Source organism: Rhizobium grahamii, assembly GCF_009498215.1.
Taxonomy (GTDB): Bacteria; Pseudomonadota; Alphaproteobacteria; order Rhizobiales; family Rhizobiaceae; genus Rhizobium; species Rhizobium grahamii_A.
Genome location: NZ_CP043498.1, coordinates 3,677,866 through 3,732,880, shown reverse-complemented (window position 1 = coordinate 3,732,880; position 55,015 = coordinate 3,677,866). Strand labels below are relative to the sequence as shown.

Annotated in this window: 58 protein-coding genes and 3 pseudogenes (2 of these 61 running past the window's edge); 38 read left to right on the top strand and 23 right to left on the bottom strand. The window is 61.4% G+C overall.

Going from position 1 to position 55,015, the window contains the following annotated elements:
* Positions 1 to 751: the 3' portion of a cysteine synthase A gene (cysK, locus tag FZ934_RS17980; RefSeq protein ID WP_194273733.1), read on the top strand. It extends 212 nt beyond the left edge of the window; only the last 751 of its 963 coding nucleotides appear in the window; its start codon lies beyond the left edge, outside the window; the stop codon is at positions 749 to 751.
* A 266-nt stretch (positions 752 to 1,017) separates the two neighbouring features.
* Here the strand turns inward: cysK and FZ934_RS17975 are convergent, their stop codons facing one another.
* The 10 genes from FZ934_RS17975 to FZ934_RS27865 all read right to left on the bottom strand — a co-directional run bounded on the left by FZ934_RS17975 (position 1,018) and on the right by FZ934_RS27865 (position 10,251).
* Complete coding sequence (locus FZ934_RS17975; protein ID WP_153272185.1) at positions 1,018 to 2,550, bottom strand: YifB family Mg chelatase-like AAA ATPase; 1,533 nt, start codon at positions 2,548 to 2,550, stop codon at positions 1,018 to 1,020.
* Positions 2,551 to 2,728: 178 nt separating this feature from the next.
* Positions 2,729 to 3,676 (bottom strand): glutathione synthase, encoded by a 948-nt coding sequence (gshB, locus tag FZ934_RS17970; protein ID WP_153272184.1) that lies wholly within the window; start codon positions 3,674 to 3,676, stop codon positions 2,729 to 2,731.
* 96 nt (positions 3,677 to 3,772) lie between these two features.
* Positions 3,773 to 4,279 carry a cupin domain-containing protein gene (locus FZ934_RS17965; RefSeq protein WP_153272183.1) on the bottom strand — a complete coding sequence of 169 codons (507 nt, stop codon included), beginning with the start codon at positions 4,277 to 4,279 and terminating at the stop codon, positions 3,773 to 3,775.
* An 80-nt stretch (positions 4,280 to 4,359) separates the two neighbouring features.
* Positions 4,360 to 5,469: a sn-glycerol-3-phosphate import ATP-binding protein UgpC gene (locus FZ934_RS17960; RefSeq protein WP_153272182.1), complete on the bottom strand. Its 1,110-nt coding sequence runs from the start codon at positions 5,467 to 5,469 to the stop codon at positions 4,360 to 4,362.
* Positions 5,470 to 5,480: 11 nt separating this feature from the next.
* The gene (gene ugpE / locus FZ934_RS17955; RefSeq protein WP_153272181.1) at positions 5,481 to 6,323 is read right to left on the bottom strand and encodes a sn-glycerol-3-phosphate ABC transporter permease UgpE; all 843 of its coding nucleotides are present in this window, start codon (positions 6,321 to 6,323) and stop codon (positions 5,481 to 5,483) included.
* A gap of 13 nt (positions 6,324 to 6,336) precedes the next feature.
* Positions 6,337 to 7,314, bottom strand: a complete 978-nt coding sequence (locus FZ934_RS17950; RefSeq protein ID WP_194273732.1) for an ABC transporter permease subunit — start codon at positions 7,312 to 7,314, stop codon at positions 6,337 to 6,339.
* An 81-nt stretch (positions 7,315 to 7,395) separates the two neighbouring features.
* Complete coding sequence (locus tag FZ934_RS17945) at positions 7,396 to 8,694, bottom strand: extracellular solute-binding protein (protein ID WP_153272180.1); 1,299 nt, start codon at positions 8,692 to 8,694, stop codon at positions 7,396 to 7,398.
* Positions 8,695 to 8,820: 126 nt separating this feature from the next.
* On the bottom strand, positions 8,821 to 9,186 hold the full coding sequence (locus FZ934_RS17940) for a YraN family protein (protein ID WP_153272179.1): 366 nt from the start codon (positions 9,184 to 9,186) through the stop codon (positions 8,821 to 8,823).
* Positions 9,176 to 10,036, bottom strand: coding sequence for a 16S rRNA (cytidine(1402)-2'-O)-methyltransferase (gene rsmI / locus FZ934_RS17935; RefSeq protein ID WP_153272489.1), 861 nt, complete (start codon positions 10,034 to 10,036; stop codon positions 9,176 to 9,178). Before rsmI ends, FZ934_RS17940 begins: the two co-directional genes overlap by 11 nt.
* A 56-nt stretch (positions 10,037 to 10,092) precedes the next feature.
* Positions 10,093 to 10,251, bottom strand: a complete 159-nt coding sequence (locus FZ934_RS27865) for a hypothetical protein (RefSeq protein ID WP_194273730.1) — start codon at positions 10,249 to 10,251, stop codon at positions 10,093 to 10,095.
* 96 nt (positions 10,252 to 10,347) lie between these two features.
* Between FZ934_RS27865 and dnaN the strand changes: the two genes are divergently transcribed.
* The 7 genes from dnaN (at position 10,348) to FZ934_RS27860 (ending at position 15,296) form a co-directional block, all read left to right on the top strand.
* Complete coding sequence (dnaN, locus tag FZ934_RS17930) at positions 10,348 to 11,466, top strand: DNA polymerase III subunit beta (protein ID WP_153272178.1); 1,119 nt, start codon at positions 10,348 to 10,350, stop codon at positions 11,464 to 11,466.
* 116 nt (positions 11,467 to 11,582) lie between these two features.
* Positions 11,583 to 12,176, top strand: coding sequence for a phospholipid N-methyltransferase PmtA (gene pmtA / locus FZ934_RS17925; RefSeq protein ID WP_153272177.1), 594 nt, complete (start codon positions 11,583 to 11,585; stop codon positions 12,174 to 12,176).
* A gap of 4 nt (positions 12,177 to 12,180) precedes the next feature.
* The gene (locus tag FZ934_RS17920) at positions 12,181 to 12,768 is read left to right on the top strand and encodes a histidine phosphatase family protein (RefSeq protein ID WP_153272176.1); all 588 of its coding nucleotides are present in this window, start codon (positions 12,181 to 12,183) and stop codon (positions 12,766 to 12,768) included.
* Between the two features lies 1 nt (position 12,769).
* Positions 12,770 to 13,465 carry an orotidine-5'-phosphate decarboxylase gene (gene pyrF, locus FZ934_RS17915; RefSeq protein ID WP_153272175.1) on the top strand — a complete coding sequence of 232 codons (696 nt, stop codon included), beginning with the start codon at positions 12,770 to 12,772 and terminating at the stop codon, positions 13,463 to 13,465.
* Positions 13,466 to 13,491: 26 nt separating this feature from the next.
* Positions 13,492 to 13,779 carry a DUF1330 domain-containing protein gene (locus tag FZ934_RS17910; protein ID WP_113361100.1) on the top strand — a complete coding sequence of 96 codons (288 nt, stop codon included), beginning with the start codon at positions 13,492 to 13,494 and terminating at the stop codon, positions 13,777 to 13,779.
* A 112-nt stretch (positions 13,780 to 13,891) separates the two neighbouring features.
* A complete protein-coding gene (locus FZ934_RS17905) occupies positions 13,892 to 14,872 on the top strand; it encodes a complex I NDUFA9 subunit family protein (protein ID WP_153272174.1) in 981 nt (326 codons plus the stop codon).
* Between the two features lie 271 nt (positions 14,873 to 15,143).
* Complete coding sequence (locus FZ934_RS27860; protein ID WP_007799501.1) at positions 15,144 to 15,296, top strand: hypothetical protein; 153 nt, start codon at positions 15,144 to 15,146, stop codon at positions 15,294 to 15,296.
* A 149-nt stretch (positions 15,297 to 15,445) separates the two neighbouring features.
* Here the strand turns inward: FZ934_RS27860 and FZ934_RS17900 are convergent, their stop codons facing one another.
* Positions 15,446 to 16,243, bottom strand: a complete 798-nt coding sequence (locus FZ934_RS17900) for an undecaprenyl-diphosphate phosphatase (RefSeq protein ID WP_153272173.1) — start codon at positions 16,241 to 16,243, stop codon at positions 15,446 to 15,448.
* 268 nt (positions 16,244 to 16,511) lie between these two features.
* Here FZ934_RS17900 and FZ934_RS17895 point away from each other — a divergent pair, with 268 nt between their 5' ends.
* The 7 genes from FZ934_RS17895 (at position 16,512) to FZ934_RS17865 (ending at position 23,777) form a co-directional block, all read left to right on the top strand.
* A complete protein-coding gene (locus tag FZ934_RS17895) occupies positions 16,512 to 17,204 on the top strand; it encodes a glutathione S-transferase family protein (RefSeq protein ID WP_153272172.1) in 693 nt (230 codons plus the stop codon).
* 12 nt (positions 17,205 to 17,216) lie between these two features.
* Entirely contained in the window at positions 17,217 to 18,377 is a 1,161-nt protein-coding gene (gene queG / locus FZ934_RS17890; protein WP_153272171.1) for a tRNA epoxyqueuosine(34) reductase QueG, read from the top strand.
* Positions 18,377 to 19,252, top strand: coding sequence for an SDR family oxidoreductase (locus FZ934_RS17885; RefSeq protein ID WP_153272170.1), 876 nt, complete (start codon positions 18,377 to 18,379; stop codon positions 19,250 to 19,252). The genes queG and FZ934_RS17885 overlap by 1 nt, the downstream gene beginning before the upstream one ends.
* 406 nt (positions 19,253 to 19,658) lie before the next feature.
* Complete coding sequence (locus FZ934_RS17880) at positions 19,659 to 20,021, top strand: septal ring lytic transglycosylase RlpA family protein (protein WP_056816567.1); 363 nt, start codon at positions 19,659 to 19,661, stop codon at positions 20,019 to 20,021.
* 147 nt (positions 20,022 to 20,168) lie between these two features.
* Complete coding sequence (locus FZ934_RS17875; RefSeq protein ID WP_153272488.1) at positions 20,169 to 21,458, top strand: RsmB/NOP family class I SAM-dependent RNA methyltransferase; 1,290 nt, start codon at positions 20,169 to 20,171, stop codon at positions 21,456 to 21,458.
* A gap of 137 nt (positions 21,459 to 21,595) precedes the next feature.
* Positions 21,596 to 22,807 carry an MFS transporter gene (locus FZ934_RS17870; protein ID WP_153272169.1) on the top strand — a complete coding sequence of 404 codons (1,212 nt, stop codon included), beginning with the start codon at positions 21,596 to 21,598 and terminating at the stop codon, positions 22,805 to 22,807.
* On the top strand, positions 22,800 to 23,777 hold the full coding sequence (locus FZ934_RS17865; RefSeq protein ID WP_246737813.1) for a GlxA family transcriptional regulator: 978 nt from the start codon (positions 22,800 to 22,802) through the stop codon (positions 23,775 to 23,777). The genes FZ934_RS17870 and FZ934_RS17865 overlap by 8 nt, the downstream gene beginning before the upstream one ends.
* On the opposite strand, the gene FZ934_RS17860 is transcribed toward FZ934_RS17865, so the two are convergent.
* The gene (locus FZ934_RS17860) at positions 23,747 to 23,992 is read right to left on the bottom strand and encodes an HPP family protein (RefSeq protein ID WP_153272168.1); all 246 of its coding nucleotides are present in this window, start codon (positions 23,990 to 23,992) and stop codon (positions 23,747 to 23,749) included. The genes FZ934_RS17865 and FZ934_RS17860 overlap by 31 nt on opposite strands.
* 127 nt (positions 23,993 to 24,119) lie before the next feature.
* Between FZ934_RS17860 and FZ934_RS17855 the strand changes: the two genes are divergently transcribed.
* The 5 genes from FZ934_RS17855 (at position 24,120) to FZ934_RS17835 (ending at position 29,729) form a co-directional block, all read left to right on the top strand.
* The gene (locus FZ934_RS17855) at positions 24,120 to 25,400 is read left to right on the top strand and encodes an imelysin family protein (protein WP_153272167.1); all 1,281 of its coding nucleotides are present in this window, start codon (positions 24,120 to 24,122) and stop codon (positions 25,398 to 25,400) included.
* Between the two features lie 44 nt (positions 25,401 to 25,444).
* A complete protein-coding gene (locus FZ934_RS17850) occupies positions 25,445 to 26,983 on the top strand; it encodes a di-heme oxidoredictase family protein (RefSeq protein WP_153272166.1) in 1,539 nt (512 codons plus the stop codon).
* Positions 26,983 to 28,074 carry an imelysin family protein gene (locus tag FZ934_RS17845; protein WP_153272165.1) on the top strand — a complete coding sequence of 364 codons (1,092 nt, stop codon included), beginning with the start codon at positions 26,983 to 26,985 and terminating at the stop codon, positions 28,072 to 28,074. Before FZ934_RS17850 ends, FZ934_RS17845 begins: the two co-directional genes overlap by 1 nt.
* 4 nt (positions 28,075 to 28,078) lie before the next feature.
* On the top strand, positions 28,079 to 29,176 hold the full coding sequence (locus FZ934_RS17840; RefSeq protein WP_153272164.1) for a DUF1513 domain-containing protein: 1,098 nt from the start codon (positions 28,079 to 28,081) through the stop codon (positions 29,174 to 29,176).
* 100 nt (positions 29,177 to 29,276) lie between these two features.
* Positions 29,277 to 29,729 (top strand): TspO/MBR family protein, encoded by a 453-nt coding sequence (locus FZ934_RS17835; RefSeq protein WP_153272163.1) that lies wholly within the window; start codon positions 29,277 to 29,279, stop codon positions 29,727 to 29,729.
* An 8-nt stretch (positions 29,730 to 29,737) separates the two neighbouring features.
* Here the strand turns inward: FZ934_RS17835 and FZ934_RS17830 are convergent, their stop codons facing one another.
* Positions 29,738 to 30,802 carry a glycoside hydrolase family 25 protein gene (locus FZ934_RS17830; protein ID WP_153272162.1) on the bottom strand — a complete coding sequence of 355 codons (1,065 nt, stop codon included), beginning with the start codon at positions 30,800 to 30,802 and terminating at the stop codon, positions 29,738 to 29,740.
* Between the two features lie 210 nt (positions 30,803 to 31,012).
* Between FZ934_RS17830 and FZ934_RS17825 the strand changes: the two genes are divergently transcribed.
* The 3 genes from FZ934_RS17825 (at position 31,013) to guaA (ending at position 33,753) form a co-directional block, all read left to right on the top strand.
* Entirely contained in the window at positions 31,013 to 31,462 is a 450-nt protein-coding gene (locus FZ934_RS17825) for a PaaI family thioesterase (RefSeq protein ID WP_153272161.1), read from the top strand.
* Complete coding sequence (locus FZ934_RS17820) at positions 31,459 to 32,097, top strand: 5'-methylthioadenosine/S-adenosylhomocysteine nucleosidase (RefSeq protein WP_153272160.1); 639 nt, start codon at positions 31,459 to 31,461, stop codon at positions 32,095 to 32,097. Before FZ934_RS17825 ends, FZ934_RS17820 begins: the two co-directional genes overlap by 4 nt.
* A 93-nt stretch (positions 32,098 to 32,190) precedes the next feature.
* Positions 32,191 to 33,753: a glutamine-hydrolyzing GMP synthase gene (guaA, locus tag FZ934_RS17815; RefSeq protein WP_153272159.1), complete on the top strand. Its 1,563-nt coding sequence runs from the start codon at positions 32,191 to 32,193 to the stop codon at positions 33,751 to 33,753.
* Between the two features lie 277 nt (positions 33,754 to 34,030).
* Here guaA and FZ934_RS17810 read toward each other — a convergent pair whose 3' ends face one another.
* Positions 34,031 to 34,804 carry a hypothetical protein gene (locus FZ934_RS17810; RefSeq protein WP_153272158.1) on the bottom strand — a complete coding sequence of 258 codons (774 nt, stop codon included), beginning with the start codon at positions 34,802 to 34,804 and terminating at the stop codon, positions 34,031 to 34,033.
* A gap of 19 nt (positions 34,805 to 34,823) precedes the next feature.
* Complete coding sequence (locus tag FZ934_RS17805; RefSeq protein WP_153272157.1) at positions 34,824 to 35,483, bottom strand: hypothetical protein; 660 nt, start codon at positions 35,481 to 35,483, stop codon at positions 34,824 to 34,826.
* Between the two features lie 370 nt (positions 35,484 to 35,853).
* Between FZ934_RS17805 and FZ934_RS17800 the strand changes: the two genes are divergently transcribed.
* Both FZ934_RS17800 and FZ934_RS17795 read left to right on the top strand, forming a co-directional pair.
* On the top strand, positions 35,854 to 36,144 hold the full coding sequence (locus FZ934_RS17800; protein WP_153272156.1) for an AbrB/MazE/SpoVT family DNA-binding domain-containing protein: 291 nt from the start codon (positions 35,854 to 35,856) through the stop codon (positions 36,142 to 36,144).
* Positions 36,141 to 36,530 (top strand): type II toxin-antitoxin system VapC family toxin, encoded by a 390-nt coding sequence (locus FZ934_RS17795; RefSeq protein ID WP_153272155.1) that lies wholly within the window; start codon positions 36,141 to 36,143, stop codon positions 36,528 to 36,530. The genes FZ934_RS17800 and FZ934_RS17795 overlap by 4 nt, the downstream gene beginning before the upstream one ends.
* 3 nt (positions 36,531 to 36,533) lie before the next feature.
* Here the strand turns inward: FZ934_RS17795 and FZ934_RS17790 are convergent, their stop codons facing one another.
* Both FZ934_RS17790 and FZ934_RS17785 read right to left on the bottom strand, forming a co-directional pair.
* Positions 36,534 to 37,094: a methylated-DNA--[protein]-cysteine S-methyltransferase gene (locus FZ934_RS17790; RefSeq protein WP_153272154.1), complete on the bottom strand. Its 561-nt coding sequence runs from the start codon at positions 37,092 to 37,094 to the stop codon at positions 36,534 to 36,536.
* A gap of 101 nt (positions 37,095 to 37,195) precedes the next feature.
* A complete protein-coding gene (locus FZ934_RS17785; RefSeq protein WP_153272153.1) occupies positions 37,196 to 38,425 on the bottom strand; it encodes a glycosyltransferase in 1,230 nt (409 codons plus the stop codon).
* Positions 38,426 to 38,596: 171 nt separating this feature from the next.
* Here FZ934_RS17785 and FZ934_RS17780 point away from each other — a divergent pair, with 171 nt between their 5' ends.
* From FZ934_RS17780 to FZ934_RS17760, 5 genes and pseudogenes are all read left to right on the top strand, one after another.
* Positions 38,597 to 39,166, top strand: coding sequence for a 2'-5' RNA ligase family protein (locus tag FZ934_RS17780; protein WP_246737812.1), 570 nt, complete (start codon positions 38,597 to 38,599; stop codon positions 39,164 to 39,166).
* 65 nt (positions 39,167 to 39,231) lie between these two features.
* Entirely contained in the window at positions 39,232 to 40,290 is a 1,059-nt protein-coding gene (locus FZ934_RS17775) for a M14 family zinc carboxypeptidase (RefSeq protein WP_153272151.1), read from the top strand.
* Positions 40,291 to 40,641 carry an ArsC family reductase gene (locus tag FZ934_RS17770; protein ID WP_153272150.1) on the top strand — a complete coding sequence of 117 codons (351 nt, stop codon included), beginning with the start codon at positions 40,291 to 40,293 and terminating at the stop codon, positions 40,639 to 40,641.
* 4 nt (positions 40,642 to 40,645) lie between these two features.
* Positions 40,646 to 41,118 (top strand): annotated as a pseudogene (ybaK, locus tag FZ934_RS17765) (Cys-tRNA(Pro) deacylase).
* Positions 41,119 to 41,273: 155 nt separating this feature from the next.
* Positions 41,274 to 42,445, top strand: a pseudogene (locus FZ934_RS17760) (aminopeptidase).
* A gap of 89 nt (positions 42,446 to 42,534) precedes the next feature.
* Here the strand turns inward: FZ934_RS17760 and FZ934_RS17755 are convergent.
* Together FZ934_RS17755 and xseA are read right to left on the bottom strand one after the other, a co-directional pair.
* Positions 42,535 to 43,137: an NAD(P)H-dependent oxidoreductase gene (locus FZ934_RS17755; RefSeq protein ID WP_153272149.1), complete on the bottom strand. Its 603-nt coding sequence runs from the start codon at positions 43,135 to 43,137 to the stop codon at positions 42,535 to 42,537.
* A pseudogene (gene xseA, locus FZ934_RS17750) lies at positions 43,138 to 44,735 on the bottom strand (exodeoxyribonuclease VII large subunit).
* A 200-nt stretch (positions 44,736 to 44,935) separates the two neighbouring features.
* Here xseA and FZ934_RS17745 point away from each other — a divergent pair.
* Positions 44,936 to 45,199, top strand: a complete 264-nt coding sequence (locus tag FZ934_RS17745; protein WP_153272148.1) for a spike base protein, RCAP_Rcc01079 family — start codon at positions 44,936 to 44,938, stop codon at positions 45,197 to 45,199.
* Between the two features lie 135 nt (positions 45,200 to 45,334).
* Positions 45,335 to 45,577 carry a hypothetical protein gene (locus FZ934_RS17740; RefSeq protein ID WP_153272147.1) on the top strand — a complete coding sequence of 81 codons (243 nt, stop codon included), beginning with the start codon at positions 45,335 to 45,337 and terminating at the stop codon, positions 45,575 to 45,577.
* A 295-nt stretch (positions 45,578 to 45,872) separates the two neighbouring features.
* Here FZ934_RS17740 and FZ934_RS17730 read toward each other — a convergent pair whose 3' ends face one another.
* On the bottom strand, positions 45,873 to 47,708 hold the full coding sequence (locus FZ934_RS17730) for a hypothetical protein (RefSeq protein WP_153272146.1): 1,836 nt from the start codon (positions 47,706 to 47,708) through the stop codon (positions 45,873 to 45,875).
* A 144-nt stretch (positions 47,709 to 47,852) separates the two neighbouring features.
* Here FZ934_RS17730 and FZ934_RS17725 point away from each other — a divergent pair, with 144 nt between their 5' ends.
* Both FZ934_RS17725 and FZ934_RS17720 read left to right on the top strand, forming a co-directional pair.
* The gene (locus FZ934_RS17725) at positions 47,853 to 48,866 is read left to right on the top strand and encodes a glycosyltransferase (RefSeq protein WP_153272145.1); all 1,014 of its coding nucleotides are present in this window, start codon (positions 47,853 to 47,855) and stop codon (positions 48,864 to 48,866) included.
* The gene (locus FZ934_RS17720; protein ID WP_153272144.1) at positions 48,863 to 49,240 is read left to right on the top strand and encodes a GtrA family protein; all 378 of its coding nucleotides are present in this window, start codon (positions 48,863 to 48,865) and stop codon (positions 49,238 to 49,240) included. The genes FZ934_RS17725 and FZ934_RS17720 overlap by 4 nt, the downstream gene beginning before the upstream one ends.
* Here the strand turns inward: FZ934_RS17720 and FZ934_RS17715 are convergent, their stop codons facing one another.
* Positions 49,241 to 50,227 carry a Gfo/Idh/MocA family protein gene (locus tag FZ934_RS17715; protein WP_153272143.1) on the bottom strand — a complete coding sequence of 329 codons (987 nt, stop codon included), beginning with the start codon at positions 50,225 to 50,227 and terminating at the stop codon, positions 49,241 to 49,243.
* Between the two features lie 181 nt (positions 50,228 to 50,408).
* On the opposite strand from FZ934_RS17715, the gene FZ934_RS17710 reads away from it, so the two are divergent.
* Both FZ934_RS17710 and FZ934_RS17705 read left to right on the top strand, forming a co-directional pair.
* A complete protein-coding gene (locus FZ934_RS17710; RefSeq protein ID WP_153272142.1) occupies positions 50,409 to 51,356 on the top strand; it encodes an aldo/keto reductase in 948 nt (315 codons plus the stop codon).
* A 13-nt stretch (positions 51,357 to 51,369) separates the two neighbouring features.
* Positions 51,370 to 51,813 (top strand): GNAT family N-acetyltransferase, encoded by a 444-nt coding sequence (locus FZ934_RS17705; RefSeq protein ID WP_153272141.1) that lies wholly within the window; start codon positions 51,370 to 51,372, stop codon positions 51,811 to 51,813.
* Here FZ934_RS17705 and FZ934_RS17700 read toward each other — a convergent pair.
* Entirely contained in the window at positions 51,803 to 52,420 is a 618-nt protein-coding gene (locus FZ934_RS17700) for a hypothetical protein (RefSeq protein WP_153272140.1), read from the bottom strand. The two genes, FZ934_RS17705 and FZ934_RS17700, sit on opposite strands and share 11 nt — an antisense overlap.
* A gap of 142 nt (positions 52,421 to 52,562) precedes the next feature.
* On the opposite strand from FZ934_RS17700, the gene FZ934_RS17695 reads away from it, so the two are divergent.
* Positions 52,563 to 53,057 (top strand): ferritin-like domain-containing protein, encoded by a 495-nt coding sequence (locus FZ934_RS17695; protein WP_153272139.1) that lies wholly within the window; start codon positions 52,563 to 52,565, stop codon positions 53,055 to 53,057.
* A 44-nt stretch (positions 53,058 to 53,101) separates the two neighbouring features.
* Here FZ934_RS17695 and FZ934_RS17690 read toward each other — a convergent pair whose 3' ends face one another.
* Positions 53,102 to 53,992 carry a LysR family transcriptional regulator gene (locus FZ934_RS17690; RefSeq protein ID WP_153272138.1) on the bottom strand — a complete coding sequence of 297 codons (891 nt, stop codon included), beginning with the start codon at positions 53,990 to 53,992 and terminating at the stop codon, positions 53,102 to 53,104.
* A gap of 122 nt (positions 53,993 to 54,114) precedes the next feature.
* Here FZ934_RS17690 and FZ934_RS17685 point away from each other — a divergent pair, with 122 nt between their 5' ends.
* Positions 54,115 to 55,015, top strand: partial view of an aldo/keto reductase gene (locus FZ934_RS17685; protein ID WP_153272137.1) — the 5' portion only. 92 nt of this gene lie beyond the right edge of the window; 901 of the gene's 993 nt are visible here — the first part of the coding sequence; the start codon lies at positions 54,115 to 54,117; its stop codon lies off the right edge, out of view.

Genomic DNA, 55,015 nt, shown 5'->3' with positions numbered 1-55,015 from the left:
GCCCGGAAAGACGACGCTGATCGAGCCGACCTCCGGCAATACCGGTATCGCCCTTGCCTTCGCGGCGGCGGCAAAGGGCTACAAGCTGATCCTGACGATGCCCGAGACGATGTCGGTCGAGCGGCGCAAGATGCTGGCCCTGCTTGGCGCCGAACTCGTTCTGACGGAAGGCGCGAAAGGCATGCGCGGCGCGATCGCCAAGGCCGAAGAACTTGCCGCGACGCTGCCTGACGCCATCATCCCACAGCAGTTCGAGAACCCGGCGAACCCGGAAATCCACCGCCGCACGACGGCCGAGGAAATCTGGAACGACACTGATGGCAGCGTCGACATTTTCGTTTCGGGCATCGGCACCGGCGGCACGATTACCGGCGCGGGCCAAGTTCTGAAATCGAAGAAAACGGGCATCAAGGTCATTGCCGTCGAGCCGGCGGAATCGCCGGTGCTGTCAGGCGGCCAGCCTGGACCGCACAAGATCCAGGGGATCGGCGCCGGCTTTGCTCCCGCCATCCTCGACACGCACATCTATGACGAGGTCGTCACCGTCAACAGCACGGAAGCACTCGACATGGCGCGTCACGTCGCAAGGCTCGAAGGTGTGCCGGTCGGCATTTCATCGGGCGCGGCACTCGCCGCCGCCATCAAGGTCGGCAGCCGCGACGAGAACGCGGGCAAGACGATCGTCGTGATCATTCCGTCGTTTGCGGAACGCTATCTCTCGACGGCGCTGTTCGAAGGTCTCGGCGGCTGAGCCTGTCGATTTCGAATGATCCCGAAGGGGCGCGCTTGCGCCCCCTCAACTTGTTGGCAAAGCCTTATCGCCCGTGGGACTCCATGCCCAATCTGTCGTCACCCCGGTCGACGAGCTGGGGTCTAGCGTGCAAGTCCTTGAGCGCAAAAGACTCTTTCGCACCGCGGACGCGATGCTGCTGGATGCCGGCTTAAGGCCGGCATGACGGAGAATTCCGCAAGAACATGTCGTCGGCAGTTGAAAGGCTCCAATGGGGCCTTTCTTCTTCAGACTGCCGCGCTTAGGCGTTCGCCCGCCATCCTGTAGGAAATCGCTTCCGCCAGATGAATGCGGCCGACGGTTTCGGCGCCTTCGAGATCGGCAAGCGTGCGGGCCACCTTCAACACCCGGTGATAGCCGCGCGCGGAGAATTTCAGTTTTTCAGCCGCATCCCGCAGCAATTGCAGGCCGGCGGCATCCGGGGCGGCATGGGTTTCGATCATCGCCGTCGAGCAACGCGCATTGGTCCCTGTTCCGGCCGCACCATGCGCCGAGAACCGCGCGCGCTGCATGTCGCGCGCCTTTGCCACCCGTCGCGCGATGTCGGCACTCCGCTCGGCTGGCATCGGGCGGATCAGATCGACCGCCGATACCGCCGGGACATCGATGCGAATATCGATGCGATCCATCAGCGGGCCTGATATTCGCGCCTGATAATCGCTCATGCAGCGCGGCCCTCGCGCGCAGCTATGCCCCGGTTCGCCCGCCATGCCGCAGCGGCACGGGTTCATGGCCGCGACGAGCTGGATATCGGCGGGATAGGCGACGCGGTGATTTGCCCGCGCGATGATGCACTCGGCCGTCTCCAGGGGCTGGCGGAGAGCATCGAGCGCCTGTGGCGAGAACTCCGGGAACTCGTCCAGAAACAGAACGCCGTGGTGCGCGAGCGATGCCTCGCCGGGTCTTGCCCTGAGCCCGCCGCCGACAAGCGCCGCCATGGTCGCGGAATGATGCGGCGTGCGGAACGGACGGCGATCGGACAGCTTGCCTCCGGGCAGTTGTCCGGCAATCGAATGGATCATCGAGACTTCGAGCAACTCCGCAGCCGACAGCGGCGGCAGGATCGACGGAAGGCGGGCCGCAAGCATCGATTTGCCCGATCCCGGCGGGCCGACCATCAGGAGATTGTGCCCTCCGGCTGCTGCGACTTCCAGCGCACGCTTGGCGCTTTCCTGGCCCTTGATATCCGCGAGATCGGGCAGGTTTCCGCCGATCGCCCGTATCGAAGGTTCCGGCCGCGACAGGACCTGCGTGCCGCGAAAATGATTGGCGAGCGCAATCAGGCTTCGGGGTGCCAGAATATCGAGATCGCTGCTCGCCCAGGCGGCCTCGGGGCCGCTGTCGGCCGGGCAGATCAGCCCCTTGCCAACGGCATTGGCGCCGATTGCGGCGGGCAGCGCGCCGGCGACGGGCGCGATCGTTCCGTCGAGATTGAGTTCGCCGATCACCACATAACCGGACAATGCGTCCGCCGGTATCGCTCCGAGTGCTGCCATCAGCCCCAGCGCAATCGGCAGATCAAAGTGCGAGCCTTCTTTCGGAAGGTCGGCCGGCGCCAGATTGACGGTCACGCGTTTGGCCGGCAGCGCGAGGCCGGAGGCATGCAAGGCGGCATGGACCCGCTCGCGGCTCTCTGCAACTGCCTTATCCGGCAGGCCGACAATCTGCGTCACGACCTTGCCCGGCGCGACCATGACCTGGACCTCGACGGGCACGCCTTCGATGCCCTGAAATGCAACCGTACTGACGCGTGCGACCATGCGCGATCCCCTGTAGCGCAACCGTTTACACCAGATTTCGCGACCCTTCATCGCCGCGGATTGCAATCTGGCATAGAAAATAGAATAAAACAAGAACAGGGGCGGAACAGATTCACCCACCCGCTGCAACCTGGTTGCAGCGGGTTGTAGAAGCAGAACGAAGGGTGCTCGAAGGTGGTTAGGACCGCTTTCTTTCGATCGCGTCCCACAGCAGGCTTGCGATATCGGCACCGCCGAACTTCTTGACTTCGCGGATGCCTGTCGGAGAGGTGACGTTGATTTCGGTCATGTAGTCACCGATGACATCAATACCGACGAGCAGGAAGCCGCGTTCGCGAAGGGCAGGCCCGATGCGCTTGCAGATCTCCTGTTCGCGCGCGGTCAGCTCGGTCGCCTCGGCGCGTCCGCCCACATGCATGTTGGAACGGCTGTCGTGCTCTGCCGGAACGCGATTGATCGCGCCAACCGGCTCGCCGTCGACGAGGATGATGCGCTTGTCGCCCTTGCGGACGTCAGGCAGGTACTGCTGGGCAATGAACGGTTCGCGGAAGAGCTGGCCGAACATCTCGAGCAACGACGACAGATTGCGATCGTCCTTCGTCGAGTGGAATACGCCGGCGCCGCCATTGCCGTAGAGCGGCTTCAGGATGATGTCGCCCATCTCGTCGCGGAAGCGGCGGATTTCGCCGGCATCCTTGGTGATCAGGGTCTTCGGCATCAGATCGGCGAACTCGGTAACGAAGATCTTTTCCGGCGAGTTGCGCACCCAGGCCGGATCGTTGACGACGAGAGTCTTCGGATGGATGCGCTCCAGCAGATGCGTCGACGTGATGTAGGACATGTCGAAGGGCGGGTCCTGGCGCAGCAGCACCACATCCATGGTAGACAGATCGACGCGCTCGGGCGCGCCGAGGTCGTAGTGATCGCCCTTGATGTCGCGCAGCGTCATCGGCTCGACAGACGCGTAGAGCGTGCCATCGCGGAAGCTCAGGCGGTCTGGCGTGTAATGGAAAAGCTTATAGCCGCGGGTCTGCGCCTCGAGGCTCATGGCAAAGGTGGAGTCGCCCGCAATATTGATGGAGGCGACATGGTCCATCTGGACCGCTACATTCTTGATCTTAGCCATTTCTGTCCCTTAGCTGATGCGCGACAGATGTAGGCCGCAGCGGGTGGGAACGCAACGTCGAATCCGTGACGGCAGCGTCCCGCGACCGCGAATTTATCAGGCGGCAATGCCCTGCTGGGTGCCGGTATTCCTGAACATATTGCGAAGGCGGTAGGCGATGGCGACCGGCTTCGGAAACGGCTTGCGCAGGAAGGCGACCTTGCGAACGTAGGTGTCGACGCGCCAGCTCGCCCAAGTGCCGCCGGCAAAGAAAGCCACGTCCCCGGTGCGCAGGACGCGCTCCACGCCATCCTCCGTGGTGATATGGACATCACCCTCGAGGATCATCACCGTTTCGTCCCAGCCGAAATACCAGCGGAACTCGCCAGCGGTGCAGTCCCAGATCGCGGTCAGCGCCGCGTCGTCATGGCCGCGCGAATGCTCGGCGGTACGCGCCTGCGGGTCGCCGGCGACGATCCAGTCCGGGTTGATCGGCGTCGACCGCATCGGAAGGTGATCGCTGGAATGCGCAACGAACGTTTTGCCGCGCGGCGGCATGACAGTGTAAGGCACCGCACGGGCGGCAATCGCCAGTGCACTCGCAAGCATCAACTTCAGAGCCATATGAAACCCCTCTCTGCTACCCCTTAGAGAGCGGAATAGCAAAGAGACGTAACGGACAGGTTCAGAGGATCGTTAAGAGTTTACTGAACGTCTTCGATCTCGTTGACAAGGCTCTGACGGGAGGCTGCCGACTGGCCCGCGCTGATGCGCTTGCCAGTTTCCAGCGAAAAGAAATGCAACTTGTCGGCCGCGACCGCAAGGCGCAGTTGCGACGACAGTTCCGTCTCCGGCGGAAGTGCTGCCGTCAGCGGCTGGTCTCCAAGCAGGCCATGCACGAGACGCTGCGAACCGAGTTCCTCGACATAATCGACGGCGATGGTCACGGCTTGCTCACTTGAAGCTGCAGGACGCAGATCCTCCGCACGGATACCGACGGTGACGGGGCCGGACGCCGGGGCGTGACCGGCGAGATCGATCAGGTTCGGACCGAGCGCCAGCTTGTCGCCATGCAGTTCGCCCTTCAGCAGGTTCATGGCCGGCGAGCCGATGAAGCTGGCAACGAAGGTCGATGCCGGGCGATGATAGACTTCGAGCGGTGTGCCGATCTGTTCGATCTCGCCATGGCTCAAGACCACGAGACGGTCGGCCAGCGTCATCGCTTCCAGCTGGTCGTGGGTGACGTAGAGCGAGGTGGTGCCGAGACGGCGCTGCAGGCGCTTGATTTCGCCGCGCATGGAAACGCGCAGCTTGGCATCGAGATTCGACAACGGTTCATCGAACAGGAAGGCTGCCGGCTTGCGAACGATGGCGCGGCCCATGGCAACGCGCTGGCGCTGACCACCTGACAGGGCGCGCGGGCGGCGGTCGAGATAGGGCTCGAGCTGCAGCATGCGGGCGGCCTCGGCGACGCGCGCGTCGATTTCCGACTTCGGCGTCTTGCGGTTCTTCAGGCCGTATTCCAGGTTCTCGCGCACCGTCATGTGCGGGTAGAGCGCGTAGTTCTGGAAGACCATGGCGATGTCGCGATCAGCAGGGTCGATGCTGTTGACCACGCGGTCACCGATGCTGACGGTGCCGTCGGAGATCTCCTCGAGACCCGCCACCATGCGCAGCAGCGTGGACTTGCCGCAGCCGGACGGGCCGACGAGGACGATGAACTCACCATCGGCGATCGAGATGTCGACGCCGTTCACGGCGCGGACGCCGCCATGATAATCCTTGCAGACCTTCGAGATTTCGATCCGTGCCATGTTTCTCTTCCTTACTTATCGCTCTCGGTGAGGCCCTTGATGAACCATCTCTGGAAAATCACGACGATCAGCACCGGCGGCAGCATGGCCAGCACGGCGAGTGCAAAGGCTTCGTTGTAATCGGGAATTTGCGAACCGACCCAGACCTGCAGGATCGACTTGATGCCGCGCATGAGCGTGAAGAAGCTCTCGTCGGTGGTCATCAGCATAGGCCAGAGATACTGGTTCCAGCCATAGACGAACATGATGATGAAGATCGCCGCCATCATGGTGCGCGACAGCGGGATCAGGATATCGACGAAGAACTTGAACGGCCCGGCGCCATCGATGCGGGCGGCCTCCAAGAGTTCCTCGGGGACGGACTTGAAGAACTGGCGGAAATAGAAGGTGCCGGTCGCGGAGGCGAGCAGCGGCACGATCAGGCCGGTGTAAGTGTTCAGCAGCCCGAGTTTGCTCATCACCTCGTAGGACGGCATGATGCGCACTTCGAGCGGCAGCAGCAACGTCGTGAAGATGATCCAGAAGGCCAGCGTCGCGAAGCGGAAGCGGAAATAGACGATGGCATAGGCCGCCATCATCGACAGCACGATCTTGCCGACGGCAAAGCCGATGCCGAGGATCAGCGAGTTCAGCACCATGTTCAGGCCAGTGACCTGGCCAGTGAAGCCGCCCTTCTGGGTCAGGACCTTCTCATAGGTGCCGACGAAATTGTCACCGGGCACGATCATCAGGCCCTTGGTGTGGATTTCGGCCGCCTCGTGGGTCGAGGTCATGAAAGCCACGATCACCGGCAGGATCAGAAACAGCGACCCGAGGATCAGGATCAGATGGTCGAGGGGTTTCGTCTTGTACATTGGTCTTCCCCGATCACGTGTAGTGGATGCGCTTCTCGATGAAGCGGAACTGGATGATGGTGAGGACGAAGACGACGATCATCAGGATGACCGACTGCGCCGAGGAGCTGCCGATGTCATTGCCGCGGAAGCCGTCCATGTAGACCTTGTAGACAAGGGTGATCGGATTGTTGGCCGGCTTGTCCTTCACCATCACGTCAATGACACCAAAGGTGTCGAACAGGGCGTAGGTGATGTTAATGATCAGCAGGAAGAAGGCGGTGGGCGCCAGCAGCGGCAGCGTCACCGTCCAGAACCGGCGGAAACCGGAGCGGCAATCGATGGTGGCGGCTTCGCGCACGGAGACCGGCACGCCCTGAAGACCCGACAGGAAGAAGATGAAGTTATAGGGGATCTGCTTCCAGACCGCGACGACGATCAGTGCGAACGCCGTGTCGTAGTAATTGAGACCGACCTGCATGTCCCAACCGAACCAGGCCGCCAGCTTGACGAAGGGGCCGATATGCAGGTCGAAGAACATCATGCCGATGAGGCCGGCAACCGGCGGGGCGATCGCATAGACCGAAATCAGCAGCGTCTTGTAGGCGGAGCTGCCGCGAATGACGGCATCGGCCTTGACCGCCAGCAGCAGGCCGAGCGCCAGCGAGAAGAAGGTCACCAGGCCAGTGAAGACGACCGTGAACTTGGCGATGCTCAAATATTCGGGGCTGAAGATCGCGTCCGTATAGTTGGCGAAGCCGACGAAGGTCGCGCCGAAACCGAAGGGGTCCTCGATGTAGAAGGACGACTGCACCGCCTGTACGGACGGCCAGTAGAAGAAAATGAAGATCACCGCGAGCTGCGGCGCCAGAAACAGATAGGGGATCAGCGACGGCGAGAATTGGACGCGCTTGGCGCCTGCGGGCTCGGCAACGGCTGCAGGTTTCCTGGCGCCTGCCGCAAAACCCGGAATGAACCGGCCGAAGCGAGGTTGAGAAGGTGTATAGGCCACGCGCGGTCCTCTATCGCTGATAGGACCTCCCTTCCGGAGAAGGGAGGTCCATGTTGACTGTCATGGTCGACGTGACTTGGATCAGCCAGCCGTCTTCGCGAAGCGGGCGAGAAGTTCGTTGCCTTCCTTCTCGATGGTGTCGAACGCGTCCTTGACGGTGGTTTCACCAGCGAAGATGCGGTTGTATTCGCGCTCCATGATCGAGCGGATCTGCGGGTAGAAGCCAAGGCGATAGCCCTTCGACCATTCGCCGCCTTCCAGCTTCAGCTGCTTGATACCGACTTCGGCGACAGGCTCCTTCTCGTAGTAGCCTTCCTTCTTGGCCAGCTCATAGGCGGCTTCGGTGATGGCGACATAACCGGTTGCCTGGTGGTAGAACTTCTGGATCTCAGGCGAGGTCAGGAACTGGAAGAAGTCGGCAACGCACTTGTTTTCGGCTTCCGGCTTGCCGGCCATCGCGAAGAGGGCAGCACCACCGATGAAGGTGTTTTTGCCGGCGCCGTTGATCGAACCCCAGTAGGGCAGGAAGGTTGCCGAGAAGGGCATGGTTGCGGTCTTCTTCAGGCCGCCGAAGGAGCCCGAGGAACCGATCCACAGAGCGACCTTGCCCTCTTCGAAGGGCTTCTGGTTGTCGTTCCAGCCAGCGCCGTAATAGGCGAAGTAGCCTTCATCCTTCCAGGCCTTCAGCTTTTCGAACATCATGATGAGGTTCGGGTCGGTGACCTTGAGCTTCGTGTCGACGATGCTGTCGTAACCATTGTTGTTGGTGGCGAACTGGATGTTGTTGCGCGAGAAGAAGTTCTCGGTGAACTCCCAGGTCAGCTGCGTCTGGACGAGCGGGATGTAGCCGGCTTCCTTGAGCTTCGGCGCGATCGCCTCGAACTCTTCCCAGGTCTTCGGGGCTTCGACGCCAGCCTTCTTCAGCGCTTCCGGATTGGTGTACATGATCGGAGCGGAAGAGTTGAACGGCATGCCGACGAACTTGCCGTCAGCCGCAGCGTAGAGATAGCGAACGCCCGGAATGAAGGCGTTGCGGTCGAACTTGTAGCCTGACTTGTTGATCAGGTCTTCAGCCGGGATGACAGCGCCCTTGGCGTTGATGATCGTGGCTGCACCCGCATCGAAAACCTGCAGGATGTTCGGCTGCTCGCCCGAACGGAAGGCGGCGATACCGGCTGCGAGCGCTTCTTCGTACGATCCCTTGGAGACCGGCGTGATCGCGCAGCTCGTCTGCGATGCGTTGAACTTCTGCGCGACTTCGTTGATGACTTCGCCGTTGCGGCCGCCCATGCCGTGCCACCAAGTGATATTGGTCGCGGCAAAAGACGACGAGGCCGAGAAGCTCACGGCCACGGCCGCCATCGTAAATTTCTTGAACATGGCTAATCCCTCTCCACCCGTTATTGGGCGCGAGGAGTGCAATAGAGGCGTTCCGTGACGCCACCTTAACAGTTTCATGACAGTAATGTTACAGCGCGATCTTTTTGCACGCGCTTGCAATGTCGTTCAAAAAGCGTCCGCAAAGTGGCGCGGCAGACGCCCTGGGAGTACGGCGATGATATCGTAACGCTGGGAAAGCACAGCATAATCCGCCTGACGTGACAACCATATGTCGCTGGCGGCTTTGATGCGCCTCTGCGCGGTTTGCGACACGGCGTCGACGGCACTTATCTCGTCACTGCGCGCCTTCACCTCGACGAAAACCGCGAGATTGCGCTTGCGTGCAATGATGTCGACCTCGCCGAGCTTCGTCCGGTAGCGGAACGCCACGATGCGATAGCCCTTCAGCATGAGGTAAAGAGCGGCCACATACTCGGAGACATGCCCCCGGCGCAGCGCCCTTCGGCGATCCCTGACCGCCCTATCGTCCATCGCCGCCCTTCATGTCGAGAAGCCGCTGATAGAGTTCTTTCTTGGAAAGGCCCGTCAGTCGAGAAGCCTCGGCGGCGGCCTTGGAGGTCGGCATGGTCTTCGATAGATCGGCCAGGATCGCATCGACATCGGCTGCCTCGACGGCACGCTCCGGCGGCGGTCCGATGACCAGCACGATTTCGCCCTTCACGCTGTCGACATCGGCATAGTGCGCGGCAAGCTCGGCCAATGTCCCACGGCGAAACTCTTCGTAGGTCTTGGTCAGTTCGCGACAGACGGACGCCACCCGGTCGTTGCCGAGTACATCGGCGGCGGCGGCGAGCGTCGCGGCAATGCGGTGCGGCGATTCAAAGAACATCAGCGTCGCCTGGACGGCTTCGAACGCGGCCAGCCGGTCGCGACGCGCCTTGTCCTTGGTCGGCAGAAAGCCGGCAAAGAGGAAGGCATCATTGGGAAGGCCGGAGCCGACAAGCGCCGCCAATGGGGCGGACGCGCCGGGAATGGGGACCACGCGGTAACCGGCCTCGATCGCGCTCTGCGCCAGGCGGTAGCCGGGATCGGAGACCAGCGGCGTACCGGCATCCGAAACCAGGGCAACCGACTTGCCTGCCTCCAAAGCCTGCAGCAGTCGCGGCCCGGCCTCGTCGGCATTGTATTCGTGATAGGCGTATGGACGGTTCTGAATGCCGTAGCGATCAAGCAGGACGCGGGTTACGCGGGTATCCTCGCAGGCCAGCACATCGGCGCCGGCGAGCGTTTCCAGTGCACGAAGCGTGATATCACCGAGATTGCCGATCGGCGTCGCTACGAGGTAAAGCGCCGGCTCCAACGGCCGCGCCGGAACCGACATGTTGTGCAGGCGAAAGCTGCGCTGTCTGCCGCCGTCGGCCGTCACTTCGTCATTACTCAAGATATTTCCACTTCCTTTGGCTTCGTCGTCTTTATGGGCGAGGCCTCGCAGTTCGGCAAGGCCGTCGCGATTTCTGTGAGCATCGCACCGGAAAACAGCAATTGCGTTGACGCTTCCATTTGCGCCTCTTGCAATCGGCCCAAGAGTTCTGCCATTTTGCCTGTCCACTCCGGTCCTTTTGGGCAAAGGCATTCCTTGCGGCGCGCTATGATGGGCGCCCGAGCAGTAACGGTCGAAAGCGGTAGCATCCCATGCGTATTACTATTGAGCGGTCCAACCTTTTGAAGTCGCTGAACCACGTGCATCGCGTGGTCGAACGCCGGAACACGATCCCGATCCTGTCCAACATCCTGCTGCGCGCCGAAGGGCAGAACCTGGACATGAAGGCGACCGACCTCGACCTCGAAATCACCGAGGCGACGCCTGCCAACGTCGAGCAGCCGGGCTCCACAACCGTTCCCGCGCATCTTCTCTACGATATCGTGCGCAAGCTCGCTGACGGATCCGAGGTGCTTCTGGCGACCAGCACCGACGGCGGTTCGATGACCGTCCAGTCCGGCCGCTCCAAGTTCTCGCTGCAGTGCCTGCCGGAATCCGACTTCCCGGATCTAACGGCCGGCACCTTCAGCCACACCTTCAAGCTGAAGGCGACCGATCTCAAGATGCTGATCGATCGCACGCAGTTCGCGATTTCGACCGAGGAAACCCGTTATTACCTGAACGGCATCTTCTTCCACACGATCGAAAGCGAAGGCGATCTGAAGCTGCGCGCCGTTGCGACCGATGGTCACCGCCTCGCCCGCGCCGACGTCAAGGCGCCTTCGGGTTCGGAAGGCATGCCTGGCATCATCATCCCGCGCAAGACGGTGGGTGAGCTCCAGAAGCTCGTCGACGTGCCTGACGCAATGGTGACCGTCGAGGTTTCGGACGCCAAGATCCGCATCAGCATCGGCTCGATCGTGATCACCTCGAAGCTGATCGACGGCACGTTCCCGGACTACCAGCGCGTCATCCCTGCCAACAACGACAAGGAAATGCGCGTCGATTGCACGACGTTCGCGCAGGCCGTCGACCGTGTGTCGACGATTTCCTCGGAGCGCGGCCGCGCGGTCAAGCTCGCGCTTTCCGACGGGCAGCTGCTGCTCACCGTCAACAATCCGGATTCCGGCAGCGCTACCGAAGAGGTTGCCGTCGGTTACGACATGGACGCGATGGAGATCGGCTTCAACGCGAAGTATCTGCTCGACATCACGGCACAGCTTTCGGGCGACGCCGCGATCTTCCTGTTGGCCGATGCCGGCTCGCCGACGCTCATTCGCGACACGGCCGGTGACGACGCTCTTTATGTACTGATGCCGATGCGCGTTTAGTCGCGCGTCGCATTTCTTGCTCAAACTTTGCCGATTGCGACGTCGGGCCTTGTTTTTCGGCCCGACTGACTGCAATTAGGAACCGGGCTGCTTGTTGCATATCTAGGAGGACGGGCATGGCTTTGCGCCTGAAGGAACGGCTTGGCAGGAAATTCGACGAAGAGATTCGTTTCTTCAAGGGGATGATGCAGGGGCCAAAGACAGTCGGCTCGATCGTTCCCACCTCCTCCATAACGGCCCGCAAGATGGCGAGTGTCGTCAACACCCACTCCGGCCTGCCTGTCCTAGAACTCGGCCCCGGCACCGGAGCGATCACCAAGGCGATCCTCGGGCGTGGCGTGAAGCCGGAAAATCTGGTTGCCATCGAATACTCGACGGATTTCTACGAGCACCTGATCCGGCTTTATCCGGGCGTGAACTTCATCAACGGCGACGCGTTCAATCTCGACAAGACGCTTGGCGACCTGAAGGATCAGAAGTTCGATTCCGTCATTTCCGCCGTGCCGCTCCTGAACTTCCCCATGCAGGCCCGCATCGCCCTTCTCGAAAGCCTGCTGGACCGCCTGCCGGCCGGCCGGCCCGTCGTGCAGATCTCCTACGGCGCCGTGTCGCCGATCATCGCGCGGCCGGATCGCTACCACATCCAGCATTTCGACTTCATCGTCCGGAACATTCCGCCGGCGCAGCTCTGGATCTACCGGCGCGGCTGACCTGGTGTTCGGCCTCTATATCACCCACCCGCAGGTCAAGATCGACCCCCATGTCCCCGTGTCGAAATGGGGATTATCGGACATTGGGGCCGCGCGCGCCGGCAGAGCGGCTGAAAGCGGCTGGGCAAGGCAATTGCGGCGCATCGTTTCCAGCGACGAGACGAAGGCGATCGAGACCGCCGAGATCCTTGCGGCCGCCGGGGGGCTGACCGTCGAAATCGTCCACGGCATGCATGAGAACGACCGCACGGCAACCGGCTTCCTGCCGCCGCCGGAGTTCGAAAAGGCGGCCGACTGGTTCTTCGCGCACCCCGAGGAGAGCTTCCGTGGTTGGGAGCGAGCAATCGATGCGCAACGGCGTATCGTTTCGGCGGTCAACGATGTGCTCGCATCGCATGATCCCGCCCTGCCCATCGGCTTCGTCGGCCACGGCGGTGTCGGAACCCTGTTGAAATGCCACCTTCAGGGCCGGGCGATCCGGCGCGACGGCGATCAGCCTGGCGGCGGCGGCAATCTCTATTGTTTCAGCCTTGCAGATCAGCGCCTATCGTGCGACTGGACGCCTATCGAAGAGTGGCAGGGATGGATGTGAGATGGACGCACGCGAACGCCTGATCGTCGGGCTGGATGTTCCAACGCTTGGCGAAGCCGAACGGATCGTCGATACGCTCGGCGACGACGTGGTTTTCTACAAGATCGGCTATCAGCTGGCCTTTGCCGGCGGCCTGGAATTTGCGCGTGATCTTGCCAAGAGCGGCAAGAAGATCTTCCTCGACATGAAGCTGCTCGACATCGACAACACGGTCGCCTCGGGTGTCGAGAACATCGTCAAGATGGGCATGTCGATGCTGACGCTGCACGCCTATCCAAAGGCGATGAAGGCTGCTGTCGAGGCGGCGAAGGGCTCCGATCTCTGTCTCCTCGGTGTTACCGTGCTGACCTCTATGGACGAGCAGGACCTGATCTCCGCCGGCTACGAATATGATCCGCATACGCTGGTGCTGCGCCGCGCCGAACAGGCGCATCTCGCCGGCATGGGCGGTATCGTCTGCTCGGCCGAGGAATCCGCTGCCGTGCGCAAGATCATCGGTCCTGACATGGCGCTCGTCACGCCGGGCATTCGCCCTGCCGGCGCCGACAAGGGCGACCAAAAGCGCGTAATGACACCAGGTGATGCACTGAAGGCCGGCTCCAGCCATCTGGTCGTTGCCCGCCCGATCGTGAAGGCTGCGGATCCCCGCGAAGCCGCGCGCGCGATCCTCGCCGAAATGTCGGCCGCCCTTCAATAATTCTAAAAAAGCCAGGGAGACGTCAGATGGCAAAAGGATACTGGATCGCACGCGTCGATGTACGCGAACCCGATCGCTACAAGGATTATGTCGCAGCGGCAAAGCCGGCTTTCGAGAAGTACGGCGCGAACTTTCTTGCGCGCGGCGGTGCGATTACCGAGCTCGAAGGCCAGTCGCGTGCACGCAACGTCGTCATCGAGTTTCCCTCGATGCAGCACGCCGTCGATTGCTACAACTCTCCTGAGTACCAGATCGCCGCGAAAATCCGCCAGGAAATCGCCGACGCCGAGATGGTCGTCGTCGAAGGCATCTGAGACGAGTTCTGCGCCATGAGAACTGCGGCGCGATGACCCTTTTCGTCGCGCCGTGATTGGTCTAAGACGAGACCAGATCGATCACACAACTGAGCCTTTCGAGGAGCCTGTCATGACCCTTGCAAACCTGCCGCCACTCGTCACCGTGTTCGGAGGGTCCGGCTTCATCGGCAGGCATATCGTCCGCGCGCTCGCAAAGCGCGGCTATCGCATTCGCGTTGCCGTTCGCCGCCCTGACCTCGCCGGCTTCCTGCAGCCGCTCGGCAATGTCGGCCAGATTTCCTTCGTTCAGGCAAACCTGCGCTACCGCAACTCGATCGACCGTGCGGTCGACGGCGCTGACTTCGTCGTCAATTGCGTCGGCATCCTGCACGAAGCAGGCCGCAACTCCTTCGAGGCGGTTCAGGAATTCGGCGCGCGCGCCGTTGCGGAGGCAGCCCGCGGCGCCGGCGCCAAGCTCGTCCATATCTCGGCCCTCGGCGCAAACGCGCATTCCGACTCGGCCTATGCCCGCACCAAGGGCCGCGCGGAAGCAGCCATCCATTCGGTCAAGCCGGATGCCATCATCTATCGCCCGTCCATCGTTTTCGGGCCCGAGGATAATTTCTTCAACAAGTTCGCAGACATGGCGCGGACCGCCCCTGTCCTGCCGTTGATCGGCGGCGGCAAGACGAAGTTCCAGCCGGTCTACGTCGTCGATATTGCCGAGGCCGTTGCCAAGGCCGTCGAGGGCAAGGTCGCGGCAGGCAAGACCTACGAACTCGGTGGCCCTGAGGTGCTGAGCTTCCGTGACTGTCTCCAGGCCGTGCTGAAGGCGACGAGCCGCAAGAACCCGCTCGTTTCCATTCCCTTCGGCATCGCCTCGTTGATCGGCAGCGTTGCCTCGCTCGTGCCGTTCATCGCGCCTCCGATCACCGCCGACCAGGTCCGGCTACTAAAGAAGGACAACGTTGTTTCGAAGGAAGCCGTTGCCGAAGGCCGCACCTTGAAGGACATCGGCGTTGCCCCGACGATGGTAAACTCCGTGATCGGATCCTATCTCGTTCAGTACCGCCCGCATGGCCAGTACACGGGCTCCGGAAAGGCCGCCTGAGCCTAGCATTATCGCTTGCATCGAACGCCGCCTGCGACATCCGCGGGCGGCGTTTTTGTTTGCGAGATGGCCCTTCGGCGTACGTGTTTTCCACACTTTGGGCCGACCAAACGTTGCATAAAAGTCGCATGGGAAAATTAGCGGAATTAACACCAAATTTAGCAGGAACGTTTATTGCTATTTGTCATTCCTCTGACTACACACCCCGCGCGTTGTGGATGGACTCAGCGCCTCGCCACGGCGTGCTCAAATGACTTGAAAGGCTTTCTTGATGGGTAGGTCAATCGCGCTTCTGTTCGCGTGCGCGGCGCTGGTTATTCTGGCAGGTTCGTTCATTGCGCCCGGCTCGGTCGCGGCCGTGAAAGGCGAATGCTCGCCTGCCTATGGCGTGGATCCGTGCGAGACCGGCTCCATCAGCCGATAACAAAATGCCGGCTTCCTGAGCCGGCCTTGGCATCCCTTGATGCCGGGCAGTCGAGACTGCCATCTACGATTTCCCAAATACGCGGCGCTATGCGCCGGCAATCGTTTTGCATTCGCGCCCTGAGGCGCGAATGCGTGAGCCAGATGGGCTTAGGCGATGATGCCTGCCGCCGCCATGCCGAGCAGCGCGACGCCGAGGATGATGCGGTAGATCGCAAACAGCGTGAAGCGGTTGCTCCTGATATAGGACAGCAGCCATTTGACCGCGACGAAGGCAACGATCGTCGAGACGACGAAAGCGATCCCCAGTCCCGTCCAGTCTTCGTTCGCAGCACCGCCATCCTTGAAGGTCTTCAGCAGTTCATAGGCGCTTGCCGCATACATCGTCGGAATGCCGACGAGGAATGCGAACTCCGTCGCGGCGGCGCGATTGCCGGTTCCGGCCAGCATGGCAACGAAAATCGTGGCGCCGGAGCGCGAGGTTCCCGGGAAGACACCGGCAACGACCTGGGCGATACCGACGAGGATGGCAACGAGCCAGGTGATTTCCTTGTGCGGTGGGCGGCGGGCGGCGGCCCACTCCGCGAAGATCATCCAGAAACCACCGATGATGAGCGCCCAGGCGATCGGGGTTGCCGTCTCGGGAAGCTCGAAGCCGAGCTTCTTGACGATCAGGCCAAGAACCGCGGTGATCAGGAAGGCGAGGATCAGCTTGCCGGCGTAGGCCCGGTTCTTCGGATCGCGCCAACCGAGCACTAGATCGAGGAGGCGGCGCCAATAGATAATGGTGACGGCAAGGATCGCGCCGGCCTGGATCACGATGTTGAACATGTCCGAGCGGTGGCCTAGCCATTGTTCGGCAATGATGAGGTGGCCGGTGCTTGAGATCGGCAGAAACTCGGTAATGCCCTCAATGACACCCAGAAGTATTGAGTTTATGTATTCCATAAATGTCTCCGGTTAGCGGTTCGCTCAGACTTATGCCGGTTGGGAGGCGCGATCTTCTTCATGCGACAAAGGCGTGGCGACAGCCGGGATCGGCCACAGGGGGATGTTTTTCAGCCACGTGTGCTTCCTTTGCCAAGCGTTGGGCAGCCCGACTCGCTTGTATTGGAGGGGCCAAACTCCTATAGCTTCAACGAATGAGTCATGACTAGGGCGCTATAATCATCGCGCTCCTGCAACGTGCTACACCCCTCAAAAAATTCGAGTCTCGATGCCCACGCTCTACCATCACCCCATGTCATCCGCGTCACGCTTCGTTCGCCTGATCCTGACCGAATACGGGTATCAGGCAGATCTGATCGAGGAACAGACCTGGGAGAAACGCCGCGACTTCCTGGCGCTGAACCCGGCCGGGACGCTTCCGGTCTATGTCGATGACAGCATGCGCGCGCTCTGTGGCGCGACCGTTATTTCCGAGTATCTCGACGAGACCCACGGCGTGCTCAAGCGCGACCGGCGCCTGCTGGCGGAAGATCCGTTCCAGCGCGCCGAAATTCGCCGGCTGACGGAATGGTTCATGATCAAGATGGAGACCGACGTCACCAAGCCGCTTGCCCGCGAACGCGTCTACAAGCTGCAGATGACGGCAGACCAGGGCGGCGGCGCTCCCGACTCGAAGATCCTGCGCACGGCGCGTGCCAACATCCGCCAGCACATGAAGTATCTGACCTGGCTCGCAGGCTCGCGCCAGTGGCTTGCCGGCGAGCGGATGAGCTACGCCGATCTTGCCGCTGCCTCGTCCGTTTCGATCCTCGATTATCTCGGAGAGATCGACTGGTCGGAATCACCGATGGTCAAGGATTGGTATCAGCGCATGAAGTCGCGCCCCTCCTTCCGGCCGCTGCTGACAGAGCGTGTGCGCGGACTGACACCGACGTCGCATTACGCAGATCTGGACTTCTGACGGAGGGCAGCCATGCCCGAACGAACTGCAGAGGCGAAGGAACAGAAGCGTCTCGCCACGCTGACCGCGTTCGTGCGGAGCGAGGCCGAAGCTCAGGGTTTCGACCTCTGCAGGATCACCCGGCCGGATTCCATTCCCGAGGCCAAGGACCGTCTCGGCACATTCATCGATGAAGGCCGCCACGGGACGATGGAGTGGATGGCCGAGACCCGCGACCGGCGCGGCGATCCGCGCACGCTCTGGAGCGACGTCAGATCCGTCGTCGTTTTCGGCCTCAACTACGCGCCCAACGACGATCCGCGCGGCATTCTCGATAAGCCCGACAAGGCCGCCATATCGGTCTATGCGCGCAATCGTGATTATCACGACGTCATCAAGGGCCGTCTGAAGGAGATCGCCACACGCTTTGCAGCGCGCGCGGGAGCCGACGTCAAGGTCTTCGTCGATACCGCGCCCGTCATGGAGAAGCCCCTGGCCGCCGCCGCGGGGCTCGGCTGGCAGGGCAAGCACACAAACCTCGTCAGTCGTGAGCATGGCTCGTGGCTGTTCCTCGGATCGATGTTCACGACGGCGGAGCTTGCGATCGACACGGCGGAGAAGGATCATTGCGGTTCATGCCGCGCCTGTCTCGACGCCTGTCCGACCGATGCCTTTCCGGCTCCCTATCAGATCGATGCGCGCAGGTGCATTTCCTATCTCACGATCGAGCACAAGGGACCAATCGACCCGGCGCTCCGGCCGCTGATCGGAAACCGCATCTACGGCTGCGATGACTGTCTTGCCGCCTGTCCCTGGAACAAGTTTGCCAGCCAGGCTTCCGAGATGAAGCTCCGGGCGCGCGAAGACCTCAAGGAGCCATCGATCGCCGACCTGCTTACCCTCGACGATCCGGCCTTTCGTGCGTTCTTCAGCGGCTCCCCGGTCAAGCGCATCGGACGGGATCGCTTCATCAGAAACGTGTTGATTGCGGCCGGCAATTCCGGTGAGGCACAGCTGATCCCGCAATGCCGCCTGCTTGCATCCGATGCCTCCCCCGTTGTCCGGGCGATGGCCGTCTGGGCGCTTTCACGACTGATGACGGCTGGCGATTTCGCGATCTTTGCGGCACAACGTTCGGCAAGCGAGTCGGATAGCGACGTGCTCAGGGAATGGGACATGGCGGGAGCGGCGTGATGCAGGTTGTTATTTTTGGCTGCGGATATTCCGGCACGGCGATCGCGCAGGCCTTTCAGGCCGACGGTTTTCGCGTTCTCGGGACGACCCGCTCGAGCGAGAAGGCCGACGCCTTGCGTGCCAAGGGTATCGATGCGTTGCTCTTTGATGGCGAGACGCTGAGCGACGAACTGCTGGCGGCCATGAAATCGGCCACGCATGTCGTGCAGTCGATCGCGCCGCGCGAGGCCGGCGATCCGGTCATCCGTCTCACCGCCGACCGAGTTGGAACGCTGATGCCGCAACTTGAGTGGATAGGCTACCTCTCCACCGTCGGCGTCTATGGCGACCACAAGGGCAACTGGGTCACCGAGGACACGCCGTGCATTCCAGTGTCCGGCCGCTCTAGGGAACGGCTGGAAGCGGAACAGGCGTGGCTGGCACTCGGAGAAGATCTCGGCATTCCCGCCGCCGTGCTCCGGCTCTCTGGCATCTACGGCCCCGGACGCAACGCCTTCTGCAATCTCGCCCGAGGAACTGCACGGCGCCTCATCAAGAAAGATCAGGTCTTCAACCGCATCCGCGTCGAGGACATCGGAGCGTCGACACGCTTCCTGGCCGACGGCAAGCTTGGCGGCATCTATAATGTCACCGACGATCTGCCCGGTCCGCCGCAGGACGTGATCGTCGAAGCCGCCCGGCTGATGGGTGTCGAGCCGCCACCGGAACAGCCGTTCGAAACAGCCGAACTGACGCCCATGGCGCGGTCTTTCTACGGCGAGAACAAACGGGTCTCGAACGAGAAGCTGAAGGCCGCCGGATTCAGCTTCACCTTCCCCAACTATCCTGCGTCACTCGCGCAGTTGTTGCATGGAGACCTGTGGCGCGGCGCGTGAAAATCGCGCCAAGGTTACGCCTTTAGTAGAGGTTGAAAAGGGTAGGAAATTCCTACTTAGCCAAAGTATACGGCCAAGATTATCTCCGATTTATGGTTAACGGCCTTTGAATTTGCGCAAATGAGGCAAAGATTATGGCGTTCGCGCAAAATTATTTTGCCTGATTTTGTGATCGCGAGTTGCAAGGAGTCACCCTTGCAAAAAAAGTTCTAATTTTATTTGATTTCATTATCCTTTTTCCACGAACGGCCCTTTTTGGCCGTCGCGAATCGTTTCCCGAGCAATCACAAATGTTACGGCACGTAACATTGCGTGATCGCATGTGGCCTTTTTTCGCCATTTTTCCGGGGATTTAAGCCCCGCCGCCCGCAAAGGCGTAAGTTCAACAGTTGAGGGACAATCCGTTTTGAAGAAAATCTGCCGCTCTGTCATCGCCGCAGCAACTCTTGCAGCCTGTTCTACAATCCTTCCGATGGAAGGTTTCGCTGCAAATGGTTGTGGTGGCGCGTCATGGTACGCACTTCACTCCAAAACAGCTTCCGGGGAACGCATGAACCCCTCCATCAATACTGCTGCCCATCGCTCGCTCGCATTCGGCACGAAGCTCAAGGTCACCAACCGTAACAACGGCCGCAGCGTCGTCGTTCGCGTCAACGACCGCGGTCCTTTCATTCGTGGTCGGGTTCTCGATCTCTCGCGGGCTGCCGCGAAGAACATCGGCATGGTTTCCAGCGGTACGGCAAAAGTCTGCTACGAAGTGATCGGCTAAGGTACCACCGCGTTCACCGCTTGCTCTTGCCCGCAATCGCGGATACCACGCGATTGAGACTTGTGAGCTATCCGCTGCGTCTGTCGCGCTTCCTGCGGATTGTTCACAAGCCCGATGTTTCGACTTAACGGCAAGGAGCGGTGCAAGGTGCGATTGGGCGGACGGCTGGAAGGCGCAATTTCTGTACTCGCGGACATCGAAACCCGCAGGCGCCCGGTGGCCGATGCCCTGAAGGATTGGGGCCTTGCCCATCGCTTCGCCGGCTCCGGCGACCGCGCCGCCATCGGAAATATCGTCTACGACGCGCTCCGCATGCGGCTCTCCCATGCCTGGCTCATGGACGACGATAGTCCAGCCGCCATTGCCTATGCCGTCCTCTTCCGCCAGTGGGGCTTCACACCTGACAGCCTCGCAGCGAACCTTGCCGACGACAAGTTCGCACCGCCGCCTCTGTCGGAGGATGCGATCACATCCTTCCGCACCAGAAATCTCATCGACGCTCCTTCCTACATACAGGGCGACATTCCCGAATGGGTCCAGCCGTCCCTGGAACTCGGTTTTGCCGAGAACTGGCTAGCCGAGGCCCAGGCGCTGGCTGAACGCCCGACGCTCGACCTTCGTGCCAACATTCTCAAGGCCAGCCGCGACAAGGCCCTCAAGGCGCTTGAGCGCTCCGGCGCACAGGAAGCAAAGATCGCGCGGTACGGCATCCGGATACCTGCCGGCGAAGGCGCTTCCCGTCTTCCCAACGTGACGGCGGAGCTTTCGTTCCAAAAAGGTTGGTTTGAAGTACAGGACGAAGGGTCGCAGATCGTGGCCGACCTCGTGCTGCCGCAAGAAGGCGAGCAGGTGCTCGACTATTGCGCCGGTGGCGGCGGCAAGACGCTGGCGATGTCGGCGTCGATGCACAACAAGGGTCAGGTTCATGCCTTCGATGCCGATCGCAAGCGCCTTGCGCCAATCATCGAACGCCTGAAGCGCGCCGGTACCCGCAACGTGCAGGTGCACGACAATGCGAAGGATCTGCAAAGCCTCAGTGGGCGCTGCGACAAGGTGCTCGTCGATGCGCCGTGCACCGGCACCGGCACCTGGCGACGCCGCCCCGATACGAAATGGCGGCTGACGGCCAAGAACCTCGACGAGCGCACGGCCCAGCAACAGGACGCCTTGAAGCAGGCGAGCGCCTTCGTGCGTCCCGGCGGCGAACTTGTCTATGTGACCTGCTCGGTTCTGCCGCAGGAAAACGACGACCAGGTGCGTGCCTTCGTGGCAGCCAATCCCGAGTTTGAGATTGCCAGTGCCTTGCCTGCCTGGGACGGCCTGTTCGGCAAGACCAGCCCCCGCCCACGCTCTATCGACGGCAAGACGATCACGCTGACGCCGGCATCGACAGATACGGACGGCTTCTTCTTCTGCCGGATGCAAAAGAAGTCCTGACAGATCTCTCTCCCAACGTCATTCTGATTGCGGAGAACGTTTTCCGATTGGCAGAAATTGACGTATCTTTGTCATTGCTGCCAAAAGCCAGTCGTCGATAGTCTCCGCACGCATCTTTATGCGCTGGGGAGCCTTCGATGGACCAACTGGATACTGGAAAACGCAATGCTCGGGTGCTTGCCTTCTGCCAGGCACTCTTCATCTGCGCCATTTCCGTCGACCTGACCTTGACCGGCATTACCGGCTACCAGCTGGCGCCGGACAAAATTCTCGCCACCTTGCCCTTTGCGCTGATCACGGTCGGCGCGGCGGTCGTCACCGTTTTCGCCGCCTTCGTCATGGAGCGGCTCGGGCGCCGCCTCGGCTTTGCGCTCGGCGCGCTCTGCGGCGGTGCCGGCGGACTGGTCTCGGTCTGGTCGATCGTCCACGGCGATTTCTGGCTATTCTGCCTCGGCACGGCCGGCGTCGGCGCCTTCCAAGGGTTCGCGCAGTTCTATGCGATCGCGGCAGCCGACTCGGTGCATGCCGACTACAAGAGCCGCGCCATTTCCACGGTGCTGGCAGGCGGCGTGATCGCGGCTGTGATCGGCCCCCTGCTCGCCAGCCGAGCAAAGGACCTCTTTTTCGATACAGCCTTTGCCGGTGCCTATCTGTTGGTCGCGGTCCTTGCCATGCTTTCAGCGATAGGCCTGCTGCTGTTCTATCGCGACATCGGCATGATCGATGCGCAGAAGACGGGGGACATCCTTCCCGCCCGCCCGCTCCGGGAGATCGCGCGCCAACCGATCTTCGTCGCCGGCGTTGCCACCACCATGGTCGCATCTGCAGCGATGATGTTCGTCATGACTGCATCGCCGCTTGCGGCCGTCGCCTGCGGTTTCAGCATCGAGGACGGAGCCAGCGTCATCCAATGGCATCTCTTCGGCATGTTCGCGCCCTCCTTCTTCGCAGGTCGGCTCGTCGCCCGCTTCGGCGTCATCCGCGTCTTCTCCACCGGCATCGCGTTGATGGCCGCCTGCGTGGTGATCGCCACCAGTTCCACGGCGCTGCCGGCGTTCCATCTGGCACTCCTTGCGCTCGGCATCGGCTGGAACATGCTGATCGTCTGCGGCACCACGCTTCTGTCGCGGTCCTACCGAGCGAGCGAGCGCGGCAAGACGCAGGCGCTGTCGGGCCTGCTCGGCAATCTGGCGGCGACCTTCTCGACACTGTCGGCTGGCGCCGCGCTGCAGGGCCTCGGCTGGTCGACTCTCAACCTTCTCATATTACCCATGCTTGCGGTTTGCCTTCTGCTTGTGCTCAGATGGAAGGGAGCAAACCGCGCAACGCTCGGAGAGGGAATTGCCTGACCGCCTCGTCGTCATGATCGCCTTTGCAGGCGCCAATCTCATCGACATCGCCGGACCGCTGCAGGCGTTCGAAACGGCGGCCGGATTGTCAAAAGGTGCGGCGGTGAAACCGGGATACCGGCTGCTGGTCGTTTCCGAATACGGCGGCCTTGTCCGAACCTCGCCCGGCGTCGTGATGGAGACCTGCGCTCTCAAGGATCTGCATGCTGACGAGATTGATACGCTGATCGTGCCGGGCGGTCTTCCGTACGAGGGAGCCTTCGGGCTCGACTCGCTCGTCGCATGGCTGACCGAGAACGGACCCGCGGTGCGGCGTCTCTGCTCAGTCTGCACAGGCGCATTCCTGCTCGGTGATGCAGGGCTGCTCGACGGGAAGCGCGCCACCACGCATTGGTCGCGATCGGAGGAACTGCAGCGGCGGCATCCGGCGATCAGGCTGGAGCCCGACTGCATCTTCGTCAACGACGGGCGCCTGTGGACCTCCGGCGGCGTGACCGCCGGCATCGACCTTGCGCTGGCACTGATCGAAGCCGATCTGGGCCACCGGATCGCCGCCGAGACGGCCCGCCAACTCGTTGTTTTCGTCACGCGGCCGGGAGGCCAGAACCAGTTCAGCGCGCCGCTTTCGCTGCAGGATGCGAGATCAGTGGGCTTCTCCTCGCTGCATGCCTGGATTGCCGAGAATCTCGATGCCGATCTGAGGGTAGAGAGGCTTGCCGAAAAGGCCGGGCAGAGCCCGCGCACCTTCGCGAGGCTCTATGTCTCCAAGGTTGGGAGGACGCCAGCCAGGGCGGTGGAGACGATGCGACTTGAAGCGGCATGCCGGGCTCTGGAAGAAACGAGGTTGCCCCTGAAGACCATCGCCGCTTCGGTCGGCCTCGGCAACGAACAGAACCTTCGCCGGGTGATGCTGGGGCAGTTCGGTATCGGCCCGTCCGACTATCGCGAGCGCTTCAGCCGGCCCGCCTGAAATCGGCGCGGCGTGCACAGCGGATGCTGATGGCGCGGCGGAATGAGATGGTGTAGCACGCCGCCGAGATGCGGACTGAAGACATCCCGCAGAGCCGACCCGGCTTCAGGATGCGTCATGCGCAGGATCAGCATGCAGCCGATGGCAGTCCCCACGACGATGGCGCAACCCACCAGACTAACGGGACCCAAAAAGCCGATCAGCGCCGCGAGCAAATAGCCGATTCCGCTCCTAGATTCATTCTTAAAACAATTCCAAACTAGAGTGTTTGACACCAGTTTGCTTTTGCGCGAAGAGATTTTTGCCGGAGTTCGGACGGAACATCCGTCACAGGAGAGGATCATGAAACTCAACAGGAATTTTTGCGCAGCACTGGCGCTTGCGGTAGCCCCGACCGCATTGTCTGCCATCCCAGCCTACGCGGCTGCCGATGCTGCCGCCGTCGTCAAGCACTATGTCGAAGTCGGGCATGCGAAGTACGAAGATTCGCTCACCACTGCCAAGGCACTGGACGCCGCCATCGACGCGCTTCTGAAGGACCCAACGGATGCCACGCTGAAGGCTGCTCGCGCCGCCTGGATCAAGGCGCGTGTGCCGTATCAGCAGACCGAAGTCTACCGCTTCGGCAACCCGATCGTTGACGACTGGGAAGGCAAGGTCAACGCTTGGCCGCTCGATGAAGGCCTGATCGACTACGTCGACGCCTCCTACGGCACCGAAAGCGACGAAAACTCGCTCTACGTCGCGAACGTCATCGCCAACAAGACGATCAAGATCAACGGCAAGGATGTCGATGCATCGAAGCTGACGCCAGAATTCCTGTCGGGCACGCTGGCCGAAGCTGGTGGTGTCGAAGCCAACGTTGCGACCGGCTATCACGCGATCGAATTTCTGCTCTGGGGCCAGGACCTGAACGGCACCGGCCCGGGCGCAGGCAATCGTCCTGCCACCGACTACGACCTCAAGAATTGCACGCACGGCAATTGCGATCGCCGCGCCGAATACCTGAAGTCCGCGTCGACGCTGCTGGTTTCCGACCTGCAGGAGATGACCAACAACTGGGCACCCGACGGTGAAGCCGCCAAGCACGTCGAAGCCGATCCCAAGGCTGGCCTCGTCGCCATCCTGACCGGCATGGGCTCGCTCTCCTACGGCGAACTGGCAGGCGAGCGCATGAAGCTCGGCCTCATCCTGCACGATCCGGAAGAAGAGCATGATTGCTTCTCCGACAACACCTACAACTCGCACCTCAACGACGCGATCGGCATCGCCGCCGCCTATACGGGTGACTACACCCGCGTTGACGGCACGAAGATGAAGGGTCCGTCGCTGCACGATCTCGTCGCTGCCAAGGACAAGAAGCTCGACAAAGAAATGCAGGGCAAGCTCGACGCGACGCTGAAGGCCATGGCGATCATGGCCAAGCGCGGCCAGAACGTCGAGAAGTACGATCAGATGATCGCCGAGGGCAACAAGAAGGGCAACGCCGTCGTTCAGGCCGCCATCGATGGCCTCGTCGACCAGACTAAGTCTATCCAGCGCGTTATTGCCGCACTCGATCTCGGCACGGTCAAGCTTGAAGGTTCCGACAGCTTGGATAATCCTAGCGCCGTCTTCAAATAAGAAAAAGGCGGGCCGCTTCGCAACGAAGCGGCCCGAACTCCGAAATGTCGTCCATTCCGGCTCGCCGCATCCTCGCAGGCGCTGCTCTCTGTGCCGCTGTCGCCGGGCTGTCCGCTGCCCTTGCCGGGGAGCGCGAACTTCCAAAAGTGCGGACCGACCTCTCCAGCGAAGACCTGAAGAGGGTCGTCGAAGTTACCCGCCCCACCGCCGATTTCAGCCGGGCCGAGCAGTACGAGGCAATGTCGGGCGGCGGCGCGACGTCCATCGACCCCGTATCGAAAAAGTCCTTCTCGCATATTTCCGGAAACATCCCCTTCGACGAGGAACAGCGTTTCCGGCTCGGCAACGCGCTTTTCAAGAAGCTCTGGGTATCCGCACCCTCCTCGACCCAGGCATCGGATGGACTCGGGCCGCTTTACAATGCCCGTTCCTGTATGAGCTGCCACGTCAACGATGGACGCGGCAAGCCGCCGGAAGGCGATCAGAGCTCCATGTCGATGCTCCTTCGTCTCGCCCGCCCGGCCACGGGTCCCGACGAGCGTGAGGCCGTCGCGAAGTCCGACGCGCTGAACTTTCCCGATCCGACCTACGGGCATCAGCTGCAGGAGCTCGCCATCCCGGGCCTGTCGGCCGAGGGCAAGATGGCGATCACATACAGCGAAGAGCCCGTGACGCTTAATGGCGGCGAGGTCGTTTCGCTGCGCAAGCCGAGCTATTCGGTAACCGATCTCGGCTATGGGCCACTCACCCCGGAAACGAGGCTCTCGCCGCGGGTTGCGCCTGGCATGATCGGTCTCGGGCTGATCGAGGCGATCCCTGAGGCCGACATCCTCGCGCACGCCGATCCTGAAGACGCCGATGGCGACGGGATCTCGGGAAGAGCAGCTGTCGTTCGCGATCACCGGAGCGGCGAAATCGTCCTCGGCCGCTTCGGCTGGAAGGCGCAGAACGCCACCGTACGCGACCAGAGCGCCGACGCCTTCTCGAACGACATCGGGATCTCCACGCCGGACCGACCGGACCCCTACGGCGACTGCACGCAAGCCCAGGCAAAATGCCGCCAGGTGCCAACGGGCGTACAGAAGCGGCTTGGCAACGAGGAGGCGCCCGACCCTGTGCTCGATCTCGTGTCCTTTTACTCGGCAAACCTCGCCGTGCCGGCGCGGCGCAAGGCAAGCTTCCCGGAGACGCTGAAGGGCAAGCAAGTCTTCTACCAGGCCGGCTGCATCTCCTGCCACGTTCCGAAATTCGTCACCCGGCGCGACAGCGCCGACAAGGCGCAGTCGTTCCAGCTCATCTGGCCCTATTCCGACTTCCTTCTGCACGACATGGGAGACGGCCTCGCCGATGGCCAGGAGGTCGGAATCGCAAGTGGACGTGAATGGCGCACGCCACCGCTTTGGGGTATAGGTCTGACCCAGACTGTCAGCGGGCACAGCTTTTTCCTTCATGACGGCCGTGCCAGAAATCTAACCGAAGCCATTCTCTGGCATGGCGGCGAAGCACAGAAAGCACGTGACGCGTTCGCATCTTCGTCGAAGGATGATAGGCAGGCGTTGATTACATTCCTGGAGTCCCTTTAATGCGCCTTTGGCATCCCCTTCTTCTCTCGCTTGCCTTCGCCTCTTCCGCTCTTGCCCAGAACGCACCGCAGGCCGGACTGAATGAAGAAGCCGTACCAGCCGTCATGCAGCGGGCCGTGGACGATGTGATCCGTCCGGGCTACCGCAACGCCCAGCAATCGGCGGCGCGACTGACGACCGCAATGAAGGATCTCTGCGATAACGGCACCCAGCAGACGCTCGACAAGGCGAAATCGGCCTTCGACGATACGATCCGCTACTGGTCGATCATCGAGATCGTGCAGACCGGCCCTGTCATCCAGGACAATCTTTTCGAACACATCCTGTTCTACCCTGATCGCAAGGGCGTCGGCCTGAAGCAGGTGCAGGCTTTGATCGCCAAGGCCGACCCCAAGGATACCACCGTCGATGCGATCGCCGGAAAGAGTGTCGCCCTGCAGGGGCTGACGGCGCTGGAATATGTGCTCTACGGCACAGGTTCCGAAGATCTTACCACGCAGAAGAACGGCTTCCGATGCCAGTATGGCGCGGCTGTCGCCGGCAACATCCAGCGCGAAGCCGGCGAAGTCGTCGCCGCGTGGGAGAAGCCGGATGGCGTACAGGCGAGCTGGAAGCACCCCGGCCCGCAGAGCCAGGACTTCATGGACAACAAGGAGGCCGTGACCGCCCTGCTCGGGATCCTCGTGCATGGCGCCGAGACGGTTCGCGACCAGCGGCTCGAGCAATTCTACAAGGGCAAGGACAGCACGCCACGCCCGCGCATGGCGATCTACTGGCGCTCGAAGAATACCTGGAAGTCGATGACAGCCAATCTCGAAGGATTGCGCACGCTCTGGCAGAAGGCCGGCATGGCCGACCTGCTGCCGCCTGACAGCAAGCCGATTGCCGACGCGATCGATGCGAACTTCAAGTCTCTGCTGGAGACCGTTCCCAAGCTCAATCCTGACATCGAGGTCGCGACCAGTGACGCCGAGAGGGCGAAGCTGGATGCCCTTCTCGCCAGCAGCCGCGAGTTGATTACCAAGATCAGCGACGATTACGGCTCTGCGGTCGGCCTCTCTGCCGGCTTCTCGTTCTCCGACGGCGATTGATCTCATGTGGAACAGCGCGGCGATCGATCGACGCAGCTTCATTAAGGCGGCGGGCCTGAGCTTTCTGGCCGGGCTTGCTCCGCGTGGCGCAATGGCGCTGCAGCGGGCAGACGCCGTCTATGCCTCCGGCCTTCGCACGGCACGCGGCGAATTTGCCGTCGCCACGGTGACGGAGAGAGGCGAGATCGTCGATCAGGTTGCCCTGCCGGCGCGCGCCCACGGCATGGCGCATAGCATGGCGACCGGCAAGGCCGTTGCCTTTGCGCGGCGTCCCGGCACCTATGCCATGATTTTCGATCCGCGTGGTCGCGACGAGCCGATCGTCATAACCTCAGCCGAGGGACGGCATTTCTACGGGCACGGCGCCTTTTCGCCGGATGGCCGCATTCTCTACGCCAGCGAGAACGATTTCGAGGGCGATCGGGGCATGATCGGGCTTTACGACGCGACGAACCGCTTTGCCCGGCTCGGCGAATTCGAGACCTATGGCGTCGGGCCGCACGACATGACCGTCTCCGACGACGGCCGGATGCTGATCGTGGCAAATGGCGGTATCGAGACCCATCCGGATTTCGGCCGCACGAAGCTCAATCTTGCCAGCATGCAGCCCTCGCTGACGCTGATCGACGCGAAGACGGGTGCCCTTCTGGAGAAACACACGCTTCCTGCGCAATGGGCGCAAGTCTCGACGCGGCACGTCGACATCGATGCTACCGGCAGGATCTGGTTTGCGTGCCAGTACGAGGGTCATCGCAACGATCTGCCGCCGCTGGTCGGACACTTCGCGAAGGGCGAGGATCTCGCGTTCGTCGAACTGCCGCAAGAGACGACGCGGCGACTGGCGAATTATGTCGGGGCGATCGCGGTCAATCGCGAGGCGGGGCTGGTGGGCGTCAGCTCGCCAAAGGGCGGCGTTGCGGTCACGATCGACGCGAAGAGCGGCAAGGTGCTGTCTGAAAAGACGGTTGCCGATGCGGCGGGAATTGCCGCCTCGAGGGACGGGTTTACCGTCTCCTCCTACGACGGCGACTTCCTTGCCACGCACAGCGATGTCGCGTGGGACCAGCACATCGCACGCATCGCCCCGCTGAGGGGCGCGTGACGCCGCCGTTGACCGGCGAGTAGGCGATTACCATTTCAGCTGTGGCACGCTAGCAAAAGTGGCATCTGGCGTGGATCATAGATTGCCCTATTTTGGCGGGATGAGCAAAGTCCCGACCTATATCGTGTTCGTCGCCATCGCGCTTGGTGGCGGCTTGGTCATAGGCATGAACAACCTTCCGGGCGAATGGTATCAATCGCTTGCCAAGCCCGCGTTCAACCCGCCTAATTCGGTGTTCGGTCCCGTCTGGTCTGTGCTCTACGTGCTGATCGGCATTGCCGGCGCCAAGACATGGCTACGAGGTCACCTGTCGGTCGGCATGCTGATATGGGCCGGCCAGATGGTTCTCAACTTTCTGTGGTCGCCGTTCTTCTTTGGCCTGCGGATGCCAGCGGTGGCTCTGGCGATCATCATCGCGCTCTTTGCACTGGTGATCGCATTCATCCGCAACCGCTGGAACGCGAACAGGGTCTCCGCCCTGCTCTTCGTTCCCTATGCCGGTTGGGTGGCGTTCGCCACCGCACTCAACGCCTCGATCGTTTACCTGAACTGAAGGTCCGCTCAGGTCCTGGATGACAGCCAATCGTGCCAGTCATCCTCGTTGCCGTGGAAGACATTCAGGTCGATGCGGTTGTCGACGCCGTGCGAGATGCCGGAGCCCGAATACTGCCAGAAGACCCACTTGCGGCCCGGATAGACCTTTGAAGGGTGCGCGGCGACCGAGCGCAGCCAGAAGGGATAATCCATGAACGCGCCCTTCAGATTGTCGCGATAGAAGTCCGGTGCAGTGTAGATGATCGGACGCTGACCATAGTGCCGCTCGAGCTTGTCCATGAAGACCTGCATCTTCTCGCGAACCTTTTCGGGCGAGACACGACGCTTGCAGCTGGATTCGCCGTTCCATTCGACATCGATGACCGGCGGCAGGGCGTTGGCTTCCCGCGGTACATTACGGATGAACCAGTCCGCCTGCTCGCCGGCTGTTCGGCACCAATAGAAGAAATGATAGGCGCCGCGCTTGAGACCGGCGGCATGGGCATTGCGCCAGTTCTTCCGGAACATCGGATCGAGATGGTCGCCGCCATCGGTCGCCTTGATGTAAACGAAGTTGGCGCCCTGCGACTGCAGCTTCAGCCAATCGATCTCGCCCTGCCAGCGCGAAACGTCGACGCCATGCACCGCAAGCTTTCGCGGCGAGGCCGAACCGAAGTTGATCGGCTTGGCGTCACGGAAACGATGGCTGAAGATACGGCTGCGCGAGCGGCGCGGCGGCGCATCCATGTCGGTGTCGTCAGGCTCGGACATTGCGAGCGGCCGGTCGGATGGAACGGGCATGGCTGTCGGTACTGCGTTTTGCTGCTGCAGGAAGGCGGGCGACTGTGGAACAGCCCCTGCCCAGGCCAATTCGTGCGGCATCGGCTGCGGCGGCACCTTGGGCTGCGCCGGCTCGACATCCGCGACCTGAGCCACTTCCGCTGCCGGAACCGGCGCGGTCGGGCGCACCACGGAGCTCGTCGTCTCTGACGACGGGCCAACATTCAACAGCGGTTCCGGGCCCAAACTGGACGAGCAACCCGACAAGGTCAGGCAGGCAAGGACGATCGCTGGGACAGCCGATAAACGCATAACAACTCGCACGCAAAACAAGGACGGAGGTACGCCTTTTCGAGAAAAACTGATCCCCAGGACACATGGCTAACAGAGATTTACCAAGAAAGACTGAATCCAATCTTTACGTATCGCGACCCTGCGACACTCACGGAAAAGTCGGTCGTTTCAGCGCTTGTCGAATGCCGCGCGTCATGCCACTTTCACGCCCGCAAGAGGGCACATCTGATGACAGAAGAGCAGCACGGCGACTTTCGCGAGCGAATCCGCCAGAATTTTGCACGCCAAGCGGCATTGCAGACGATCGGTGCCGAATTGACGCGTATCGAGCACGCGATGGTGGAAATCGAGCTGCCGTTCGATGTGAAGCTCACGCAGCAGCACGGGATCCTGCATGCCGGCGTCATTTCGGCGGCGCTCGATTCCGCCTGCGGTTTCGCCGCCTATACCGTCATCGACGCGGAAGCATCGATCCTGACCATCGAATTCAAGGTCAACCTGATGTCGCCGGGGCGTGGCGACCGCTTTCTTTTCCGCGGCGAGATCACAAAGCCGGGCAGCAACATCATCGTTGCAGACGGTCGCGGATACGCGGTCGGCGACGGGGCGGCAAAGCTGATCGCCTCGATGACGAGCACCATGATGATCATCCGTGGCAGAGAGGGAATTACGGGATGAAGTTCGAGTTGAAGTCGGTCGCCGGCAAATCCATCCTCTTCGTGATGGCGGCGGAGGCCGAGTATGGTCCCTTCCTGCGCTCACGCTTCGAACCATTGATGACCGGCGTCGGGCCGGTCGAAGCCGCCGTCGTCCTGACGCGCGCGCTCTCGGGACTGGATCAGCAAGGCGACATGCCGCAGCTCGTCGTATCGCTCGGCTCCGCGGGTTCCGCCAAGCTCGAGCAAACCGAAGTCTACCAGGTCAGCTCCGTTTCCTATCGGGACATGGACGCTTCGCCACTCGGTTTTGAAAAGGGACGCACACCCTTCCTCGACCTGCCGGCGACCATCGATCTGCCGCTCCGCATCCCCGGCATTCCCGAGGCGAGCCTGTCGACCGGCGGCAACGTCGTATCCGGACAGGCCTACAACGGCATCGGCGCCGACATGGTCGACATGGAAACCTTCGCCGTCCTGCGCGCCTGCCAGGCCTACAAGCTTCCCCTGATCGGATTGCGCGGCATCTCTGATGGTGTGGAAGAGCTGCAGCACATTTCCGGCTGGACCGAATATCTGCACGTCATCGACCGCAAGCTGTCCTATGCCGTCGACAGCCTGTTTACGGCGCTGGAGGACGGCGTATTCTGGTTCTAACCCCTGCGAAAGCGGGACAATCAGCACAATAAAATGCCCTTGCGGCGGATTTCCCGCATTGCAAGACCGGGTGCTTTTCATTAAAGGCTCGCCATGACCCAGACAGCACATCCCGACAGCGTTCTCATCGTCGATTTCGGCAGCCAGGTAACCCAGCTGATCGCGCGCCGCGTGCGCGAAGCGGGCGTCTACTGCGAGATCGTTCCCTTCCAGTCCGCCGAAGAAGGCTTCAAGAGCCTGAAGCCGAAAGCCGTGATCCTGTCCGGCAGCCCGGCCTCGACGGTCGACGAGGGTTCGCCCCGCGCCCCCCAGATCATCTTCGACAGCGGCCTTCCCGTTTTCGGCATCTGCTACGGCCAGCAGACGATGTGCATGCAGCTCGGCGGTAAGGTCGAGAGCGGCCATCACCGCGAATTCGGCCGCGCCTTCCTCGAAGTCGACGAAGACAGCGAACTGTTCGAAGGCCTCTGGTCGAAGGGCTCGCGCCACCAGGTCTGGATGAGCCATGGCGACCGCGTCACCGCCCTTCCCGAAGGCTTCAAGGTCGTCGCGACCTCGCCGAACGCGCCTTACGCCTTCATCGCCGACGAGAAGCGCAAGTATTACGGCGTGCAGTTCCACCCCGAGGTGGTGCATACGCCCGATGGCGCCAAGCTGATCGGCAACTTCATTCACAACATCGCCGGCATCAAGGGCGACTGGTCGATGTCGGCCTACCGCCAGAAAGCGGTGGACGAGATCCGCAAGCAGGTCGGCGACAAGCGCGTGCTCTGTGCGCTCTCGGGCGGCGTCGACAGCTCCGTCGCGGCGCTTTTGATCCACGAGGCTATCGGCGACAAGCTCACCTGCGTGCTCGTCGACCACGGCCTGATGCGCAAGGACGAGGCGGCCAATGTCGTCGCCATGTTCCGCGAACACTACAATCTGGACCTGATCCACGTCGACGCTTCCGACAAGTTCATCGGCGAGCTCGAGGGCGTTTCGGATCCGGAAACCAAGCGCAAGATCATCGGTCGCCTGTTCATCGAGACCTTCGAGGAAGAGGCCAAGAAGCTCGGCGGCGCCGACTTCCTCGGCCAGGGCACGCTCTATCCCGACGTCATCGAAAGCGTTTCCTTCACCGGCGGCCCGTCGGTGACGATCAAGTCGCACCACAATGTCGGCGGCCTGCCCGAGCGCATGAACATGCAGCTCGTCGAGCCGCTGCGCGAACTCTTCAAGGACGAAGTGCGCGTGCTCGGCAAGGAGCTCGGCCTGCCCGATAGCTTCATCGGCCGCCACCCCTTCCCGGGCCCCGGCCTCGCGATCCGCTGCCCCGGCGGCATCACCCGCGAGAAGCTCGAGATCCTGCGCGAAGCGGACGCGATCTATCTGGACGAAATCCGCAAGGCCGGTCTCTACGACGCGATCTGGCAGGCCTTCGCCGTGCTGCTCCCCGTCCAGACCGTCGGCGTCATGGGCGACGGCCGCACCTACGAATTCGTCTGCGCGCTGCGCGCCGTCACCTCGGTCGACGGCATGACAGCGGATTTCTATCATTACGACATGGAATTCCTCGGCCGCGCCGCCACCCGCATCATCAACGAGGTACGGGGCATCAACCGCGTGGTGTATGACGTGACCAGCAAGCCGCCGGGCACGATCGAGTGGGAGTGATGGCTATTTGATCGGCATGACTTTCCAACGAAGATCGGTTTAGCGTATCTAAGCTTCGATGGAAGCTTGTAGATTATGATGAGGAGGGACTGGATTTCCCGCTGTTCGTGAGGAAATCCGCCGCCTTTTCAACTCCTAGCCGCTGCAAGAACTCGATCATTTTTCGGGTAACGTCGGAGCGGTCGGTTTTCATGGCTCCAGCCACGCTGCACAGGAACGCCAACTTTTCCTCGTCAAGCCGGGTATTTTGGTGTGCGTTCTTCTTTGACATAGAACCTCACATCACCGAAGGTAAGGCTTCGCGCCCAGCTCCACGGTTTCGCCAGACTAACAAATGCATCGGACGGGACTCGCGATATGCATTCCATGCCTTCACACTGATAGCGACGCGTTCCGCTTCGGCAAGACGCAGTCGGTGTGAGGCACGCGTGCGGATAAGCCTTTCTCTCAAATGCCTGATAGGACTTTGTTCGGTTAGTTGAACACCATCAATCAGACGAGCGAAGAACTCATTCGCCTTAACGATGTCTTTTCGAGAAAACGTTCGATGAAGCGCAGCCGCTATACCGCCACCCATCATATCACGCATCGGCGAGACATGCTTCAAGCTGCCTCTAATCTCTGGATTTTGCTGAAGAAGATCGAGCAATTCTCCGTTAGTGGGTGATGAATTCGCCGACAAGATAACGCCGTTGTCTATCATCCAGAGCCACCTGAGAGCAGAAGCAAGACTCGTCGTGTTGCTTTCTCCCCTTTCCCGCAAAATGTCGCTTACCGCCCGTTTTCTCCCAATATCCAAGGATGCAAAGGTCTCCTCTGAAAGACCCTCAACAATGAGCGATGGGAACGAACATTGAGCTTTCTTTGCAGCCTCGAGCCTATGCTGCCCGTCGAGCAAGCGACCTTCATTGCTTATCTTTATCGTTTGGCCGTTTAACAGCCAACGTCCGGCCAGCATGTCCCGCGCGTATTTGTTGATAACCGGAGCGGACACCTGTCTGTTCGGTCCGCGTGAGGCCAAGATCGTCTCAGCCATTTCCGGTGTGATCATTACAGCTTTCACGTTCAAACTAAATTGGCGTTCCTTTAGATGACGCGTCAGATGATTGGGCCGCATCTCCCAACGGCCCCCAGCCGGCTTCCGCGTCTAGGCGCGGAAATGTTTCGCGCTCGGCTCCAAAACGCAGCTGCTTTATTCTCCGACCATGAAAAAATGCGTTCCACGCCTTGATCGCGATCGCTAGGATATAAGTCTGTTTTCTCACGCCGCCTTGACCTCGCAGCCCGGTCAAAGCATTTCGAAGTTGATTAACGGGATGATTTGGATCCGGCGACACCGGCTCACCAAGCTCCGCGAAGAACCGATCCGCTTTCTCCAAGTTCATCCGGGCGGCAAGGTGGTGTAGCGCAATGCCGCATCCGTGCGGCAGAATAGGTATCGCTCGCAACGCCGGCAGCACGCTATCGCGAATCTCCGGGCGCTGCTCAAGAATTGCGAGAAGCGCTGTTGTTCCTGGCGTCTTCGCCTTGCCGGGAGTGGCCCGCGATTCGTAGCTCCAAAGAATTCTCAGCGCTGCACCAAGAGAGCGGCCATGAATCTCCTTACGAATGGAAAGTACATCCGCGAGCGTTCTCTTTCTTATTGAATCGATTGTCTCTGCAATCTTGCTCTTCCGTCGAGTACGGAAGCGTCCGATGACAGTATAATTGGCGATCCGTTCAGTACCCATCGCCCCTCCCGCATATCTCTTTCAAATGATTGAAGAGACGGCCTATCGATGTGGCCATTCATCGAGACGTTCTTAAGCATTTTGGCAGCATCACTAGGAGAAATTCTCTGAATCTGCCAACGTATGTCATCCATGTTTGCCATGATTCACCTCGCGCTTCATATTATTATGAAGAGGCGAACGAAGGTAGCTAGTTTCGTGTGTGACAAATCTCGAAAACAAAGACTTCATTAGCGATTTCGAAACTGCATTAAAGGCGCGCTCAATACGTCTACTTCGGCAGGCTCCTAACTGAGGCGTATTTACAGATCGCTTGAGAAACCACTCGGCCCGATCTATCTTACATCTGTCTTACCTCGGGAATCCAACCATGGCGCAGAGCGAAACCCTGATCACGACTGTCTCAACCAAGGGACAGGTCATTCTACCCAAGGCAATCCGCCAACGGCGTGATTGGGAAGCAGGTACGCGTCTGATCGTTGAGGAAACGCCTGAGGGAGTCTTGCTCAGGCAGGCTCCGGCGTTTGCGCCGACCCCGCAGGGCTCGGCGTTCGGCATCCTGGCATACAAAGGCGAGCCAAAGACGCTTGAAGAGATGGACGCCGGTGTGGCGGCCGAGGCAAAGGCGCGATATGCGCGCAGTCGCGATCCGGAAACATGATCGCTATCGATACCAATCTTATCGTACGGTACATAACAGGCGACCATCCTGAGCAATCGCTTCGGGCTCGTGAAATTATCGATACCGAGAGCGTTTTCGTGGCTGCCACTGTCGTGATGGAGGTGGCCTGGGTTCTCAAGACGACCTTCGGCTTTTCGCGGGCGGATATCGTGAACTCACTGCGCATCTTCGCAGGCATGCCGAGTGTGACGATCGAAGATGCAGACTTGGTCGCTGCCGCATTTGATCTCGTAGAGAAAGGCATGGACTTCGCCGATGCGCTGCATCTGCTTCGCGTCCAGCATTGCGACACCTTGCTTACGTTCGATCGCAAGTTCGTCAAGGCCGCACACGCCGCGGGGCACCCGTTCGTTCGCGAACCCTAACTTTCAAAACAACGACTGCTGCACCGGCTTCGGCGGCGCCAGCTTGACGCCCTCGAGTTCCAGCATGCGCGCTTTCGACACCGATCCGCCAGGCGCTGAGAAGCCGCCGATCTTGTTGCCGGCGGCGAGAACGCGGTGGCAGGGGATGATCAGGGCGACGGGATTCTTGGCCATCGCCTGACCGACATCGCGGGCGGCTTCCGGGCCGTGGCCAAGTTGCTTGGCGAGCGCGCCATAGGTCGTGGTCTCGCCCCAGCGCAGGCGGCGGGCGGCAGCGTAGATCTCGCGGAAGAAATCGTCCTGACCGGCGAGATCCAGCGCGAGATCGGAAAAGTCGATCGCTTCGCCGGCGAAGTACCGCTTCACGGCGGCGATGGCTTTCGCGATGTCGGGCGTCGGTGCTGCCGGCTTGGCGTCCGGTATGCGGCGGAGCAGCAGGCGCTCGGTGGCATCCGCGCTTGATGTCGGCAACTGGAAACGGGTGATGCCGACGGCATTCCAGGCGATGCCGCAGAAACCGCCCGCCGTTTCGAAAATGGCATAATGCTGTGCTTGATCGGCCATTGGTCTCGCCTCCCGATATCGAAGCTTATCGGCCGTGGAATTGGCCTGCCCCAAAAATCGTCCTCGCTGGCGACGAATTCAACCCGTTTCTTGCGCGTCCGTCAGCCGCGCGCCTGCCTGGGCTCGGCTTCCTCTTCCGCCGGCGTCACCAGATCGGGGCACAGGTTGGCGAAAACGGCGTCGAAGAGAGCTGCGATCTTTTGCGGCTCGTAGCGCCTTGACGCTTCGAGGGCTGCGCGCGACAGCGCCGGGATGGCCTCGGGTTTCGCCGCCATAGCCGCGATCTCACCAGCCAACGCCTTGTCGTCGCCGGGATCGAAGAGATAACCGTCCTTGCCCGGATCGATCGACTCGGGAATGCCGCCCGAGCGAGCGCCGATGACGGGCACGCCTTGCGCAAAGGCCTCGATCACCACGCGACCGAAGGGCTCGCGGAAGAGCGAGGGCACGACCAGCACGTCGATCTGCGGGAAGAAGTCCTCGGGCTTTGTCCAGCCAAGGAACTTGGTGTTTTCGCTCGGAAATTTCTGCGGCAGCGACTTCGAGTAATCGCTCTTGGCGCTGCCGGCGATCACGAAGCGCACGTTCGGATCATTGACCAGCCGGTGGGCGGCGAGCGCCAGCGTGTCGAGGCCCTTGACCGGATCATGCACGCCGATGAAGCCGAAACGCATCGGCCCCTCAGGCGCCTTGCGCGGTTCGCTGCGGGCAATCGAGGGAACGGCGCCGGGCACGCGGTGGGTGCTGGCGTTCGGAAAATAGTCATGCTCGGTGTGGCGGCCGATGATGAAATCGGTCTCGCCGATCACGGCATCGACGTAGCGCGAGAAGAACTTCTTGCCGTAAGAGGAGACCTGGCAGGAGGAACAGGCGCGCACGCAATTGTCGTCGCCGCGCCGCATGCTAGCCTTCCAGCACAAGAGAAAGGCGCTACGCAGGATATGACAGACTGGCACACCTGAACGCTTGGCCGCCGCCCAGGTGGCGACATTGATGTTCTCGATGCTGTCGGTCAACACGATGTCAGGCTTGAAGCGGCGGATTTCGCGGCGCATGACCAGGTAGGCGCGCGGATTGAAATTCTCCAGCGCGTGCCAGATGAGCTTTTTCCAGCCCGGCCGAGGCAGGCGATAGTTCCAGTCGATGTTCAGCGTTTTCAGCCGGTGAACCGGTACGCCGTCGTAGATCTCATGCTTGTCCTCGCCCGCCACGTTGACGACTTCGAGGTCGTGGCCGGCCGATATCAGGAGCTTGGCGACCATCATCGCCGAGATCGGGCCGCCACCATCGATGAAGGGCGGAAAGGCCGCGCAGGCCATCAGGATACGCATGACAGAACTCCCGGCAGCGATATTGCTTGTTCTTCTTTTGTTCTTGATTTACCCGGATCACCTGTTACCATACCCGTGTTCCCTGGATAGACAGAGGCGGGGCGGATGCTCCGGTGATTGGTCATGCACGAACAGAACACGCAATCGTCCTTCGATTTCGCAAGCCGTACGATGCACCCGAAATCGTCAAGATTTGGCAAAGAAACCCTGTTTTTCGCGATCCTGCCGGATCCCGAAGCCAGACAGCGCTGCATGGAAATCCAGCAAAAACTGAAGCGGGACCACGACGCTCTCCTCTCGCCCTTACCGCCCGAGCGGCTGCATGTCTCGCTCTATGGCGTCGCCAGCGCCGAGAAGATCAAGGACGACATTATCTTCGCGGCCTGCCGGGCGGCGTCGGCGATCGATGCCTGCTGTTTCGATCTCAGCTTCGACCATGTCGCGACGTTCAAGACCGCACCACGCAATGCGATCGTGCTGTCAGGCAATGGCGGGCGGGAACTGCTGCGGCAACTGCATGTCCGGATTGGCATCGAGATGCACGCCATCGGCTGCGACCCTCATGTGAAAATCGACTTCCAGCCGCATGCCACCTTATTCTACGCCGACGACGTCATTGCCAGAACCGGGCTTGATGTGCCGATCACCCTGCCGGTGCGGGAATTTGTGCTGTTGCACAAACGGCCCGGCGAGCAAGCCTATGAGCACATCGCGCGCTGGCCGCTACAGAACCGCGGCTGACGGCTTGCCACTGCAGCAGGAACACGCTTAAAGCTCCTGCAGCAATGGCAGCAGCGGAGGCAGCAATGGATACGTCCGAGATCATCATTTCAGGCGATACGGCAGGTATCGAGTGGCGGGTTCCGGTGCTGCGCTTCAAGGGCAGCGATTCAAGCGCGCCGAAGATCCACATCCAGGCGGCGCTGCATGCCAACGAACTGCCAGGGACGGCGCTCGTCCATTTTCTCTGTGAGATGCTGCGCAAGGCCGAGAGTGCCGGCCAGATCCGCAGCGATATCACCATCATTCCGCATGCCAATCCTGTGGGTGCGGCGCAGTCGCATTTCGGCGAGCTTCAGGGGCGCTTCGACCTCGGCACCCGGACCAATTTCAATCGCGAGTTCCCGCTGATCTCAGTCAAGGAGCGCGATGGGCTCGTTGCCAATCTCAGCCGCTACGATGCAGTCGACCGGCTGAAGCGACAGCTGATGCACATGGCGCTCGGCTGCGATCTGGTGATCGACCTGCATTGCGACGATGAATCGCTGCAATACGCCTATATCGACGACGCCTTCTGGCCTGAGGCGTCCGATCTAGCATCGGCGCTCGACATGGAAGCCGTCCTGCTCTCCGACGGCGAAAGCTCGGCCTTCGAGGAGGCGGTCGGTTTTGCCTGGAAACACGAAACGGCAGGCGAAAAGAAGACACAGCTGCCCGGCAAGCTCTCGGTGACGGTCGAGCTTCGCGGCGGAAGCGACGTCTATCCCGACCTTGCGAAGAAGGATGCCGAGGGTCTGTTCAAATTCCTCGCCAAGCGTGGTGCGATCGATGCGGCCGTGACGCTTTCGCCCTTTACCGGGCCCGCCGTACCGCTCGACAATGTGGAGATGATCCGGGCACCGGAAGCCGGCACCGTACTCTTCCATCGCAACCTCGGCGATCAGGTCAGCGAAGGCGATCTGCTGGCGACGATCATCACGCGGCCCGGCATGCCTGATGGCACTGTCGAGGTCCGCGCGCCGCAAGCCGGCCTCGTCCTGACGCGCACCTCTTCAAGGCTGGTGCGCCGCCGCGCCGACCTGATGAAGATCGCTTGCAAGACCGCCAGCAAGGCGGAGCGCAAGGCCGGAACGCTGGAGAACTGAATGACCGTCACGATCTATGGCATCAAGAATTGCGACACGATGAAGAAGGCCCGCAATTGGCTTGAGGAGCACGACGTCGCCTACGCCTTCCACGACTACAAGGCGTCCGGCATCGACCGGGCGCACCTGGAGACGTGGACTGAGGAAGCCGGCTGGGAGACGGTTCTCAACCGCGCCGGCACGACCTTCCGCAAGCTGCCCGACAACGCCCGTGAAAACCTCGACCGGGAAAAGGCGATCGCGCTGATGCTCGAGCAGCCGTCGATGATCAAGCGGCCGGTCGTCGAGGCGGACGGCAAGCTGCTGGTCGGTTTCAAGCCCGATCTCTACGGCGCGTTCTTCAAGGACTGATCCCATGTCGAAGACGACGCGCGCCACCCAGGCTCTCGCCAAATCGGGCGTGAGCTTTACCGTCCACACCTATGATTACGACCCGAACGCCGAGCGCGTGGGTCTGCAGGCGGCCGAGGCGATCGGCGAAGAGCCGCACCGGGTGCTCAAGACGCTGATGGCCGAAGTCGACGGGAAGGCTGTCTGCGTCGTCGTCCCCTCCGACCGCGAAGTCAGCATGAAGAAGCTCGCCGCCGCCTTTGGCGGCAAGTCGGCCAACATGATGAAGCCCGCGGACGCGGAACGTCTGACAGGATACCATGTCGGCGGCATCAGCCCTTCGGCCAGAAGAAGGCTGTGCCAACGGCGATCGAGGAAGCGGCGTTGAGCGAAGCCCTCGTCTACATCAACGGCGGGCAGCGCGGCCTGCAGGTTCGGCTTGCGCCCGGCGACGCATTGAAGGCGCTGAAGGCAAGTGCTGCGCGCCTGATTGCTTAGCGCCGTGCTTCATTTTCGCCGCAAAGCGATCTAACTCTCTCCTACTCTGTCCGTTTTCAAGAAGGTGATCGATTATGAACGTCATGCCGCAAAGCCAGAACGCCGTGGACCCCATCAAGCTCGACAAGCTCGCCGAAGTCGCCGTCAAGGTGGGTTTGCAGCTGCAGAGCGGCCAGGATCTCGTCGTCACCGCGCCCGTGGTGGCACTGCCGCTCGTGCGGCTGATCACCAAGCATGCCTACCAGGCCGGCGCCGGCCTCGTGACGGCGTTCTACTCCGACGAAGAGTCGACGCTGGCGCGCTATCAGTACGGCAATGACGCGAGCTTCGATCGCGCTTCGAACTGGCTCTATGACGGAATGGCGAAGGCCTATGAGGGTGGCGCTGCGCGGCTTGCGGTCGCCGGCGATAACCCGATGCTGCTTTCCGAGCAGGATCCGGCAAAGGTCGGACGCGCCAATCGCGCGATGTCGGCTGCCTACAAGCCGGCGCTCGAGAAGATTTCCAACTTCGACATCAACTGGAACATCGTCTCCTATCCCAATCCTTCATGGGCCAAGCTGGTGTTCCCAACGATCCCGAGCCGATCGCGGTTGCAAAGCTTGCCAAGGCGATCTTTGCCGCTTCCCGCGTCGACCTCGACGACCCGATCGCCGCATGGGCCGAACACAATGCCAATCTGGCGAAACGCTCCGGCTGGCTGAACGGTGAGCGCTTCGCGTCGCTGCACTTCACGGGTCCGGGCACGGACCTGACCGTCGGGCTTGCCGACGGGCACGAATGGCATGGCGGCGCTTCCACGGCGAAGAACGGTGTCACCTGCAATCCGAACATTCCGACCGAAGAAGTCTTCACGACGCCGCATGCACTGCGTGTCGACGGCTACGTCTCCAGCACCAAGCCACTCTCGCACCAGGGCACCCTGATCGACAACATCCAGGTGAAATTCGAGGGCGGACGGATCGTCGAAGCCAAGGCGTCGCGCGGCGAAGAAGTGCTAAACAAGGTTCTCGACACCGACGAAGGCGCGCGCCGGCTCGGCGAAGTGGCGCTGGTGCCGCATTCCTCGCCGATCTCGGCGAGCGGCATCCTGTTCTACAACACACTGTTCGACGAAAATGCCTCGTGCCATATCGCGCTCGGCCAGTGCTATTCGAAGTGCTTTGTCGACGGCGCGAAGCTCAGCCAGGAGCAGATCAAGGCACAGGGCGGCAATTCGAGCCTGATCCATATCGACTGGATGATCGGATCGAACAAGGTCGACATCGACGGCATCAGACCGGATGGTTCGAAGGTGCCTGTCATGCGACAGGGCGAGTGGGCCTGAGCCCCAGCCAATAGATAGCCGACTAAAAAGAACTGGGGCGCCCGCAGATAATGTGCGGACGTCGGCGTTTTGCGACGGCGAATATGCGGCTAGATCGCGCTGAGGGCTCGCCTGACGCGCACGATGTGCGCCTCAAGCCTGGCAGGCGTGGCGCGATCCATGTCGTGCAGGGTCAGCATCCGGAAATTCAGGGATTTCGAGCAGAAATTGGCGATGCCGCGCTTCAGCAGGCGGCGAACCGGGTTGCCCATGTAGAAATGCACGAGCCACCAGGGCGATCCGGTGCTGGTCAGCGCCCAGAGCGTCTTGATATTGGTGAGCTCGGGTATGATGCGGCCGCCGGCCTGATCATGGGTGAATGCAACGCCGGGCGCCAGAATGCGGTCGAAGAACCCCTTCAGGATCGCCGGGAAATTGAACCACCATTGCGGAAAGACCAGCACCAAGCCGTCAGCGGCGCGCAATCGCGTCACGATCTCGGCAACACCCGAAAGATCGTAGGGACTATCGAAATATCCCGCGCGCTCCGCGGGCGACAGGCGCGGGTCGAAATCCTCCCGGTAAAGATCGAGCAGATCGACGCTGTGACCGTTGGCCTCCAGCGTTTCACGAGCAGCCGCCGCAACCGAAGCCGCGAAGCTCGTTTCGAGCGGATGCGCCAGGACGATCAGGAAATGGCGCCGATCGCTCATCTAGAAGAGGCTGCCCTGCTTCGGCGGAGCCGCCTGATCGATTGCTTCGGCGGGCTTTGCCGGCCTCTTTCTCGCAGGTGCCGGCGCATCGCCGCCATTGCGCGTGATGGCGTCGATGCGACCATCCGCGAATTCGATGGAGATATTCATGTCGGGCGCCAGCATCGCGGCCTGCGACAAGGGATGGTTATCCTCGTCGCGGATGACGGCATAGCCGCGCTTCAGAACATTCTTATAGGACAGCGACTGTAGCACGCGATCATGTCCGGCAAGTTCGGCGCGGGCGCGCGTCAGCTTGTGGCGGACGGCCGTATCCCCGTGCCGCGCCAGATTGCCCAGCCGATCGCGCATGCGGGCCGTCTGCGTCATCAGCCGTGCCGGCAGGGAGGCGAAGATCGCATCGGCGCGATCGATGCGCGCCTTGGAACGATCAACCAGCCGCTCCACCATTCGCTCGGCGCGCGCCATGCGATCGGTGAGCTGCTGTCGCCGTTCGCCGATCCGGTTCGACAGGACGTCGGGCCTCAGATGCGCCGCGGCCCTTTCGAAACTCCGGCGCTTGTTGATGGTGTTGAGCTCCATCCCCCTGCCCAAAGCGGTTGCCGCCTCATCGAAGCGGCGGCGCGGCAGCGCCAACAGCTGGTCCAGCGACGGCAGGGCACGCATCAGCGCGCGCACCGATTGACGGCGATGATCCATCTGTCGGTTGATGCACCCTCGATGTCGCGCCGACAGGGCGGCCACCTGCGCTTCAAGCTCCGCCTTGACCGGAACCGCCATCTCGGCAGCACCCGTCGGCGTTGGGGCACGCACGTCGGCGGCGTAATCGATCAGGGTCCAGTCGGTCTCGTGGCCGACGGCCGAAATCAGCGGAATGTCGCTCTCCGCCGCGGCACGCACGACGATCTCGTCGTTGAAGCTCCAGAGGTCTTCAAGGCTGCCGCCGCCACGCGCGACGATCAACACGTCTGGCCGCGGCAGATCGGCGTCGGGCGCCAGGGTGTTGAAGCCGCGGATCGCATTGGCGACCTCCTCGCCCGATCCCTCCCCTGGACCTTGACCGGCCAGACGAGGACATGGACAGGGAAGCGGTCGGAGATGCGGTGGAGAATATCCCGGATAACGGCGCCGGTCGGCGAGGTCACGACGCCGATCACACGCGGCATGAATGGCAGGCGCCGCTTGCGGGCCGGATCGAACAGGCCTTCCGCCCCGAGCTTGCGTTTCCGCTCCTCGATCAGCGCCATCAGGGCGCCGGCACCGGCGGGCTCGAGCGTCTCGATGACGATCTGGTACTTGGACGAACCCGGAAAGGTTGTGACCTTGCCGGTGGCAATGATTTCCATACCCTCCTCGGGGCGGAATTTCAGCTTCGAGAAGGTGCCTTTCCAGATAACGGCATCGATACGAGCACGATCATCCTTCAACGAAAAATAGGCATGGCCGGACGAATGCGGTCCGCGATAGCCGGAGATTTCGCCGCGCACGCGCACCTGATCGAATGCCGTTTCGACCGTGCGCTTGATCGAGCCCGACAGTTCGGACACCGAATAGGCGCTGAGATTGGTCGGCGAATCGCTCTCGAAGATGCTGCTCATGCCATTGTTCTAGCCGAAGCGCCGAAAAAGAGCAGCCCCAGGCGGGGACGTTTCTCGAGCCGTTCACGCCGCATTCCAGACGGAAAATCATCGATTTCAGATCGTTAGCACGATCGCCGGCTTTCGTGCCGGTGAGCTGTTTTCCCCCATTCCGATGCGGACCACATGATGGGGGCTTCTTAACACAAGGAGCCCCTCAGATGTCCGATCGTTTTTCCTCGCATGCGCCCTCGCTGAGCGGCCCCGCCAGCTCGGGCTTTGCCGTCGCACCCAACGACGACACCGATCTTGCCGAGACCACCCGCGCGCTTTTCATCGGCACGGGCGGAATGCTGACGGTTACCATGGCTTCGGGAGGCACTCTGACCTTCGACGCGGTGGCCGATAGCGCCTTGCTGCCTTTGCGAGTATCGCGAATCCACCAGACCGGGACAACAGCCGGGAATATCATAGGCTTAGTCTAGAGAAGAACCAAACGGTGCCGCTACGCGTTACAACCGTAACGGCACCGTATATCCAGTAATATGGGGATAGCCCAGTACATTAATTGTTCCTAAAAGGTGCAGACCATATACTGACCGCGACTCAGGAGATGTCGAATGATCGCTCTTACAGCCATTGCCCTTGGACTTGCCACAGCGCCCATGCGCTCCGTGGTCTCGATGGTCGTTGTCGGTTTTCTGGTATGCGTGGCCTATGTCGCGGCGGTCTTCACAGCACCGGCCGCAGCGTCGTTCCTGTCCTTCGCGCTGGCGCTCGTTTCCTACAATTTCAGCCTTCTCGCCGGCTTTTTCGGCATCCACGTCCTCGAACGTGCCCGGGCTCGCGCACGTTTCGTCTAGAGCCTTTCCGGGTTATATTGAACCATTCTGTTGGCTCAAACGGAGTCGGATGGTCGACCGGCTGGCGCGCGTCGTAGCCAACGCATACGGCCAAGCCGGCCGGTCGATCAGGCGGCCCGTTTCAGCCAACCCCGGTGGTTTGCTTGCAAACCAGCTAGGGCCGGGCATCTTTCCGCCAGGATCAAAGGCGATTGGCTCGGACGTACCGAGGGTATGCCCTTCGCCAATCGCCTTTGCCCTAACGAAAACCTGCCCCGGCAGAATGGTTCAATATAACCCGTAAAGGCTCTAAGCCTCAGTTGCTTCCGACGTAGCGGAAGAACTGCACCGGTGATCCATCCGGTCTAGGCAACGCCTGCAGGTAATCAGGCACATTGCCCTTTTCTAACTGAGCATAGAGCCCATCCGGCTTGATCCTGGCGATCTCGGCGGTCTGAGGGTTCCCGGAGCAGAAGGCGAGCACGGTGACGCCCGTGCCGCGCAGGAAGGCTTCCGCCTCCTTGGGTGGCGCAAGGCCGATATGCATCTCCGTCAGCATGCCACCCTGATTGCGGTGATAGGGCGCGGAGAGGATCCGATTGCTGGTGAAGCGAAGGATCGAAACGCCCATGTCCGAAGGGCCAACCACTAGGCCGGCCGGCAGATCCACCAATGGCGCGACGGTTTTCCGCGACGAGCAGGAGCGCTTGTCGAGATCAGCCGTCTGATCGGTGTAACCGGTGCTCAACCGGCTTCCGATCAAGCCGCCGGCAAAGCCCCAGACCGTCGCGACGCTCAGAAGAACGGTTGCGATGTAGAAGAATGCCGCAATGACGTTTTCGCTATCCCTGTTCGATAGGCGACGCAGGTCGATGATCAGCAGGGTCAGCGGGAAAATCGCCACGAGATTCGAAAACGGCGACCCGCGAACCTGCACTGCCGCAATGCCCCAGCTGACGACAAGCAGGCAAAGCAGGACAAGGTGGATGCGAACCCGATCGCCATGCGCCAGGCGGAAGATGCAGACGGCAAGCGCGAACAAGCCGGTCGCGTAGAAGTACCCGAGCGTGTAGGTATCCTGCCGGTTGGCACCGAAGATCGATTGCGCCTCCTGCACATTGTTGAGCCAGAGATCCACCAGCATCGGATCAAGATCGGCGAGCGGATTGTGCAGGCATTGCGGAGCAATTGCGATCGCCGAACCGAGGACGGCGATGCCGACGGCGCCGAGAACGACGAAGCGAACAGGGCGGCGATAGCGGCTGGCCAGGGTGGCGCTGGCAAGCAACAGCCCGCCTCCGATCGCCGCCAAGCTGTAATAGCCGAGCGAGAGATTGTCGCAGGTCACCGTCGCGTAGAGACGCGGCGGCACCGTCCCGAAGAAGAGAACGCTGATCGCCAGCGCAAGCGTCAAGCCGAAAGACTTCGCGGCCGTCGCATAGGCTTCACCTTCCCATGCCCAGGCGACGGCGACGATCAGGCAGACCGTCGCAACGAAGGGGGTCGTCTCGGCACCGATGGCAATCGCAACTGCCGCTGCCAGACCCGCCGCGGCATAGCTCCATGCACCGTGTTTTTCGTCGAGCAGCATCGCCGTCATGATCGCCACTAACGCAAACTGCGCATTGTGGTGATCGATCGATCCGGGAAGGAAGCGGTTGCTGGTAATCAGCAAAAATACGGAAAAGGTTAGCGCGATGTGCATTCCGAGCATACCGCCGACGCGCCTTCCGGCAAGCCCCATGGCCCAGAGGCTCGGTATGATCAGCGAGAACGGCCAGATGAGGAGTGCTGCTGCTTCCGCGTGCTCGGGCGCAAGAAACAGGCCGAAGAACCTGATCAGGGACGCGATCGGCAGATCGATCAGCCGCGACCAATGCATGAGCGTGCCGGAGCCCAGTCCCATGCGATACTGCATCAGATCGAACCAGCCCTGCCCGTTCAGGAAATCCCGAACCTCGACGAGCCGCATTACGTCGTCATTGTCGGCGCCGACGTAGTCCGTCGCATTGGGGATCTTCAGCGCCACGATCACGGCCATGGTGACAAGGCTGTAGAACAACACCGACGGCCAAAGCCTCTCGAATGCCTGCCTTATCCGGCTAACAAGCGACACGGGGGTTGAACCAATCATCGGAGCAAATGTCGCCATCAGCGGTCTCATCATTGAGTTTGGACGACCTTACGGGCCGCATATCAAGAAACCGTAAAAGACCGCCAAAAGCACCGCGATATAGCTACTTGTTAACGGCCGGCGTTTAAGCTTTCGCGGAATTTCTCGCGACGGGTAGGACCAATGATTGGATCGCGTAACGACACGATGAGCGTTGCAGTATTGCTACCGTGCTACAACGAGGCGGCGACGATCGCTGACGTTGTGCGCGGCTTCCGCGCCGCCCTGCCGGATGCGCGCATCTATGTCTACGACAACAACTCGACCGACGGGACCGCGCTGCATGCGATGCTATCAGGCGCCCATGTCGTTCGCGAACGGCGCCAGGGCAAAGGCCATGTCGTCCGCCGCATGTTCGCCGATATCGATGCCGACATCTACGTGATGGCGGATGGCGACGGCACCTATTCGCCTGATGATGCGGAAGAACTGATCCGCACGATGCTGACCGAGCGCTCCGACATGGTCGTGGGTACGCGCCGGGGCGTGCATGCCGACGCGGGGCGTCAGGGCCATGCGTTCGGAAACCGCATCTTCAACGTTCTCTATCGCGCCATCTTCGGCACCGACTTTACCGATATCTTCTCGGGCTACCGCGTCTTCTCGCGCCGTTTCGTCAAGAGCTTTCCCGCGGTTTCCGGCGGGTTCGAGATCGAGACCGAGATGTCGGTGCATGCCTCGCGGCTGAAGCTGCCGGTAACCGAACTGGAACTGGACTACGGCCGCCGGCCGGAGGGATCGCACTCGAAGCTTTCGACCTTCAAGGATGGCGCCAAGATCCTCTGGATGTTTGCGATGCTGATGAAGGAGACGCGACCTTTTGCCTTCTTCAGCATCATCAGCGGCGCCTTCATGGCAGGCAGCCTTGTCTTCATGACGCCGGTGCTCGCCGAATATTTCCAGACAGGCCTCGTCAGCCGGATGCCGACATGGGTGCTGTCGATGGCGCTGATGATGGTATCGTTCATGATGTTCACGGCCGGCGTCATCCTCGATTCCGTGTCTCGCGCCCGCGCCGAGCAGCTTCGGATCCACTACATGGGTCTTTCGAAACCGCTTGTTGCCGAGCAGGCGGTGACGACATCCGATGACGCGGCGATCCGTATTCCCCGCGCCCGGAAGACGGGCGCGGCATGAGAAAGCTCTTGCGCTTTGGCATGGCAGGCGGCCTCGGCTTCGTGGTCGATGCCGGCTTGCTCAGCCTGCTGCTGCATCTGACGGCACTCGGTCCGTTCATCTCCAGGCTGATCGCGATCGCCGTGGCGATGGCGACGACCTGGGTTTTCAACCGCACATTCACCTTCGAACCATCGCGCCATTCGCTGGCGGTCGAGGGGTTTCGCTACGGCTCCGTCGGGGTGACGGCGGCGTTGGTGAACTACGGGCTCTATTCGGCGCTGCTGCTGCGGCTGCCGGACCTGCAACCGCTGGCGGCGATGGTGCTCTCCACCGCCGCATCGACGCTTTTCAGCTTCTTCGGCTATTCCCGCTTCGTTTTCCGGGGCGATTGATCAGACCGGCTCCCAGCCGTCCTTCTCGCTGGCGCGATAGATTGAATCGATGAACTTCTGGCTGAGCTTCGAGCTCTCCAGCGTGACGATCTCTTCGTTCTCTCCCTTGGCAGCCCGCGCGAAGGCTTCGGCTTCCCGCTTGTACTGGCGGCTGTCAGGGAAGCGGAAGATGGTCGATTCATTGTGGCTGCGGTTGGTCAGCTCGATTTCCTCGGCACCCCAGCGGTCGGCGTTGAAGGGCGACTTCACCTCGATAAAGCCATCCGTGCCGTGGAAGACCATGACCTGACGGTTCGCCATCTGCGTGGCGACGTAGAAGGTCAGTTCGAAATCGCCGAAGTCGGCCTTGACGCTCGAATAGATGTCCGTGCCGAATTCCGGGTCGCGACGGGTGACGGCCTGGACGCGCAGCGGCTCCTTGCCTGTCGTGAAGCGGGTGGCGATCGTCGGGTAGACGCCGATATCGGGAAGCGCCCCGCCACCGAGCTCGGGAATGTTGCGCATGTTGCCGGGGTCGCGGTTGAAATAGGTGAACGCGCCCTGGACATGCAGCAGCGTGCCGATTGCGCCATCCGCGATCAGCGAGCGCACCTTCCGCCAAACCGGCGTGTAGGTGACCATATAGGCCTCGGTGATGAGAACCTTGTTGCGGTCGCGAGCGGCGATCAGGCTGTCGATCTCATCGGCCTTCAGCGCAATCGGCTTTTCGCAAAGCACGTGCTTGCCGGCGTCGGCGGCCTTGATGGTCCACTCGACGTGCTGCGAGGTCGGCAGCGGGATGTAGACGGCGTCGATCTTGTCGGAAGCCAGCATCTCCTCGTAGGAGCCGAAGGCGTGCGGAACGGAAAAGCGATCGGCCATCTCGCGGGCCCGGCCGAGATCGCGGCTGGCAACTGCCGTCACGACACAGTTCTCCGCGTCCTGGATGGCAGGAACGACGAGTTCGCGGCCAATCTTCGCGGTCGAAAGAATACCAAAACGCAGCATAGCCCTGTCCTCTCCCAGTTTGATTTTTGCGCAACCTTAGTGAGGCGGCGGGCGTGAAGCAATGGCGCGATCACAATTCGAGGAGCAGGTTTCCATTCAGCCATGGCCGCGCTAGGTTACCTCCCGGCGGCGTTCTGTCGCGTCATGGATTTCAATCAATTCAGCACTTTAGGAGAGCGCCATGGATATGCGCCGTCTTGGAAAAACTGACCTTTCGATCGCCCCGATCGTCTTCGGCGGCAACGTCTTCGGCTGGACCGCCGACGAGAAGACGTCCTTCGACATTCTCGACGCCTTCTTCGACGCGGGATTCAACACGATCGACACGGCCGATGTCTATTCGGCCTGGGTGCCCGGTAACAAAGGCGGCGATTCCGAGGAAATCATCGGCAAGTGGCTGAAGCGCGGCAAGGTCTCCCGTGACAAGGCTGTGATCATCACCAAGGTCGGCTCCGACATGGGCCAGGGCAAGACGCTGAAGGAAACCTATATCCTGAAGGCAGTCGAGGATTCGCTGCGCCGGCTGCAGACTGACTATATCGATCTCTACCTCTCCCATTGGCCTGACGAGAACACGCCCTATGAAGAAACGCTCGGCGCCTTTGCCAAGCTGAAGCAACAGGGCAAGATCCGCGCGATCGGCTGCTCCAATCTCGACGCCACACAGCTTCAGGCGTCCTTCGACGCCGCCGAGAAGGCCGGCGTGCCGCGCTACGACGTGATCCAGCCGGAATACAATCTCTACGACCGCGCTCCGTTCGAGGGCCCGCTGGCCGACCTCTGCGTCAAGGAAGACATCGGCGTCATCACCTATTTCAGCCTCGCGGCGGGCTTCCTCTCCGGCAAGTATCGCAGCAAGGCCGATACCGAGGGCAAGGCACGCGGTGGCAAGGCAGCTGCCTATCTCGACGACAAGGGGCTGAAGATCCTTGCTGCCCTCGACAAGGTCGCGGCGGAAACCGCCGCCAAGCCGGCCGAGATCGCTCTTGCCTGGCTGCTCCGGAAGAAGGGCGTGACGGCGCCGATCGCCAGCGCCACCAGCCTGTCGCAGCTTGACAGCCTGACGAAGTCGGCGACACTTTCGCTCTCCGACGACGCAATGGCGCTGCTCGACAAGGCCGGCGCCTGACGGGAGCCATGCGATGACCGTGACGATCCGCGATGCAAAGCCCGAGGACGAAGCGCGCTGGCGCGCGCTTTGGGCCGATTACCTCGCCTTCTACGAAGTCACGGTCGATCCTGATATCACCGATGCAACGTGGCGCCGGATCTTCGATCCGGCGTCGGCGATTTTCATGCGCGTTGCCGAAGTGGACGGCAAGGTGATGGGCTTCACGCTCAGCCTGACGCATGAAGGTACGTGGATCCGTGGCAAGGACTGTTATCTGGAAGACCTGTTCGTCGATCCGGCCGCGCGCGGCAAAGGCGTCGGCCGTGCCTTGATGGACGACCTCGTTTCGCTCTGCAGCAAGAACGGCTGGTCGCGCCTCTACTGGCACACCAGCGAGCAGAACAGAACGGCGCGGGCGCTCTACGACAGCTACGTCGAAAACGACGGGCACATTCGCTACCGCATCAACTTCTGAGCGGCGGGAAGCCCTCGTAGAACCCGGCGTGGCTGCCCTCCCAGTTTTCCATCCCCGGCTTCGTCAATATGCCGCGCGGCCTGACATAGCTCTGGATGACGCGGCGCGGTCGCTCGCGCCACTGGATGTTGAAGGCCCAGAGTTTCGGGAAGAAGCAGAGTGCCGCATAGGGCAGATGATCGTGGATCCACCAGGCAAGCCGCTGCCAGTCGTCCTCGTTCCTGTAATTATCGATCATCCACGGCACGACCACGCAGGCGGTCGCCCCCATGCAGCCATCGAAATCGCGAAGGTCCCAGATGTGATCGGCCGCTGTGGCAGCGTTTGACGAGCAGTTGAGATTGTTGCGGTTGCCGAACTGGTTGACCTCGGTCGAGCGATAGCCCGAGCGGATGTGCAGCCGCCCGAAGGTCGCCTGCAGCGGTTCCAGCAGCTCCTCGCAAAGCCGCCTCCCCGCCTCGATCGCCAGATCGGGATTCTCGGGGATATTCGGGATGCGGTAGAAATCGGCGATTTCGGAGTGCAGGAAATCGCGAAAGAAGAAATTCTTCGAAAGCCGCACGCGCCCGAGCTCTTCCAGGCCCTTCATCGATCCAGGTTTCTTCACGCAAGGCTCCTGTGGTTTGACCAGCGTCAGTCTGCCGTCCCTGGCGATCCGCGCAACCCGAAAAACGACAGGAACAATTAGCGCCTTCTCATCTTACCCCCTCGGCCGCTTCGCGGTTCTTCACACAACAAGGGATGAGACAATGGCCAAGGAAAAGACCCTCGACGATCTATTCTACGATACGCTGAAGGACATCTATTTTGCCGAACGGCAGATCCTGCGCGCCCTGCCAAAAATGGCGCGGGCGGCGCAATCGCAGGAGCTGAAGGCCGGCTTCGAAAAGCATCGCGAGCAGACGGAAGGTCACGTCGAACGCCTGCAGGAAGTCTTCGAACTCGTCGGCAAACGCGCCCAGGGCAAGACCTGCGAGGCGATCCAGGGGATCATTGCCGAAGGCGAGGAGATCATCGAGGAGTTCAAGGGTTCGCCGGCGATCGATGCCGGTCTCATCTCCGCGGCGCAGGCGGTCGAACACTACGAGATCGCCCGCTACGGCACGCTGAAGACCTGGGCGCAGACGCTCGGCAAGAAGGATGTCGTCGCTCTGCTCGATAAGACGCTGCAGGAGGAAGCGGCAACGGACAAGACCCTGACGCAGCTCGCCACGACGGCCGCGAACCAGAAGGCAGCGGCCTGATTGCCCGCTCTGTCGGAGTGGATGCCGCCAGGCATCCCTCCGCCTCAGGGTATATAGCGAAAGAAGTCGATGAAGGCGCGCAAGGCCGGTCGCATCTGGCGGCGGCTCGGGTAATAGATGAACGGGCCTGGATAGGGCGAACACCAATCCTCTAGAACACGAACGAGCTTGCCGCTTGCCAGTTCATCCTCGACGCGGAGATCGAAGAGATAGGCGAGCCCGACGCCGTTCAGCGCGGCGATCAATGCCAGCCTGTCCTCGCTGACGACAAGCGGGCCGTCGACCGCGACCACCAGTTCCTGGCCGTCCTTCTCGAATTCCCAGCGATAGATCGTGCCGTTGGTAAAACGGCGCTTGATGCAGCGATGATGGACGAGATCTGAGGGATGCAGCGGTTTCGGGTGCCGTTCGAAATAATCTGGAGATCCCGCTATGACCGTGGTCAGGTTTGGCGAGGCCCGCACGGCGATCATATCCGCCTCCAGGCTTTCCTCCAGGCGGATACCGGCGTCGAAGCCTTCCCGCACGATGTCGATGAAACCATCCTCGTTGGCGATTTCGAGGGTGATGTCGGGATAGCGGTTCAGGAATTCACCGAGGCGCGGTGCCAGCAGGATATCCGAGGCAAAGCGTGGCGCTGTCACGCGCAGATTGCCCGCCGGTCGTCCACCTGCTTCGGTGACGGCTTCCAGCGCGATACCGATCTCATCCAGCGCCGGCTTCAGACGCTGGAGCAACAGGCGCCCCTCCTCGGTCGGCGCCACGCTGCGGGTGGTGCGCGCGAGCAGCCGGACACCAAGGCTCTCTTCCAGACTGGAGACCGCGTGGCTGACGGCCGAGGGCGCGATCTGCAACTCCTTGGCGGCAGCGCGAAAACTCCGCCGCTCGGAGACGGCAGCAAGGACAGCGAGTTGCGCGAGCTGAGTGCGGTTCATTGATCTATCAGTTAGAACAGCCCGTTATATATTGCACGTATTTTTTGAAAGCTGCCGAGACGTTAGATTTGCCTCGTACCGCAACACGGCGGTTCGAATTGCGCTCGAAAAGGAGCACCCGCATGAAAACCCGCAAACTTGGAAACCTCGAAGTCTCTGCCGTCGGCCTCGGCTGCATGGGTATGAGCTTCGCCTATGGCGCCAGCGACGAGAACGAGTCGATCAGGACGCTTGGTCGCGCCGTCGATCTCGGCATCACCTTCTTCGATACCGCAGAAATGTACGGCCCCTACACCAATGAAGAGCTGCTTGGCCGGGCGCTGAAGCCGGTCCGCGACCGCGTGGTCATCGCCACCAAGTTCGGCTTTACCTTCGATGCGAACAAATCGGGCGCTGCGGCCATCACCGGTGTCGACAGCCGCCCGGAGAATGTGAAGCGGGTCGCCGAGGCATCACTGAAGCGGCTCGGTATCGATATGATCGACCTCTTCTACCAGCATCGCGTCGATCCCACTGTTCCGATCGAAGAGACGGTCGGCGCCATGGCCGAGCTGGTCAGGGAGGGCAAGGTGCGTGCGCTCGGTCTCTCGGAAGCCGGTAGCGCCACGATCCGTCGCGCCCATGCTGTGCACCCGATCGCGGCGCTGCAGAGCGAGTACTCGCTTTGGTCCCGCGACCCTGAGCATGACGTCCTCGACACCTGTCGGGAGCTGGGGATCGGCTTCGTGCCCTACAGCCCGCTTGGCCGCGGCTTCCTGACGGGGGCGATCCAGAAGCGGGAAGATCTTGGCGCGGACGATTTCCGTAGCCAGCTGCCGCGTTTCCAGGCCGAGAATTTCGACGCCAATGCCGCGCTGGTGGCAAAGCTCGAGGCGCTTGCGAAGCAGAAGGGCGTAACGGCGGCGCAGCTGGCGCTCGCCTGGGTTCTGCACCAGGGTGACGACATCGTGCCGATCCCGGGCGCGCGCAAGGTCAACCATCTCGAGCAGAATGCGGCTGCCACCGATATCGTGCTGAGCAAGC

Bases quoted from the DNA above. Each gene is read 5' to 3' on its own strand.
- FZ934_RS17690 (WP_153272138.1), bottom strand. From the start codon at position 53,992: ATGAACCGCACTCAGCTCGCGCAACTCGCTGTCCTTGCTGCCGTCTCC.
- FZ934_RS17780 (WP_246737812.1), top strand. From the start codon at position 38,597: ATGCACCCGAAATCGTCAAGATTTGGCAAAGAAACCCTGTTTTTCGCG.
- FZ934_RS17770 (WP_153272150.1), top strand. From the start codon at position 40,291: ATGACCGTCACGATCTATGGCATCAAGAATTGCGACACGATGAAGAAG.
- FZ934_RS17850 (WP_153272166.1), top strand. From the start codon at position 25,445: ATGTCGTCCATTCCGGCTCGCCGCATCCTCGCAGGCGCTGCTCTCTGT.
- FZ934_RS27865 (WP_194273730.1), bottom strand. From the start codon at position 10,251: ATGGCAGAACTCTTGGGCCGATTGCAAGAGGCGCAAATGGAAGCGTCA.
- FZ934_RS17800 (WP_153272156.1), top strand. From the start codon at position 35,854: ATGGCGCAGAGCGAAACCCTGATCACGACTGTCTCAACCAAGGGACAG.
- FZ934_RS17940 (WP_153272179.1), bottom strand. From the start codon at position 9,186: ATGGACGATAGGGCGGTCAGGGATCGCCGAAGGGCGCTGCGCCGGGGG.
- FZ934_RS17845 (WP_153272165.1), top strand. From the start codon at position 26,983: ATGCGCCTTTGGCATCCCCTTCTTCTCTCGCTTGCCTTCGCCTCTTCC.
- FZ934_RS17825 (WP_153272161.1), top strand. From the start codon at position 31,013: ATGACAGAAGAGCAGCACGGCGACTTTCGCGAGCGAATCCGCCAGAAT.
- FZ934_RS17895 (WP_153272172.1), top strand. From the start codon at position 16,512: ATGCCCACGCTCTACCATCACCCCATGTCATCCGCGTCACGCTTCGTT.
- FZ934_RS17705 (WP_153272141.1), top strand. From the start codon at position 51,370: ATGACCGTGACGATCCGCGATGCAAAGCCCGAGGACGAAGCGCGCTGG.
- FZ934_RS17790 (WP_153272154.1), bottom strand. From the start codon at position 37,094: ATGGCCGATCAAGCACAGCATTATGCCATTTTCGAAACGGCGGGCGGT.
- FZ934_RS17795 (WP_153272155.1), top strand. From the start codon at position 36,141: ATGATCGCTATCGATACCAATCTTATCGTACGGTACATAACAGGCGAC.
- FZ934_RS27860 (WP_007799501.1), top strand. From the start codon at position 15,144: ATGGGTAGGTCAATCGCGCTTCTGTTCGCGTGCGCGGCGCTGGTTATT.
- queG (WP_153272171.1), top strand. From the start codon at position 17,217: ATGCCCGAACGAACTGCAGAGGCGAAGGAACAGAAGCGTCTCGCCACG.
- FZ934_RS17965 (WP_153272183.1), bottom strand. From the start codon at position 4,279: ATGGCTCTGAAGTTGATGCTTGCGAGTGCACTGGCGATTGCCGCCCGT.
- gshB (WP_153272184.1), bottom strand. From the start codon at position 3,676: ATGGCTAAGATCAAGAATGTAGCGGTCCAGATGGACCATGTCGCCTCC.
- FZ934_RS17900 (WP_153272173.1), bottom strand. From the start codon at position 16,243: ATGGAATACATAAACTCAATACTTCTGGGTGTCATTGAGGGCATTACC.
- FZ934_RS17805 (WP_153272157.1), bottom strand. From the start codon at position 35,483: ATGGGTACTGAACGGATCGCCAATTATACTGTCATCGGACGCTTCCGT.
- ugpE (WP_153272181.1), bottom strand. From the start codon at position 6,323: ATGTACAAGACGAAACCCCTCGACCATCTGATCCTGATCCTCGGGTCG.
- FZ934_RS17945 (WP_153272180.1), bottom strand. From the start codon at position 8,694: ATGTTCAAGAAATTTACGATGGCGGCCGTGGCCGTGAGCTTCTCGGCC.
- FZ934_RS17870 (WP_153272169.1), top strand. From the start codon at position 21,596: ATGGACCAACTGGATACTGGAAAACGCAATGCTCGGGTGCTTGCCTTC.
- FZ934_RS17695 (WP_153272139.1), top strand. From the start codon at position 52,563: ATGGCCAAGGAAAAGACCCTCGACGATCTATTCTACGATACGCTGAAG.
- FZ934_RS17730 (WP_153272146.1), bottom strand. From the start codon at position 47,708: ATGGCGACATTTGCTCCGATGATTGGTTCAACCCCCGTGTCGCTTGTT.
- FZ934_RS17810 (WP_153272158.1), bottom strand. From the start codon at position 34,804: ATGATCACACCGGAAATGGCTGAGACGATCTTGGCCTCACGCGGACCG.
- FZ934_RS17835 (WP_153272163.1), top strand. From the start codon at position 29,277: ATGAGCAAAGTCCCGACCTATATCGTGTTCGTCGCCATCGCGCTTGGT.
- dnaN (WP_153272178.1), top strand. From the start codon at position 10,348: ATGCGTATTACTATTGAGCGGTCCAACCTTTTGAAGTCGCTGAACCAC.
- FZ934_RS17785 (WP_153272153.1), bottom strand. From the start codon at position 38,425: ATGCGTATCCTGATGGCCTGCGCGGCCTTTCCGCCCTTCATCGATGGT.
- pyrF (WP_153272175.1), top strand. From the start codon at position 12,770: ATGGACGCACGCGAACGCCTGATCGTCGGGCTGGATGTTCCAACGCTT.
- pmtA (WP_153272177.1), top strand. From the start codon at position 11,583: ATGGCTTTGCGCCTGAAGGAACGGCTTGGCAGGAAATTCGACGAAGAG.
- FZ934_RS17975 (WP_153272185.1), bottom strand. From the start codon at position 2,550: ATGGTCGCACGCGTCAGTACGGTTGCATTTCAGGGCATCGAAGGCGTG.
- guaA (WP_153272159.1), top strand. From the start codon at position 32,191: ATGACCCAGACAGCACATCCCGACAGCGTTCTCATCGTCGATTTCGGC.
- FZ934_RS17885 (WP_153272170.1), top strand. From the start codon at position 18,377: ATGCAGGTTGTTATTTTTGGCTGCGGATATTCCGGCACGGCGATCGCG.
- FZ934_RS17830 (WP_153272162.1), bottom strand. From the start codon at position 30,802: ATGCGTTTATCGGCTGTCCCAGCGATCGTCCTTGCCTGCCTGACCTTG.
- FZ934_RS17745 (WP_153272148.1), top strand. From the start codon at position 44,936: ATGTCCGATCGTTTTTCCTCGCATGCGCCCTCGCTGAGCGGCCCCGCC.
- FZ934_RS17740 (WP_153272147.1), top strand. From the start codon at position 45,335: ATGATCGCTCTTACAGCCATTGCCCTTGGACTTGCCACAGCGCCCATG.
- FZ934_RS17775 (WP_153272151.1), top strand. From the start codon at position 39,232: ATGGATACGTCCGAGATCATCATTTCAGGCGATACGGCAGGTATCGAG.
- FZ934_RS17755 (WP_153272149.1), bottom strand. From the start codon at position 43,137: ATGAGCGATCGGCGCCATTTCCTGATCGTCCTGGCGCATCCGCTCGAA.
- FZ934_RS17710 (WP_153272142.1), top strand. From the start codon at position 50,409: ATGGATATGCGCCGTCTTGGAAAAACTGACCTTTCGATCGCCCCGATC.
- rsmI (WP_153272489.1), bottom strand. From the start codon at position 10,036: ATGTCGGTTCCGGCGCGGCCGTTGGAGCCGGCGCTTTACCTCGTAGCG.
- FZ934_RS17725 (WP_153272145.1), top strand. From the start codon at position 47,853: ATGATTGGATCGCGTAACGACACGATGAGCGTTGCAGTATTGCTACCG.
- FZ934_RS17910 (WP_113361100.1), top strand. From the start codon at position 13,492: ATGGCAAAAGGATACTGGATCGCACGCGTCGATGTACGCGAACCCGAT.
- FZ934_RS17720 (WP_153272144.1), top strand. From the start codon at position 48,863: ATGAGAAAGCTCTTGCGCTTTGGCATGGCAGGCGGCCTCGGCTTCGTG.
- FZ934_RS17715 (WP_153272143.1), bottom strand. From the start codon at position 50,227: ATGCTGCGTTTTGGTATTCTTTCGACCGCGAAGATTGGCCGCGAACTC.
- FZ934_RS17905 (WP_153272174.1), top strand. From the start codon at position 13,892: ATGACCCTTGCAAACCTGCCGCCACTCGTCACCGTGTTCGGAGGGTCC.
- FZ934_RS17840 (WP_153272164.1), top strand. From the start codon at position 28,079: ATGTGGAACAGCGCGGCGATCGATCGACGCAGCTTCATTAAGGCGGCG.
- FZ934_RS17960 (WP_153272182.1), bottom strand. From the start codon at position 5,469: ATGGCACGGATCGAAATCTCGAAGGTCTGCAAGGATTATCATGGCGGC.
- FZ934_RS17855 (WP_153272167.1), top strand. From the start codon at position 24,120: ATGAAACTCAACAGGAATTTTTGCGCAGCACTGGCGCTTGCGGTAGCC.
- FZ934_RS17820 (WP_153272160.1), top strand. From the start codon at position 31,459: ATGAAGTTCGAGTTGAAGTCGGTCGCCGGCAAATCCATCCTCTTCGTG.